The sequence below is a fragment of the Kitasatospora sp. NPDC056273 genome (assembly GCF_042268845.1).
GTDB lineage: Bacteria > Actinomycetota > Actinomycetes > Streptomycetales > Streptomycetaceae > Kitasatospora.
Genome location: NZ_JBHJSJ010000002.1, coordinates 122577 through 176639, shown reverse-complemented (window position 1 = coordinate 176639; position 54063 = coordinate 122577). Strand labels below are relative to the sequence as shown.

The following is a 54063-nucleotide window of genomic DNA, read 5'->3' as shown; positions in this document are numbered from 1 at the left end:
ACCCCAAACCCCCCGTCCCCCGCCCCGCCCCCCCCCCGGGGGCGGCCGCGGCCGCCCGTGCCCCCCCCCCCCCCCGCGGCGCTGTTCCGGGGCCCGCCGCCGAACTCCCGTCGTCAACCTCCCGCCGCCGAACTCCCGTCACCCCCGGAGGGCCCGCGGCGGGCGAACCGCGCCCCGGAGCGGGGCGGGCCGCCCCCGGGCGATCAACAGTCTGACCAGTCCGACAACACTCCCGGCCGCGAGGACCGTCGTACCCTTGGGGGGTGACCGACGCCGTAGCAGCCATCCCAGAAGAAGCAGCCCCGGTCCCGCTCCTTGAGCCGAGGGAGGGGATCCCGCCCGTCGTGGCGGACGAACAGGCGCTGGGCGCCGTCGTCGCCGCCTTCGCCGCGGGCACCGGACCGGTGGCCGTCGATGCCGAACGGGCCTCCGGCTACCGCTACGGGCAGCGCGCCTACCTCATCCAGCTGCGCCGCGCGGGTTCCGGCTCCGCCCTGATCGACCCGATCGCCTGCCCGGACCTCAGTGCGCTCGGCAAGGCCGTCGAGGACGCCGAGTGGGTCGTCCACGCGGCCAGCCAGGACCTGCCCTGCCTGTCCGACGTCGGCATGAGACCCCAGCGCCTGTTCGACACCGAGCTGGCCGGGCGGATCGCCGGCTTCGCCCGGGTCGGCCTCGGGCCGATGACCGAGAACGTGCTCGGACTGAGCCTGTCCAAGGAGCACTCCGCGGTCGACTGGTCCACCCGCCCGCTGCCCGAGCCGTGGCTGCGCTACGCCGCTCTGGACGTCGAGGTGCTGGTCGAGCTGCGCGACGCACTCGAACAGGAGCTGGACGCCCAGGGCAAGCTCGGCTGGGCGATGGAGGAGTTCGCCTCGATCGCCGCCGCGCCCCGCCCTGGCCCGCGCAACGACCCGTGGCGCCGCACCTCGCAGCTGCACAAGATCCGCCGCCGCCGTCAGCTGGCCGTGGTGCGCGAGCTGTGGCTGGTCCGCGACCGGATGGCGCAGGACCGCGACGTCTCCCCCGGCCGGGTGCTCGCCGACGCGGCGATCGTCAACGCCGCGCTGGCCATGCCGCTGAACATCGCCTCCCTGCAGGCCGTCCAGGGCTTCGGCCCGCGGGTGCACCGACGCCAGCTGGAGCAGTGGCTGGCGGCCGTGCAGCGCGCCCGGGAGATCCCGGAGAACATGCTGCCGCCGGCCACCGCGCCGCACGACGGACCGCCGCCGCCGCGGGCCTGGGCCGAGAAGGACCCGGTGGCCGCCGCCCGGCTGTCCGGTGCGCGCGCCGCGATCAGCGAGCTGGCCGAGCGGTACCACGTGCCGGCCGAGAACCTGATGACCCCGGACACCGTCCGCCGGGTCTGCTGGCACCCGCCGACCGAGCCGGGCCCCGAGGCCGTGGCCGCCGCCCTGCGCGGGTTCGGCGCCCGGCAGTGGCAGGTGGACCTGGTGGCGCCGGCGGTGGCCGCCGCGTTCGCCGCGGCCGCGGCCCAGGACTGATCACGCTCCAGGACCGATCACGGCAACACGTGGAAGGGGATGTCATCCGTACGGGTGGCATCCCCTTCGTCGTACCCGTCCGTCGTACCCGTTCGTCGCACCGTTCGCCGCGCCCGGGAACGACGCTCCTGGTCGGACGGGCCGGGGAACGTGTCGGGGGACACATGGTCGGATCCCTCCGAGGGGCCTGGGCAGGTTGGTTACCGGCGGGTAGCATGGCGGTGATGCGGCGCCGCTCGGGTCTTCGACGGCGGCAGCCCGCCCAATCGTCATGTTGGTCCCTGGGAGGAGAGCCCCCGTGCCTCGTACCGCGAGGGACGTCGTCTTCGTCGATGGCGTCCGCACCCCGTTCGGCAAGGCAGGCCCGAAGGGCATCTACCACGAGACGCGCGCCGACGACCTCGTCGTCAAGTGCATCCGGGAGCTCGTGCGCCGTAACCCGAACCTGCCCGTCGAGCGCATCGACGAGGTCGCCGTCGCGGCCACCACGCAGATCGGCGACCAGGGCCTGACCATCGGGCGCACCGCCGCCCTGCTGTCCGGCCTGCCGAAGTCCGTCCCCGGCTACGCGATCGACCGCATGTGCGCCGGCGCGCTGACCGCCGTGACCACCACCGCCGGCGGCATCGCCTTCGGCGCGTACGACGTGGTCGTGGCCGGCGGTGTCGAGCACATGGGCCGCCACCCGATGGGCGAGGGCGTCGACCCGAACCCGCGCTTCGTCTCCGAGAAGCTGGTCGACGAGTCCGCCCTGTTCATGGGCATGACCGCGGAGAACCTGCACGACCGGTTCCCGCACCTGACCAAGGAGCGCTGCGACGCCTACGCCGTGCGCTCCCAGGAGAAGGCCGCCAAGGCGTACGCCAACGGCGACATCCAGCCCGACCTGGTGCCGATCTCGATCCGCAACACCAACCCCGAGGTCGGCGAGACCGGCTGGGGCCTGGCCACCGTGGACGAGCCGCTGCGCCCGGGCACCACGATGGAGTCGCTGGCCGGCCTGAAGACCCCGTTCCGCCCGCACGGCAACATCACCGCGGGCAACTCGGCCGGTCTGAACGACGGCGCCACCGCCTCGCTGCTGGCCGCCGAGGACGTCGCCGAGGAGCTCGGCCTCCCGGTCAAGATGCGCCTGGTCTCCTTCGCCTTCGCGGGCGTCGAGCCCGAGGTCATGGGCATCGGCCCGGTGCCGGCCACCGAGAAGGCGCTGGCCAAGGCCGGTCTGACCATCGACGACATCCAGGCCTTCGAGATCAACGAGGCCTTCGCCGTCCAGGTCCTGTCCTTCCTGGACCACTACGGCATCGCGGACGACGACGAGCGGGTCAACCCGTACGGCGGCGCGATCGCCTTCGGCCACCCGCTGGCCTCCTCCGGCGTGCGCCTGATGAACCAGCTGGCCCGCCGCTTCGAGCAGCGCCCGGACGTCCGCTACGGCCTCACCACGATGTGCATCGGCTTCGGCATGGGCGGCACCATCATCTGGGAGAACCCCCACTGGAGCGGAGCGACCCAGAACACCGAGCTCGAGGGTGGTAAGTGACCATGACGAACACCACCGAGCTGCTGACCCGCGGCGCCGAGCTCTTCCCGGGCGAGGTCGTCACGACCGCGCACGTCCGCCACCTCGACCTGCCGCTGCAGGCCGGCCGGCTGGCCCTGATCACCCTGGACAACGGCTTCGACCACACCAAGCCGACCACCTTCGGCCCGGGCTCGCTGCTCAAGCTGAACGAGGCGCTGGACCAGGTCGCGGCCGAGGCCGCCGAGGGCACGATCGTCGGTGCCGCGATCACCGGCAAGCCGTTCATCTTCGCGGTCGGCGCCGACCTCAAGGGCGTCGAGCTGCTCAAGGAGCACGCGGACGCGCTGGCCATCGGCAAGGGCGGCCACGACGTCTTCCAGCGGATCGCCACGCTGCCCGTCCCCACCTTCGCCTTCTACAACGGCGCGGCGATGGGCGGCGGCGTCGAGGTCGGCCTGCACTGCGACTACCGCACGGTGTCGGCGGGCGTCCCGGCCTTCTCGCTGCCCGAGGTCTTCCTCGGCCTCGTCCCCGGCTGGGGCGGCTGCACCATCCTGCCGAACCTGGTGGGTGCCGGTAAGGCCGTCAAGGTCATCGTCGAGAACTCGATGAACCAGAACAAGCAGCTCAAGGGCAAGGACGTGTTCGAGCTGGGGATCGCCGACGCGATCTTCGAGCCGGCCGACTTCCTGGAGCAGTCGCTGCTCTGGGCCGCCAAGGTCGTCAAGGGCGACGTCGTCGTCGAGCGCGAGGCGATCGACCGCGGCAAGGCCTGGGACGACGCCGTCCTCTGGGGCCGCATGGTCGCCGACGCCAAGGTGCACGGCGCCGCTCCGGCCGCCTACAGGGCGCTGGACATCATCGCCGCCGCCAAGGACTTCGACCTCGCGGACAAGGCCAGCCTGCAGGCCGGCTTCGACGCCGAGGACGCGGCCCTGGCCGACCTCATCATGAGCGGCGAGCTGCGCAGCGGCATCTACGCCTTCAACCTGGTGCAGCGCCGGGCCAAGCGCCCGGTCGGCGCGCCGGACAAGTCGCTGGCCCGCCCGGTCACCAAGGTCGGCGTCGTCGGCGCCGGTCTGATGGCCTCGCAGCTGGCGCTGCTGTTCGCCCGCCGTCTGGAGGTGCCGGTGGTCCTCACCGACATCGACCAGGCGCGCGTGGACAAGGGCGTCGGCTACGTCCACGCCGAGATCGACAAGCTGCTCGGCAAGGGCCGGATCGGCCAGGACAAGGCCAACCGTCTCAAGGGCCTGGTCTCCGGCTCGCTGGACAAGGCCGCCGCCTTCGGCGACGCGGACTTCGTCATCGAGGCCGTGTTCGAGGAGATGGGCGTCAAGCAGGCCGTCTTCGCGGACCTGGAGAACGTGGTCTCGCCGACCTGCGTGCTGGCGACCAACACCTCCTCGCTGTCGGTCACCGAGATGGCCTCGAAGCTGAAGCACCCCGAGCGGGTCGTCGGCTTCCACTTCTTCAACCCGGTCGCGATCCTGCCGCTGCTGGAGATCGTCCGCGGCGACTCGACGGACGACGCCTCGCTGGCCACCGCCTTCGCGGTGTCCAAGAAGCTGAAGAAGACCTCGGTGCTCTGCAAGGACCGCCCCGCGTTCGTGGTGAACCGGATCCTGACCCGCTTCATGGGCGAGATCCAGGGCATCATCGACGAGGGCACCCCGATCGCCGACGTCGAGAAGGCCGTCGAGCCGCTCGGCCTGCCGATGTCCCCGATCGTGCTGCTGGAGCTGGTCGGCCCGGCCATCGCCCTGCACGTCTCGGAGACCCTGCACGGCGCCTTCCCGGAGCGGTTCACCGTCTCCGAGAACCTCGCCAAGGTGGTCAAGGCCGGCAAGCGCGGCTTCTACACCTGGACGGACGGCCAGCAGGTCCTCGACCCCGAGGTGCTGGAGCTGCTGACCTTCGGCGACTCGGTGCTCACCGGGGAGCAGGTCCGCGCCCGTGCCCTGGAGGCCGTGGCGCAGGAGATCGGCCTGATGCTGGAGGAGGGTGTCGTCGCCGAGGCGCAGGACATCGACCTCTGCATGATCACCGGTGCCGGCTGGCCCTTCCACCTGGGCGGGATCACCCCGTACCTGGACCGTGAGGGCGTCTCGGAGCGGGTGAACGGCAAGGCCTTCCTCGCCCCCGGCGTGGCCTCGGTGCCCGCGTAACGCAGGGCCCGAACACGGAGGAGCCCCGGTGACCGCCTGGTCACCGGGGCTCCTCCGTGTGTACGGGGCTGCCGCCCGGACGCGGCGTGTACGGCGTTTCCGCCAGGAGTTCCTGTGTACGGCGTTGCCGCGAGGAACCCGGGTACGGGCCGCCTCAGTGCTTGAGGCGGTACACCACGGTGTCGGCGAAGACGCCGACCATCTCGTAGTGGGTGTCCAGCAGGTTCTCGATCCGGGGGACCATGACCGGCTGGTACGGGGCGATGCCGGAGTCGTCGACCACGACCTCGGGCAGGCCGTTGGCCAGCTCCTTGTCGAAGGTCTGCCAGGCGTTGGAGACGCTGAACTGCTCGCCGACGTTCTGGTTGCCGTCCTTGCCGCCGCTGTAGTTGGTGAGGAAGCCGGCGGTCAGGTAGCGGGTGGCGGGCTTGCGGTCGGCCAGCCAGTACAGCTCGGGGTGCATGCCCCAGACCAGCACGGTGTCCTTGGGGGTGGTCTGGGCGGCGACGGCGGTGGCGACCTCGGTGGTGCGGTTGAGCCGCTCCCCCGGCCAGGCCAGCGCCAGGCTCCAGAACACCGTGGCGGCGGCCGTGGTGTACAGCAGGACGGGCTTCCAGCGGATCGCCGAGGTGGCGACCGCCCCGGTGCCCAGCAGCACCAGCGGCGGGATCAGCTGGAGGTAGTAGTGGCCGAAGAAGTGGAAGCCCACGCTGACCGCGACGACCGAGGAGAGCAGCCAGACCCACAGGTCGGTGGTCGAGCCGTGCTCCTCGCCGGCCACCGGCAGCGGGCGGTGGCGGTGCTTGAGCCAGAGCCGGCGTCCGACCGGGAGCAGGAAGCCCAGGCCGGCCGCGGCCAGGATGGCCGAGTTGCCGAAGGCCCGGCCGAGCATCTGGAGCCAGGCGCCGCCGAAGGAGGCGTAGTCGCCGCTGCCGGTGACCACCCAGAAGAGGAAGCCCTTGGGCTTGGTGAGGATCACCGCGACCAGCGCTATCGGCAGGGTGAAGCCGAACCCGATCTTGAACAGCGCGGGCGGCCAGCGCACCCCGCGCCGGCGGGCGTCCTGGAACAGCATCCAGAGCACCGGCAGCAGCACCGCGCCGCCGGTCTGCTTGGTCAGTGAGCAGAGGGCGACCGCGATGCCCGCGGCCAGCCAGCGGCGCCGTTCGGCGTACCGGAAGGCGGCCACCATGGCGGGCAGCATGAAGACCTCGAAGGTCGCCGCCTGGGTGTCCTCCGGGGAGAGCCCGATGGAGACCAGCAGGTAGAGCAGTCCGGCCCCGGCCCCGGCCCGGTTGCCCCAGCGGCCGCGGGCGATCGAGGCCAGCAGGATCGCGGTGACCAGGTGGGCCACCACCGCCAGGGTGCGCAGCGGCCAGAGCGAGGCGGAGCCGAAGACCGCGAAGCAGGCCTGGTAGAGCCAGGGCAGCAGCGGTGGTTTGCGGTCCACCACGGTGTCGTACAGCACCCCGCCGTCCGCCAGCATCCGGGCCTGGGTGGCCAGGAAGCCCTCGTCCGGGCTCCAGACGGGCCGGGCGAAGGAGGGGATGTGGGTGAGCAGCGCGACCAGCGCGAGCACCGGCACCAGCCTGGTCCAGTACCCGGTGAGAACACGGGTACGGACGCGCTCGGGCAGGCGCTCGGCCAGTCCGGTGAGGCGGAGGCGGGTGGGGGTCGGCACGGGTGACAACCTACCGGGCGGGATCGGCGCCAGTGGCGCCGGTCCCGCCTTTCAGTGCGATTGTCAGCTTGTTCCGTGACGAACTGTTACGGAGTTACGACAAACGGTCGTCTGCGGAACGGGTGACCGCTCCCCCGGACGGCCTCCGGTCAGGCCTTGACCGGCGCCGCGTCCAGCTTGGCGACCAGAGCCGTCACCTTTCGGGCGATGTCCGGGGCGTTCAGGCCGATCTCGGCCAGGATCTCGGCCCGGCTGGCGTGGTCCAGGAACTCCTGCGGGATGCCGAAGTCGCGCACCGGCAGGTCCACGTCCGCGTCCCGCAGCGCCTGCGCCACGGCGGCGCCGACGCCGCCCACCCGGCCGTTGTCCTCGATCGTGACGACCACCCGGTGCTCGGCGGCCAGGCCCGGCAGGGCCGCGTCCACCGGCTTGACCCAGCGCGGGTCCACCACGGTGGCGGTGACGCCCTGGGCGGCCAGCAGGTCGGCGACCTCCAGGCTGGTGGGGGCCATCGCGCCGACCGAGACGATCAGCACGTCGGCGCGGTGGGCGCCGGAGGGCTCCTCGGCGGCGCGCAGCACGTCCATGCCGCCGATCCGGCCGACCGCGGGGACGGCCGGGCCGACCGTGCCCTTGGAGTAGCGGACCACGGTCGGGGCGTCCTTGACCTCGACGGCCTCGCGCAGCTGCGCGCGGACCTGCTCGGCGTCGCGCGGGGCGGCCAGCCGCAGGGTCGGGATGATCTGCAGCATCGACATGTCCCACATGCCGTTGTGCGAGGCGCCGTCGTCGCCGGTGACGCCGGCCCGGTCCAGGACGAAGGTGACGCCCAGCTTGTGCAGGGCGACGTCCATCAGGACCTGGTCGAAGGCCCGGTTGAGGAAGGTCGCGTAGACCGCGAACACCGGGTGCAGGCCGTTGGTGGCCAGGCCCGCGGCGCTGGTGACGGCGTGCTGCTCGGCGATGCCGACGTCGAAGATCCGGTCCGGGAAGGCCTCGGCGAACGGGGCCAGGCCCACCGGGTGGAGCATCGCGGCGGTGATGCCGACGATGTCCTCGCGCTCGTGGCCGAGCGCGACCATCTCCTCGGCGAAGACCGAGGTCCAGCTCCGGCCGCCGCCGCTCGTGATCGGCAGGCCGGTCTCCGGGTGGATCTTGCCGACCGCGTGGAAGCGGTCCTCGTCGTTGTTCTCGGCGGCGTGGTAGCCGCGGCCCTTCTCGGTGAGGCAGTGCACGATCACCGGGCCGCCGAAGCCGCGCGCCTTGGTCAGCGCGGACTCCAGGGCGGCCATGTCGTGGCCGTCGATCGGGCCGATGTACTTGAGGCCGAGGTCCTCGAACATGCCCTGCGGGGCGATGAAGTCCTTGAGGCCCTTCTTGGCGCCGTGCAGCGTCTCGAACAGCTGCTGGCCGACCACCGGGGTGCGCTGGAGCGCGTCCTTGCCCCAGGACAGGAAGCGCTCGTAGCCCTGGGTGGTGCGCAGGGTGGCGAGGTGGTTGGCCAGGCCGCCGATGGTCGGGGAGTACGAGCGCTCGTTGTCGTTCACGACGATGACGAGCGGGCGGTCCTTGGCGTCGGCGATGTTGTTGAGCGCCTCCCAGGCCATGCCGCCGGTGAGCGCGCCGTCGCCGATCACCGCGACGACCGGGTCGTTCTTGCCCAGGATCTGGTTGGCCTTGGCCAGGCCGTCGGCGTACGAGAGGACCGTGGAGGCGTGCGAGTTCTCGATCACGTCGTGCTCGGACTCGGCCCGGGACGGGTAGCCGGACAGGCCGCCCTTCATCCGCAGCCGGGAGAAGTCCTGGCGGCCGGTGAGCAGCTTGTGGACGTAGCTCTGGTGGCCGGTGTCGAAGAGGATGCGGTCGCGCGGGGAGTCGAAGACCCGGTGCAGCGCGATGGTGAGCTCCACCACGCCGAGGTTGGGCCCGAGGTGGCCACCCGTCTTGGAGACCTCGGTCACCAGGAAGGTCCGGATCTCCTGGGCCAGTGCGGCCAGCTGTCCGGGCGTGAGCCGGTCGAGATCGCGCGGTCCCCGAATGCGGGTCAGCAGGGCCACCCGTTCCTCCTCGTTCAGTGTTCGCGGACCACGGACGGTCCGACGGGCGTCGCTGCCCGGCCCGGCGGCAGTCCGACGGTCCGGCCGGTGGCGACCGGTCGAGTCTAATGTCCGCCTGCCGGACACCAAGCGGCGCGCCCGGTGCCACCGTTCGGTTACCGCCATTCCGGGAGGTCGGGCCGGGAAGCCGGGTCACCTCAGGTTGACGTACAGGCGTTTGAATACGCGGGCGGGCCGGACGGCGGCGTCAGGCGCGGCCCAGCGCGCCCGACTCCCCCATCTCGCTCATCACCAGGGCCAGCGCGCCGAGCACCTCGGCCCGGCCGCCGAGGGTGCCGGGGACGACCGAGAGCTGACGGGCGGCGCTCGGGATCGCGTAGCGGGCCACCGAGTCCCGGATCGGGGCGAGCACCAGCTCACCGGCCTCGGCGAGGTCCCCGCCGAGGATCACCCGGCGGGGGTTCAGCAGGTTGCAGAGGGTGGCGACGCCGGTGCCGATCTGCCGGCCCGCGTCGGCGATCACCCGGCGGCAGCCGAGGTCGCCCTGCTGGGCCAGCTCGACCACCCGGGGCAGGCTGAGGTCCTGGCCGAGGGTGGGGGCGAGCAGCGAGAGCAGGTAGCGGGAGCCGACGAAGGTCTCCAGGCAGCCGCGGTTGCCGCAGCGGCAGACCGGCCCCGCCTCGTCCAGGGTGATGTGCCCGATCTCACCCGCGGTGCCGCCCGGGCCGCGGTAGATCTGGCCGTTCACCACCAGCCCGGCGCCGACCCCGCTGGCGACCTTGATGTAGGCGAGGTCGCTCAGCCCGCGGCCGGCGCCCCAGACCAGCTCGCCGAGCGCACCCAGGTTGGCGTCGTTGTCCACGTGCACCGGCATGCCGAGCCGCTCGGCCAGCTCCCGGCCCGGGGCGATGCCCGTCCAGCCGGGCAGGATCGCGGTGGAGCCGAGCGCGCCGGTCTCCACGTCGATCGGGCCGGGCACGCCGAGGCCGACGCCGATCACCTTGTCGGAACGGAAGCCCGCCTGCGTCAGCAGCCGCTCGACCATCGCCTCGGCGCGGTCGAAGCCCTGCTGGGCGGAGACGTCGACGTCGATCGGGGCGCTCTCCTCGGCCAGCACCCGGTGGGCCAGGTTGCCGACCGCGACGCGCAGGTGGGTGTGGCCGAAGTCGATGCCGACCACGATGCCGGCGTCCCCGCTGAGCGAGACGCTGCGGGCGCGGCGGCCGCCGGAGGAGGTGTCGGCGACCACGACGGTGCCGCTCTCCTTCAACTCCCGCACGATGTTGGACACGGTGGCCGCGGACAGTCCGGTGCCGCGGGCGATCTCGGCCTGGGTCAGCGAGCCGGCCATCCGCACCGCGCGGAGCACCCGTTCCAGGTTCGCCCGGTGCAGCGACGACTGCGAGCCCGGTGTGTCCGTCGACATGATCCACCCTCCCAGGGCGGGGACCCCTCCGCCGGGCGTCCCCTTCAACTCCTGAAGGGTACGGCCCGGGGGCCCGGGCGGGGATCCCGGCTGCGGCGGGCGGGCGCGCAGGGGGGCGCGGACGGCGGCCGCCCGGCGCGGGCCGGCGAGCGGGGGCGCGGGCGTGGGGGCGGGGTGATCGGGGGGTGAAGGTGTTGCGCGGCCCGGACCTGCGGGGACGGGGAACCGCTGTCCTGGCGACGGCCGAAAACCACGCACCACTAACATGGTGCCACTTCTCACCCGTCCCATCGGGGCCGTGGACGGCACCGCCAGGGGGACGCATCCAGACATGACGGGGAATCAGATGGCAGGGGATCACCCTACGCCGGGTGCAGGCGAAACGCCCGGCAGCGGTCCGCAGGACAACCGGGGCGTCTCGTTCGGGCGCCCGCCGGGCGGCGGTGTCGATCCGGCCGCCGTCGCGGACCAGATGACGCAGCTCGACGGCGCCGCCGTCCCGGGACAGGTCACCCCGGGCCCGGTCGCGCCCGCGGGCCCGCCGCCCGGCCAGCCGCCGGCACCGCCCGTGCAGCCGCCCGCGCAGCCGTCGGTCGGCAGCCCGGAGTACGCGGCGTACGCGCCGACCGCGCCCGGGTTCCCCAGCCAGGCCCCGCCGCCGCCCGGTGCCGCGCCGGTCGGCCCGTACGACCCGGTCCCCGGTGCCCCGTACGGCGCCCCGGACGCCGGGCAGGCCTACAACCCGGGCGGCTACAACTACCCGCAGCAGCCCGGGTACGGCTACCCCGTCGCGCCGGTCGCGCCCAAGCAGCGCAACCCGGTGATGCTGTGGGGCGGGATCATCGGCGGCGTGCTGGCGATCTCGATCGTGGTCGCCCTGGTCGTCCTGCTCAAGGACCCCAAGCCCGCCCCCGACCCGGGCCCGGACCCGGTCAGCACCGGCACCACCGACAACGGCGGGACCAGCAACGGCCCCACCCCCGCCCCCGCTCCCAAGGGCGCCACCTTCAACGTCGCCTGGAGCGCCCCCAAGCCGGCCAACGCGGACAGCTCGAACCAGATGCTCGGCGTCTGGGGCACCGACAAGCTCGCGGTGCGCGTCGACAGCTCCGGGATCAGGGCCTTCAACCTGACCGACGGCAAGGAGGCGTGGACCATCGCCGCCCCGGCCGGCAGCAAGGAGCTGTGCACCGCCTCGTACGCCGCCAACTCCAAGGGCGTCGCCGCCGTCTCCTTCAACACCGGTGACAGCGACTGCTCCACCGTCGGCGCCATCGACCTGACCCAGGGCAAGCTGCTCTGGAGCGTCAAGGTCTCGGCCGACCGGATGTCCTCGCCGACCCTCAGCGTCACCGAGAACGTCGTCGCCGTCGGCGGCAACGCCGTCGCCGCCCTGAACATCGCCAACGGCCAGCCCGCCTGGCAGTACCAGCCGCGCGACAAGGACTGCGTCCTGCGCGGCAAGGCGGCCGGCGCCCAGATCGCGGTCAGCGACCGCTGCTACGGCACCAGCGGCCCGAAGTCGCAGCTGGTCATCGTCAACGCCGAGACCGGCAAGCCGGCCAGCACCCCGATCACCCTCACCGGCAACATCGAGGAGGTCGACTCGGTCGTCCAGGACAAGCCGCTGGTGCTGCTGATGGGCAACGGCCCGCAGGGCGACTACGTCCTGCCGTTCGACAAGGACAACAAGCCGGGCACCCAGATGTCCGTCAAGGAGCCCGGCGCGGACAGCCTGCGCCTCTCCGGCCAGAACGAGGCCCTCACCCGCAACGTGGTCAGCGGCACCACGCTGTACGTCCAGGTCAGCGGCGGCAAGCCGGGCATCAACGCCTACGACCTGAACACCGGCAAGCGGCTGTGGTCGGCCAACTCCGGTTCGACGAGCAACGACATGCGCCTGGTGGCCGGGACCGACAAGGACGGCAAGGTCCGCGCGATCGTCGACCAGGGCTACAACAAGCCGGCCCGGCTGGTGACGCTCTCGCCCACCGACGGCTCGATGTCCGACCTCGGCACCATGACGATGCCGAGCAGCATGGGCATCGGCAGCAGCACCTCCGAGTACCTGGTCTCGGACGACGGCGCCGCCGTCTACGCGTTCCGCCGCTACAGCGCCAGCGATGGTCCGCTGACCAAGTGGAAGAAGTGACGCCGGGGCGCCTCCGGGGCTGATCCCGGGGGCGTGACCCCTCGTCGCGGGCCGCGCGGCGACCGACACGGGCGGGGCGGGCACGGGCTGATCGCCCGGGCCCGCCCCGCCTGTGATTTTTCGGCCGCCCCGTCCGTTGGACGTGCGAGGATTCGGACCATCAGTCTGACAAAGGAGTGCAGCGAGTGCCCGGCACAAACCTGACCCGTGAGGAGGCCCGCACCCGGGCCGACCTCCTCCACGTGGACGCGTACGACATCGAGCTCGACCTCGGTTCGGCCCGCGAGGGCGGTACCTTCCGGTCCACCACCGTGGTCCGGTTCACCGCCACCACCCCGGGGGCGGAGACCTTCATCGACCTGGTCGCCCCGAGCGTCGAGGAGATCACCCTCAACGGCGTGCGGCTCGACCCGGCGACCTTCGCCGACAGCCGCATCCCGCTGCCGGGCCTCGCCGCCGAGAACGAGCTGCGGGTCGTCGCGAACTGCGAGTACACCAACACCGGTGAGGGCCTGCACCGGTTCGTCGACCCGGTCGACGGCGAGACCTACCTGTACACCCAGTTCGAGGTGCCGGACGCCCGCCGGGTCTTCGCCAACTTCGAGCAGCCCGACCTGAAGGCCGCGTTCGCGTTCACCGTGACCGCGCCGGAGGGCTGGGTCGTGGTCTCCAACTCGCCGACCCCGGAGCCGGTCGGCGAGGGCGACACCCGGGTCTGGACGTTCGAGCCCACCGGCCGGATCTCCACCTACATCACCGCGCTCGTCGCCGGCCCGTACGTCGGGGTCTTCGACACCTACGAGAACGGCGAGCAGAAGGTGCCGCTGGGCGTCTACTGCCGGCCCTCGCTGCGCGAGTTCCTGGACCCGGAGGCCGTCTTCGAGGTCACCAAGCAGGGCTTCGACTACTTCCAGGAGAAGTTCGACTTCCCGTACCCGTTCGCCAAGTACGACCAGCTCTTCGTCCCGGAGTTCAACGCCGGCGCGATGGAGAACGCGGGCGCCGTCACCCTGCGCGACCAGTACGTGTTCCGCTCCAAGGTCACCGACGCCGCGTACGAGGCCCGGGCCGCGACGATCCTGCACGAGCTCGCCCACATGTGGTTCGGCGACCTCGTCACCATGGAGTGGTGGAACGACCTCTGGCTCAACGAGTCCTTCGCGACCTACGCCGAGGCGGTCTGCCAGGCCGAGGCCCCGGGCTCCAAGTGGCCGCACTCCTGGACCACCTTCGCCAACCAGATGAAGACCTGGGCGTACCGGCAGGACCAGCTGCCGTCCACCCACCCGATCATGGCGGACATCAACGACCTGGAGGACGTCCAGGTCAACTTCGACGGCATCACCTACGCCAAGGGCGCCTCGGTGCTCAAGCAGCTGGTGGCGTACGTCGGCCAGGACGCCTTCTTCCAGGGCGTGCAGGCGTACTTCAAGCGCCACGCCTGGGGCAACACCCGGCTCAGCGACCTGCTCGGCGCCCTGGAGGAGGCCAGCGGCCGCGACCTCAAGGCCTGGTCCAAGGCCTGGCTGGAGACCGCCGGCATCAACGTGCTGCGGCCGTCGATCGTGCTCAACACCGACGGCGAGATCGAGTCCTTCGCGGTGCTCCAGGAGGCCCCCGCGCTGCCCGCCGGCGCCAAGGGCGAGGCCGTGCTGCGGCCGCACCGCATCGCGATCGGCCTGTACGAGCTGAACGGCGACGCGCTGGTGCGCACCGACCGGATCGAGCTGGACGTCGACGGCCCGCGCACCGAGGTGCCCGAGCTGGTCGGCCGGCACCGCCCGGCCGTCGTGCTGCTGAACGACGACGACCTCTCGTACGCCAAGATCCGGCTGGACGAGGACTCGCTGGCCGTCGTCACCGAGCACCTCGGCGGCTTCACCGAGTCGCTGCCGCGCGCGCTGTGCTGGGCCTCCGCCTGGGACATGACCCGCGACGGCGAGCTGGCCGCCCGCGACTACCTGGCGCTGGCGCTGTCCGGCATCGGGCGCGAGAGCGACATCGGCGTGGTGCAGTCCGTGCACCGCCAGGTCAAGCTCGCCCTCGACGCCTACACCGACCCGCAGTGGCGCGAGCAGGGCCTCGACCGCTGGGCCGCCGCCGCGGAGGAGCACCTGCGCGCCGCCGAGCCCGGCAGCGACCACCAGCTGGCCTGGGCCCGCGCCCTCGCCTCGGTCGCCCGTACCGACGGTCAGCTGGGCCTGCTCGCCGGGCTGCTGGACGGCTCGGTCGAGGTCAAGGGCCTCGCGGTGGACACCGAGCTGCGCTGGACCCTGCTGGTGCGCCTCGCCGCCACCGGCCGGGCCGACGAGGCCGCCATCGCCGCCGAGCTGGAGCGGGACAACACCGCGGCCGGCCAGGAGCACGCGGCCACCTGCCGCGCCGCCCGGCCGACCGCCGGGGCCAAGGCGGAGGCCTGGGCGTCGGTGGTGGAGTCCGACAAGCTGACGAACTATGTGCAGGAGGCCGTCATCGCCGGCTTCCAGCAGTCCGACCAGCGCGAGCTGCTCGCGCCGTACGCGGCGAAGTACTTCGCGGCGGTCAAGGGCGTCTGGGAGACCCGCAGCCACGAGATCTCGCAGCAGATCATCGTCGGGCTGTACCCGGCCCTCCAGGTGACGGCCGCGACCCTGGAGGCCACCGACGCGTGGCTGGCCTCGGCCGAGCCGGCCCCGGCGCTGCGGCGCCAGGTCGTCGAGGCCCGGGCGGGCGTCGAGCGCGCGCTCAAGGCCCAGGCGGCCGACCGTGCGGCGGGCGGCCGCTGACGGTCTCCTCGCAACCGCGAAGGGGCGCCGGACGGGATCGTCCGGCGCCCCTTCGGGGTCTTGCGGGCCTTGCGGGTGGTGCGGGCTCTGCAGGTCGTACGGGACCTGGGGGCCCTGCGGGTCGTGCGAGTCCTGGGGGTCGTGCGAGCCCTGCGGGTCGTGCGAGTCTTGGGGACGTCTGCGCGGGTGTTACTTCTTCTTGCCCTTGCCGTAGGGCAGGCCCGCCAGACCGGCGATCACCGCGAAGGCGACCAGCGGGAGAAACACGTACAGGCCGAGGGTCTGGCCCACACTCAGGCCGGAACCGGGGTCATCACCGTCGTCCCTGGTGAAGGCCATGGCGGGCGACGACAGCAGCATCATCAGCGTGACCGTTGCGGAGACCGCGCCGGCTCGCAAAGCGTTCCTCTTGTCCACGTTTCCAACTTACCCGCCGCTTACGGGGGCGCGCTCGTCGGGGTCGGTCGGGCGGGACGGGAGGACGTGCCTCGGGGCCGACCCGGCGGAACCGCGCGGGGCCAGGAGCCGGGCGAGCAGGCCTGCGGCGGGGGCGGTGGCCAGCCGTTCGAGGGTGACCGGGTCGCCGGAGCCGTCCGCGACCGGCAGGCGCCAGTTCGGGTACTGGTCCCAGGTGCCGGGCAGGTTCTGCGGGCGCGGGTCCCCGACCAGGTCCGGCAGCCAGACCCCGACCAGCTCCGCCGGGGTGGCCCGCAGGAAGCGGTACAGCACCGGCATCGTCAGCGGCTCGCCCTCGGCCAGCAGCCCGAGCCGGCCCAGCTCGGCCCGCCAGTCCGCCAGCTCCGCCGCCGCCTGCCCCTGCTCCTCCCCCAGCGGCCGGGCCAGCAGGCCCAGCCGGTGCCGCAGCTCGACGTGCTCGCCGGAGAGCCGGGCCGCGGTACTGGGCAGGTCGTGGGTGGTGAGGGTGGCCAGGCAGCCGGACCGCCAGCGGTCCGGGCCGAGGATCGCGCCGTCGCCCCGCCAGTCCCGCTCGAACCAGAGCACGGACGTGCCGAGCACCCCGCGCGCCGCCAGCTCCTCCCGCACCCCCGGCTCCACCGTGCCGAGGTCCTCGCCGATCACCGCCGTCCCGGCCCGGTGCGCCTCCAGCGCCAGCACGCCGAGCATCGCCTCGGCGTCGTATCGCACGTACGCGCCCTCGGTCGGCGGGTGCCCCTGCGGCACCCACCAGAGCCGGAACAGGCCCATCACGTGGTCGATCCGCAGGGCCCCCGCGTGCCGGGCGGTGGCCCGCAGCAGCTCCGCGTACGGGGCGTAGCCGGCCTCGGCGAGCGCGTCCGGGCGCCAGGGCGGCAGGCCCCAGTCCTGGCCGTGGGCGTTGAAGGCGTCCGGCGGGGCGCCGATCGAGATGCCGCCGGCCAGTACGTCCCGCAGCGCCCAGGCGTCCGCGCCGTCCGGGTGGACGCCGACGGCCAGGTCGTGGATCAGGCCGACCGGCATGCCGGCCTCGCGGGCCGCCCGCTGGGCGTGGGCGAGCTGCTGGTCGACCTGCCAGGCGAGCCAGCGGTGGAACTCGACCCGCTCCTCCAGCTCCTTGGCGGCGTGCTCGACCTGTGGGCCGTCCGGGTGACGCAGCCCCTTCGGCCAGTGGTGCCAGTCGGCGCCGTGCTCCTCGGCCAGGGCGTTCCACAGCGCGTGCCGGTACAGCCACTCGCCCTCACGGAGCCGGTACGCGTCGTACTCGGCCTGCCGCCCGGGGCCGCGCGGCACCTCGTGCAGCAGCTCCAGGGCCTCGCGCTTGAGCTGCCAGACGGCGTCCCGGTCGATCAGGGCGTCGTGGACCAGCACCTCGTCGCGCAGCCGGGCGGCCCGCCGGGTCAGCTCCTCGGCCTGCTCGCGCCCGGCGCCGGTCAGGTAGGCGTACTCGGGGACGGCCTCGATCCGCAGGTGCACCGGGTCGGCGAAGCGGCGCGAGGACGGGCGGTACGGGGACGGGTCGGAGGGGGCGCCGGGCAGGGCCTGGTGCAACGGGTTGATCTGCACGAAGCCCGCGCCGAGGCCGGCCCCCGCCCACCGGGCCAGCTCGACGAGGTCCCCGAGGTCGCCCATGCCCCAGGAGCGCTCGGAGAGCACGGAGTACAGCTGGGCGAGGAACCCCCAGCTGCGGCCCGGGAGTTGCGGCAGCCGCTCCGGGGCGACCACCAGTGCGGCCCGCGCGGCCCTCGTGCCGGTTTCCGCCGTGAGCACGTGGCGCCCCAGCGGCAGGTCCCCCGGCACCCAGTGCGAGTGCCCCCGGGGCAGCTCCCAACTCCCGCCGTCCTCCAGCTCCACCCGCAACCGGGCGTCCGCCGGCACGTCCAGCGCCGTCCGCCGCCCCTGCCGGACCACCACGCACGGCGGCAGCAACCGGGCCCGCTGCCCGGCCCGGTGACGCTCCAGCGCCTCCCCCACCTCCTGCGGCGACCCGGCCGCCACCCCCATCGCCCCCAGCACCGCCACCAGCGTCCGCGCCCCCACCGCCTGCCCGCCCGGCCCCGGATACCGGACGTCCACCCCGTACGCCCGCGCCAGCGCCACCAGTTCGGCGGGCGGCGGCGGGGCATCCTGCGCCGGTACCTGCTCGGCTCCGTCACTGTCGTGGTAAGCGGCCACTCGCGGCTCCTGCGATGTCTCGGCAACGCCCGTTCAGGACAGCCACAGTCCTACCCGCGTGACACCACGATCACCCAGCGCGACACGACGCCGGCGGCGGACCCTCGGGGGTGGGGCGGGTCGGCAGGACTTCAGGGTGTCGGTGTGGAAGGTGTCGGCGTTCGTCGTGGTCGTGTCGCCGCCCTCCTTGTCCATAGGTGAGGACCTCGCCGTCCTTCAGCCGCTCCGGGCCTGGAGCTGGGCCGCGGTGGCAGGCGACGGGGGGTCAGCGCGGGGGCCGACCATACAGGCTGGGGACGGCCGCCGCCCGGGATGTGCCGTGAAGCCCGGTGCCCGCGGGCGTTTCCGGGCTGGTCCGACATGCAATGAAACGCCGCAAAACGGTCATAGCAGTCGGCGGCGTTGACACCGGATCGGCCAGCTGGTGGGGTTGCGGACGATGTGGTCGTGGCCTGGCGAGGAGGCTCCTGTGCAAGCCCGAGTGTCCGTAGCGGCCGGGCGGCGGCTCAGGTCGCAACTGGAGCAGAGTCCGGCGTTGCGGGAGGTGCTGCAGCACCCCGCGGCGGAGGCGGCGCGGCGGGCCACGGCGCGGACGTGCCGTCAGGTGGCGCCGCGGACGGCGGACCGGCTGATCGCCGATCTCAAGGGCACCGAGCCGCTGTTGGCGTCGGTGCGCGAGGAACGCGCGGAACGGTCCGGGTGGGCTGCCGGGCGGCCGGGGCGGCGGGCGATGCAGATCGCGGCCGGGGTCGCGGCCGCGGCGGTGGTCGGCGGGCTGCTGGCCGGTTCGCTGCCGTCGGCGGCGTACGCGGCGGCCACGGCCGCCTCGACGGCCTCGGACGTGGTGAGCACCGCGCCGCAGACGCCGCTGGGCAGCGTGACCGACCCGAAGGTGTTCCCGAAGCCGCAGCAGCAGACCGTGGCGGGCAAGCCCGTCGCGGTGCCGTCCGCCGTCACGCTGGTGAGCGCGCCCAAGGCGGACATCGGTGCGGTGCGGGCCGTCCAGGAGGTGCTGGAGGTCGCCGGGGCGGGCGAGGTGACGCCGCGTCCGGACGGCGGGACGCCGACCGCCGGGACGCTGGTGGTGTACGTCGGCGGGCCCGCCGAGGGCGCCGGCGGCGAGGTGGACCGGGTGCTGCGGCAGCTGTCCGCCGCCGCGGGCGGCAAGGACGGCGCCGGGCCGACGACCGCGGGGATGCCGGCCGGCGGGTACGTGCTGTCGGCCGGTCAGCTGCCCGCCCAGGGCGGCGGGACGTACGGCGCCGTGGTGCTGGCCGGCGTGGACGCCACCGGCACCTTCTACGCCGCGCAGAGCCTGCGTCAGCTGCTCGCCGCCGTACCGGCCGGGCAGGGGCAGGCGCCGGGTGCGGCCGGGCTCGGCCTGCCCGGGATCACGCTGCGGGACTGGCCGACCGGCGCCCCGGTGCGCGGCGTCACGGAGGGCTTCTACGGCACCCCGTGGACCGCGCAGCAGCGGCTGGAGCAGGTCGACTTCCTGGGCCGCTCCAAGCAGAACTTCTACCTCTACGCGCCCGGTGACGACCCGTACCGGCTCTCCCGCTGGCGCACCGCCTACCCCGCGGCCCAGGCCGAGGAGCTGCGCGAACTGGGCTTCCGGGCACGGCAGAACCACGTCGCGCTCGGCTACGCGATCGACCCGGGGCAGTCCCTCTGCTTCAGCTCCGGCAAGGACGTGGACGCGCTGGTGAACAAGCTGGACGGGCTGCGCAAGCTCGGCTTCACCGCCTTCCAGCTGCAGTTCCTGGACGTCAGCTACGACGAGTGGCACTGCGGCGACGACCGCGACGAGTACGGCACCGGACCCGCCGCGGCCGCCAAGGCCCAGGCCGAGCTGGTGAAGAAGGTGCAGGACCGGCTGATCGCGAAGAACCCGGGCCTGGCGCCGCTGTCCGTCGTCCCCACCGAGTACCACCAGCAGGGCTCCACCCCGTACCGCAAGGCGCTGGCGGCGGCCCTGCCGGAGGGCGTGCAGGTGGCCTGGAGCGGGGTCGGGGTGATCCCGGAGAAGATCACCGGCGCCCAGGCCTCGGACACCGCCGGGCTGTACGGGCACCCGCTGCTCACCATGGACAACTACCCGGTCAACGACGCCACCCCGGACCGGCTCTTCCTCGGCGCCTACACCGGGCGCGACCCGGAGGTGGCCACCCGCTCGGCGGCGCTGCTGACCGGCGCGATGCAGCAGCCGGTGGCCTCCCGGATCGCCGTGTCGACGGCCGGCGACTTCGCCTGGAACCCGGCCGGCTACAAGCCGGACGAGTCCTGGCAGGCCGCCGTGCGCTCGCTGGCCGGGCCGACCGGCGCGGCCCCGACGCCCGTCGGGACGGCGCTGTCCGCCGTCACCGCACTGGCCGGGAACAGCACCTCCTCCCCGCTGTCCAAGCAGGAGTCCGGCTACCTGGCACCGCTGCTGGACCGGTTCTGGGCGGCCGCCGAGCCGACCTCCGGCGCCGCCCCCGACCTCGCCCGGCTGATCGAGGCCGCCGCCCCGCTGCGGGACGCCTTCGCCACCATGGCCACCGCCCAGCAGACCCTGGCCGGCACCCCGGCCACCACCCAGCTGGCCGGCGAGGCCGCGCCCTGGCTGGGCCCGCTGCGCGACTACGGGCTGGCCGGGCAGTCCGCCCTCGACATGCTGCTGGCGCAGCACGGCGGCGACGGCGCGGCGGCCTGGAAGGCCCGGGTCGAGCTCAACCGGCTGCGCGAGCAGCTGGACCGGGCCCCGGCCACCGTCGGCGCCGGGGTGCTCGGCCCGTTCCTGGACCGTGCCGTGCGCGCCGCCGACAACTGGTCGGGCGTGGGTGGCGGCGCCGCCACCCCGACCACCACCCTGGGCACCGCCCAGGACCACCTGCCCGCGCTGATGACCGACGGCGTGGCCGACACCTTCTACTGGAGCTCCGCTCCCCCGCAGCCCGGCGACGCCGTCGGCCTGGACCTCGGCGCGGGCCGCCCGGTCAGCGGCGTGACCGTGCTGATGGGCGGCTGGGGCAACGGCCCGGACGCCCGGACCGCCGCCGACGACTACATCCGCGACGGCGTGCTGGAGTACTCCACCGGCGAGGGCGGCTGGAAGCAGCTCGCCACCGTCAAGAACCAGAAGACGGTCAGCGCCCAGCTCCCGCCGGGCACCGTGGTCCGGGCGGTGCGGCTGCGGGCCACCGCCGCGCAGAAGACCGCCGTCGCGGTGCGCGAGTTCACCGTCACCGCCCCGGACGATTCCCCGGCCAGCGTCAGCGGCGGCCCCGACGCGGTGCCCGGCTCCTCCGCCGCCGCCGTGCTGGACGGCAACCCAGACACCGCGTACCGGGCCGCCAAGGCACCGACCGCGATGGACGAGCCGCTCACCGTCGAGCTCGGCGCGGCCCGCCCGCTGGACCGGCTCACCGTGCTGACCGACCCGTCCGTGCGCGCCACCGCCACCCTCGCGGTGCGCCGGGCCGACGGCACCTGGGCCGACATCGGCACCGTGCAGCCCGGCTACAACGAGCTGTCGGCCGGCGGCCAGCCCGCCGACGCGTTCCGGCTGACCTGGAAGCCCGGCGGCGACCCTCCGGTGGTCAACCAGGTGATCCCCTGGTACGCGGACGCCCCGGCGGCCCGGCTCAGCCTCTCCGACCCGGCCCTGGACGTGGTCACCGGCGCCTCCGCGCCCGTGACCACCCGGGCCACAGTGGAGGCCGGCCGCCCCGAGGGCACCACCGGCGAGCTGCGCACCGAGGTGCCGGCCGCCGCCAAGGGCCTGACCGTTGCCCCGGCCGGCCCGGTGACCGTGCCGCGCGGCGGCCGGGTGGGCGTGCCGCTGCTGGTCAGCGCCACCGCGGAGACGCCGTCCGGGACGTACCGGGTGCCGGTGCAGTTCGTGGCCGGCGGCACCACCGTCCGGCAGGTGCTCCAGGTGCACGTGGTGCCGCCCACCGGCGGCCCGGACCTGGCGCTCGGCGCCAAGGCCGCCTCCTCGGGCGACGAGACGGCGAACTTCCCGGCCTCGGCGGTCACCGACGGCGACCCGAAGACCCGCTGGTCCTCCCCGGCCAAGGACGACGCCTGGGTGCGGCTGGAACTGCCGCAGGCGACCAGGCTGGGCTCGGCGGTGCTGCACTGGCAGGCCGCGTACGCCGCCTCGTACAAGATCCAGGTCTCGGCGGACGGGAACACCTGGACCGACGCCGCGACGGTGGACAACGGCAAGGGCGGCGACGAGACGGTGCGCTTCGACGCGCCCAACGTCCGGTACCTCCGGGTGCAGGGCGTGGCACGGGCGACCAAGTACGGCTACTCGCTGTGGGGCGTCGAGCTGTACGCGGTGACCCCGCCGGCCGCACCGCAGCCCCCGGCCGGCCAGGGCGGCGGCCAGACCGGCCAGCCCGGCGGCGCGCCCGGGACGCCGGCGACACCTCCGGCGGCGGCGGGCGGGACCGCGCCCAAGCCGTAGCCGTGGCCGTAGCCGTGGTGGCCGTTGCCGGGCCCGGTCACGGGTGGGCGGAAACGCGGCGGGCCGCCGGCCCCCGGTGCGGGGGGCTCGGCGGCCCATGAGGCGCGTACCGACGGTGTGACGGGCGGGCCCTTGTGGAGCTGTGGTCAGGCGGAGAGCGGTTCGGGCTGCTCACCGCGGCGGACGGGGGCGGGGTGGCCCGAGTGGGCCCGGCCGAGCGGGACCGGGTGGACCGGCTGCTCGGTGCGGTCGTGGTGCTCGTACTCGCCCCACTGCGGGGCGCGCAGCTGGTCCGCGCCGCCGTAGGGCTCCAGGTAGGGCCGCCACCGCGGGTCCTTGATCCCGGTGCCGATGATGCGCCAGGCCAGGCCGCTGGGCGGCGCGGGTGGTCGTTTCATCCGCCAGCCGAGCTCGGTGAGGTGGCGGTCGGCCTTGGTGTGGTTGCAGCGGCGGCAGGCCGCCACCACGTTGTCCCACCGGTGCTGGCCACCGCGGCTGCGCGGGATGACGTGGTCGACGCTGGTGGCGGCGGCCCCGCAGTAGACGCAGCGGCCGTGGTCGCGGGCGAACAGCGCCCGGCGGGTGAGCGGGACGGGCCCGCAGAACGGGACCCGGACGAAGCGGGTCAGACGGACGACGGACGGCGCCGGAAGGGCGCTGGTGGCGCTGTGCAGAGTGACTTCCGAGTCCTCCAGGCTGACCGCCTTGTGGTTGAGGACCAGGATGAGTGCGCGGCGCATCGATACGACGCCGAGTGGCTCGTAGGACGCGTTGAGGACCAGGACATGCGGCACGGATGCCTCCTTGGACGCCTGCGGCGCGTGGCTCGCGCCGGGACGAGCGGTTGGATCGCGCCACTCGTGCGCGATCTCCCCCAGTGTCGCCTTACGCCTTTGTACGGCGCCACCACTCCTGTGTAACGGACCTGACGCGAACTCCGGGTGTGGTCTCTGTCATAGCCGGTATGCCCGGGGGAAGGTCGGGTTGCACCCGGGTGGCGGTGCGACGGGTCCCGGTGACTCCGGCGGGTCGCCCGCCGGGGGCACGGTTCGGCCGTCCGGAGCAGCGCCCCTCCTGCCCCGGACGGCCCCGGAGCCCCGGTTCGGGGGGAGCGTACGGGGGCGTTGACGGGGCGTTCGACACGCTCCGTACGCCCTTGGGTACGCCCGTGCGGGGTTCCGGCGTGTCCGGGCGGGCCCGCGGTGGCGGATAGGCTGACGCCCACGGTCCGCGGGCCGCTTGCCGGCGGTGCGGGCCCACCACGCACCCCAGCCAGGAAGGTCCGCACGTGTTCAGCTCCGGTGCCACCGGTCCGTCCGACGCGTCCTCGACGCTCGCCACCCCGACCCCGGCCCCCAGCCCCACCGCGCAGCTGCCCGAGCTCGACCTGCGGATCCCGACCAGCGCGCAGGAGGTCTCGGACACCACCCGGCAGGCCGCCAGCTGGTTCGACACCCACTGGCAGGGCTGGGTGGCCTCCGGGCTGCGGATCGTCTTCATCATCGTGCTCGCGCTGGTGCTCCGGGCCGTCGTGCGCAAGCTCATCACCCAGCTGATAGGACGGATGGCGCGCACCTCCGAGCACCAGGAGGAGAGCCGGCTGGGCGGGCTGCTGGCCAACACCGGGGTGGTGAACACCGAACGGCGCCAGCAGCGCTCGGAGGCGATCGGCTCGGTGCTGCGCAGCGTCGCCTCCTTCAGCATCCTGGGCACGGCGGCGCTGATGGTGCTCTCCGCGCTGGGCGTGAACCTGGCGCCGCTGCTGGCGAGCGCCGGTGTGGCCGGTGTGGCGATCGGTTTCGGCGCCCGGAACCTCGTCACCGACTTCCTCTCCGGGGTCTTCATGATCATGGAGGACCAGTACGGCGTCGGCGACGAGATCGACACCGGGGTCGCCACCGGCACGGTGCTGGAGGTCGGCCTGCGGGTCACCAAGCTGCGCGGCGGGAACGGCGAGATCTGGTACATCCGCAACGGCGAGGTGAAGCGGATCGCCAACATGAGCCAGGGCTGGGCGACCGCCTCGGTGGACGTCCAGGTCGGCTACAAGGAGGACCTGATCCGGGTCGAGGACCTGATCCTGGCGACGGCCGAGGAGATGGCCAAGGAGGCCCCGTACGACGAGCTGATCTGGGCTCCGGTGTCGATCCTGGGCGTGGAGTCGGTCGCCTCGGACTCGGTGGTGCTGCGGGTCGAGGCCAGGACCGCCCCGGGCAAGGCGGCCTCCGTCTCCCGGGCGCTGCGCCAGCGGCTGAAGGCGGCCTTCGACGGGGCCGGGATCAAGGTCAAGGAGGAGGTCGCCGCGGTGACGGCCGGGGCGACCGGCGTGGTGATCGCCCCCTCCCCGGTCCCGGCCGCCGAACAGGCCGCACCCGCCGACCGGGTGGCCGAGCCCGTTCCGGCCCAGGCCCCGGTCCCGGCGGCGGCCCGGGCGGCGGACGACGCGTCGAAGCCGTAGCGGTTCGGCCGCACGGACACGGACGAAGCCCCGCTCCCACCACGGTGGGGGCGGGGCTTCGTGGTGTCGGGTAACGCTTCGGCATCCTCCGCTCCGCCCACCATTGACACCCCTACGACAGGGCGCTTACGGTCCTTCCCTAGCGACTGGAAAGTTTCCTAACAGTTCGTCCGAAACCCGCCCGCTCCCCACGCCGGGGACACCCGCGGGACGTCGACGACCAGCCGGAAGAGGAGGATGCCGGGCATGACCAAGAGCACCGCCAAGGCCCCCCTCGCCGGCACCCCCAGTCTGCTGCGCGCCATCAACGACCGCGCCGCCCTCGAACTGCTGCTGGAGAACGGGCCGCTCTCCCGTACCCAGATCGGCACCCTCACCGGGCTGTCCAAGCCCACCGCCTCCCAGCTGCTGGCCCGGCTGGAGGCGGCCGGGCTGGTCCTGCCGGTCGGTACCACGGCGGGCGGGCCCGGCCCCAACGCCCGGCTGTACCAGGTGAATCCGGCCGCCGGGTACGTCGCCGGACTGGATGTCACCAACAGCGGTATCGAGGTCGCCGTCGCCGACATCACCGGCACCACGCTGGCCGGGCACACCGTGCCGACCAAGGGCGTGCCGGCGGCCGCGACCGTGCCCACCGTCGCCGCCGCGGTGGCCGAGGCGGTCCGGGCCGCCGGTCTGCCCGAGGGCGCCCTGCGCACCGTCGCGATCGGGGTCGGCGGCGCCCCCGACCCGGTCACCGGCAAGCTGCGCTACGCCTCCCACCTGCCGGGCTGGCACTCGCCGCGGCTGGTCGAGGAGCTGACCGAGGCGATCGGCGCGCCGGTGTCGATCGAGAACGACGTGAACCTGGCCGCCGTCGCCGAGCGCTCCTCGGGCGCCGCGGCCGGCTTCGAGGACTTCGTCCTGCTCTGGGCCGGGGCCGGGGTCGGCGCGGCGATCGTGATCGCCGGGCGGCTGCACCGCGGCTTCACCGGCGGCGCCGGGGAGGTCGGCTACATGCCGCTGCCCGACTCCCCGGTCGAGTGGGACGCCCGCCGCCGCAAGTTCGGCGGGTTCCAGGCGCTGGTCGGCGCGCCCGCCGTCCGGTCGCTGGCCCGTGAGCACGGGCTCGGCGCGGCCACCGCGCAGGAGTCCATCGCCAGGGCGCTGGCCACCCCCGGCGCCGGCGACGCCTTCCTCGCTGAGCTGGCCGGGCGGCTCGCCGTCGGGCTGGCGGTGATCGTCGCCGTCGTCGACCCCCAGCTGGTGGTCCTCTCCGGTGTGGTGCCGAGCGCGGGCGGCGAACGGCTGCGCGCGCTGGTCGAGGACGAACTGGCGCGGATCTCCATCGCCCGGCCGGAGGTCCGCAGCACCGCCCTGTCCGGCTCGCCGGTCCTGCTCGGCGCCCTGCAACGTGCCCTGTCCGACGCCCGCGAGGCGGTCTTCTCCACCCACTGACGTCCGCCCCCGATCAACTCGACGCACCCACTGACGCTCCCCCTGTCACCTCGCCACCTGCACCCACCTCTCCCCAACCCCCGAACGCGGGACCCGAGGCAACGAGGCCTGCCCGCGCACCCCCAGGAGGATCCCGAAGTGCACGCCACCACCTCCCGCAGAGGCCGCCGCACGATCGCCGCCGTCGCCGGCAGCGCCGTCCTGGCCCTGCTCGCCTCCGCCTGCACCGGTTCCAGCGACTCGGGCGGCTCCGACGACTCGGCCAGCGGCAAGGACGTCACCATCACCTTCTGGCACGGCTGGAGCCAGGAGAACGAGAAGAAGGCGATCAACGACAACATCGCCGCCTTCGAGAAGGCCCACCCCAACATCCACGTCAAGTCCGTGGACGGCCTCGAGGACGACAAGGTCAACCAGGCCCTGCGGGCGGGCGGCTCGGACGCGCCGGACGTGGTCTCCTCCTTCACCACCAACAACGTCGGCATGTTCTGCTCGACCAAGGCCTTCGTCGACCTCAAGCCGATGCTCCAGAAGAGCGGCATCGACCCGGCCAAGACCTTCCCGGCCGCGATGCTCAACTACACGCAGTTCCAGGGCAACCAGTGCTCGCTGCCGCTGCTCGGCGACGCGTACGGCCTGTACTACAACAAGAAGGCCTTCGCCGACGCCGGCATCGCCAACCCGCCGAAGACCTTCAGCGAGTTCGCCGAGGACGCCGCCAAGCTGACCGTCGCCGACGGCGACTCGTACAAGCAGCTCGGCTACATGCCGCTGTACCACGGCTACGAGTCCACCACCGAGCACTTCCTCGGCCAGTACGGCGCGACCTACTTCGGCGCCGACGGCAAGTCGAACATCGCCACCGACCCGAAGGTCGCCGCGATGTTCAAGTGGCAGAAGGGCCTGGTCGACCAGCTCGGCGGCTACGACAAGCTGGAGAAGTACCGCGCGACCTTCGGCGAGGAGTTCAGCGCCAAGAACCCCTTCCACACCGGCCAGGTCGCGATGGCCCTCGACGGCGAGTGGCGCACCGCCTCGCTCGCCAAGGACAAGCCCGACTTCGAGTGGGCCACCGCCGCCTTCCCCGTCCCGGACGACCAGGCCGACACCTACGGCCGCGGCTACCAGACCGGCACCATCATCGGCATCGCCAGCACCAGCAAGAAGCAGGCCGCCGCCTGGGAGTTCGTCAAGTACCTGACCACGGACACCGACGCGGTGGTGAACTTCTCCAACGCGATCCACAACGTGCCGAGCACCTTCGAGGCGCTGGACTCGCCGAAGCTGGTGAGCGACCGGAACTTCAAGACCTTCCTGGACGTCGCCAAGAACGCCCACTCCGGCACCACCCCGCCAGCCGTCAACGGCGGCAGCTACCTCATCACCCTGCAGAACCTCGGCTACGACTACGAGTCCGGCAAGCAGGGCGACCTCCAGGCGGGTCTGGCCGCCACGGCCAAGCAGATCGACACCGACATCGCCCAGGCCAAGTAGGCCGGGGAACGGTCCACGGAGCTCCCATGTCACTCGCGTTCGGCACCCGCAAGGGAAGCGACGAGGCCGACGCGGGACCGACCGGCCCGGCGGCGCCCTCCACGCAGCACCTGCTGCGCCGGAAGCGCCGCCGGGAGGCGGCCCGCACCCTCGCCTTCCTCTCCCCCTGGCTGATCGGGTTCAGCGTCTTCTTCGCCTACCCGCTCGTCTCCACCGCCTACTTCTCCTTCACCTCGTACAACGGCTTCGGCGCCCCGACCTTCAGCGGCCTGAAGAACTGGGACTACGTCTTCAACCACCTGCCGACCTTCTGGCAGGGCCTGCGCAACACCCTGTGGCTGGTCGTCGTGATGGTGACCCTGCGGGTCGTCTTCGGCCTGGGCATCGGGATGCTGATCACCAAGGTGAAGACCGGCGCCGGCTTCTTCCGCACCGCCTTCTACCTGCCGTACCTGGCCCCGCCGGTGGCCGCCACCGTCGCCTTCGCCTTCCTGTTCAACCCCGGCACCGGCCCGGTCAACCACCTGCTGGGCGAGCTCGGCCTGCCGCAGCCCGGCTGGTTCGCCTCCGCGGACTGGTCCAAGCCCGCGCTCACCCTGCTCGCCATGTGGGGCGTCGGCGACCTGATGGTCATCTTCATGGCCTCGCTGCTGGACGTCCCCCGGGAACAGTACGAGGCGGCCTCGCTGGACGGCGCCGGCCCGTTCCAGCGGTTCCGGTACGTCACCCTGCCGAACATCTCGCCGATCATCATGTTCGCGGTGGTCACCGGGGTGATCCAGACCATGCAGTACTACACCCAGGCGATCGTCGCCGGGAAGGTCGCCAGCGGCATCGCGGGCGGCTCCGGCCAGCCCTTCGAGCCCGGCTTCCCGAACGGCTCCACCTGGACCCTGCCGCAGATGGTCTACAAGCTCGGCTTCCAGAGCTTCAACTACGGCGCGGCCTGCGTCGTCGCCCTGGTGCTGTTCGCCATCTCGATGGCCGTCACCTCGATCCTGCTCCGCCGCCGGTCCGGCTTCATGGCGAGCGACGACTAGCGGCCCGTGAGGACCTGATCATGACTCTTGGCTCCACGCTCACGAGGGCCCCGGCCGCGGCCGGCCCCTCCCGCCCCGGCGGACCCGCCGCCCGGGCCGCCCGCCGCCGCGCGGCCCTCAACTGGGTGGCCGTGCACGCGCTGGCCATCGCCGCCGCGCTGTTCTTCCTGCTGCCCTTCGTGTTCGTCTTCCTCACCTCGGTGATGTCGGACCGGCAGGCGCTCACCACCGACTACTGGCCGACCAGCTGGAACTGGGGCAACTACGGCAAGGTCTGGGACACCCCCGGCTTCCTCACCTGGTGGCGTAACACCCTGCTGTACGCCGTGGCCGGCACCGTGCTGACCGTGGTCTCCAGCCTGCCGGTGGCCTACGCGCTCGCCAAGTTCCGCTTCCGCGGCCGCAACCTGGCGCTGATGGCGGTCATCGCGATGATGATGCTGCCGCCGCAGGTCACCGTCATCCCGATGTACCTGTTCTGGTCCAAGCAGATGGGCCTGAGCAGCTCGCTCTGGCCGCTGATCATCCCGATGGCCTTCGGCGACGCGTTCACCATCTTCCTGCTGCGCCAGTTCCTGATGACCATCCCCAGGGAGTACATCGAGGCCGCCCGGATCGACGGCTGCGGCGACCTGCGCACCCTGCTGCGGGTGGTCCTGCCGATGGCCAAGCCGGCCATCGCCGCGGTCGCGCTGTTCCAGTTCTTCTACTGCTGGAACGACTACTTCGGCCCGCAGATCTACGCCAGCAACAACCACGACTCCTGGACGCTCAGTTACGGGCTGGAGTCCTTCAAGGCCGCCCACCACACCAACTGGAACCTCACCATGGCCGCCACCATGATGGTGATGGCCCCGGTGATCGTCCTCTTCTTCTTCGCTCAGAAGGCCTTCATCGAAGGCGTGACACTGACAGGGGTCAAGGGCTGATGTCCGCACTGAAGTTGGCAATCGTCGGCGGGGGTTCGACGTACACTCCGGAGCTGATCGACGGCTTCGCCCGGCTGCGGGACACCCTGCCGGTCGGCGAGCTGGTGCTGATCGACCCGGCCGCCGAGCGGCTGGAGCTGATCGGCGGCCTGGCCCGGCGGATCTTCGCCCGGCAGGGCCACCCCGCGGTCGTCACGGTGACCACGGACCTGGCGGCGGGCGTCGCGGACGCCGACGCCGTGCTGCTCCAGCTGCGCGTCGGCGGGCAGGCGGCCCGCAACCAGGACGAGACCTGGCCGCTGGAGTGCGGCTGCGTCGGGCAGGAGACCACCGGCGCCGGCGGGCTCGCCAAGGCGCTGCGCACCGTCCCGGTGGTGCTGGACATCGCCGAGCAGGTGCGCCGGACCAACCCGGACGCCTGGATCGTGGACTTCACCAACCCGGTCGGCATCGTCACCCGGGCGCTGCAGACCGCCGGCCACAAGGCCGTCGGGCTGTGCAACGTCGCGATCGGCTTCCAGCGCAAGTTCGCCGGGCACCTGGGCGTGGACCCGGAGCTGGTCCGGCTCGACCACGTCGGGCTCAACCACCTGACCTGGGAGCGCGGGGTGACCCTGCTGGACGCCCCGGGCGCCACGACCGGGCGCGAGGTGCTCCCCGAGCTGCTCGCCTCGCACGGCAAGGAGATCGCCGAGGACCTGCACCTGCCGCAGGCCGTCATCGAGCGGCTCGGCGTCGTGCCGTCCTACTACCTGCGGTACTTCTACCAGCACGACGCCGTGGTGGCGGAGCTGAGGGAGCAGGGCTCGCGGGCCGCGCAGGTCGCCGAGATCGAGCGGCAGCTGCTGGAGCTGTACGCCGACCCGGCCCTGGACACCAAGCCCGAGCTGCTCGGCAAGCGCGGCGGCGCCTTCTACTCGGAGGCGGCCGTCCAGCTGATCGCCGCGCTGCTCGGCACCGGCGGCGGCACGTCCGTCCAGGTGGTGAACACCCGCAACGACGGCGTGCTGCCGTTCCTGCCCGACGACGCCGTCATCGAGGTGCCGGCCGAGGTGGACGCGCGGGGCGTGCGCCCGCTGCCGCAGCGGCCCGTCGAGCCGCTGTACGCCGGACTGGTCGCCGCCGTCACCGCGTACGAGCAGCTCGCCCTCGACGCCGCCCTGCGCGGCGGCCGCGACCGGGTCTTCGACGCCCTGCTCGCCCACCCGCTGGTCGGCCAGATCGAGCTCGCCGACCAGCTCACGGACCGCCTGCTCGCCCACAACCGCGAGCACCTCGCCTGGGCCTGACCCGGCCCGCTCCGCGCCGTCCGGCGACCGCCCCCGGTCGCCGGACGGGCACCGCGAGGAGACCGTCCACCCCCGGCCGGGGACCTTTCGGCCGGGCCACCCGGCCGGGACCACCGCCGGGCACCCGGCCGACGACCAACGGCCCGGGCCACGTACGAGCCGCGGGGACCTGATGACCCACCAGCCCGAACCACTCCTGCCCGGCGTCCTCGCCATCGACGCGGGGAACTCCAAGACCGACGTCGCCCTGATCGGCACCGACGGCAGCATCCTCGGCACCGCCCGCGGCGGCGGCTTCGAACCGCAGAAGATCGGCGGCGCGGCGGCCGTCGCCGGCCTCGCCCCGCTGGTCGAGCAGGCCGCCGCCGAGGCCGGCCACCCGTCCTGGAGCGGCGTGCTCACCGGCCACGTCAGCGCCTGCCTGGCCAACGCCGACCTGCCGGTCGAGGAGGAGGCGCTGCGGGTGGCGCTGGAGTCCCACCCCTGGGGCGTCGGCAACACCGTCGTCAACGACACCTTCGGCCTGCTACGGGCCGGCACCGACGGCCCGCGCGGGGTCGCGGTGGTCTGCGGCGCCGGGATCAACTGCGTCGGCCTGCTGCCGGACGGCCGCACCGCCCGCTTCCCCGCCCTCGGCGAGCTCACCGGCGACTGGGGCGGCGGCTCCGGACTCGCCGTCGCCAGCATGTGGCACGCCGTCCGCGCGGAGGACGGGCGCGGCGGGCCGACCGGGCTCGCCCGCGCCATCGCCGAGCACTTCGGCCTGCCCGGCGCCGGCGCCGTCGCCGAGGCCGTCCACCTCGGGCACCTGCCGCACGCGCGGCTGCACGAGATCGTCCGGGTACTGTTCGCCGTCGCGGACGAGGGCGACGAGGTGGCGCGGGGGCTGATCGACCGCCAGGCCGACGAGATCGTCCGGCTCGCGGTGGTGGCGCTCCGCCGCCTGGACCTGCTGGACACCCCGACCCCGGTGGTGCTGGGCGGCGGCGTGCTCGCCTCCCGGCATCCGCTGCTGCTGGACAACGTGACCGCCCGGCTCGCCGAGGCCGCGCCGCTGGCCGAGCCGCGCGTCGTCGTCGCCCCGCCGGTGCTGGGCGCGGCGCTGCTCGGCCTCGACCACCTGGCGGCGGGCGCGCGGGCGCAGGCCCGGGTGCGCGAGGCGTACGAGGCGGGCCGGCCGGTGGCCGCCTGACGGCCGCCACCTGCTCCCCTGCCGCCGCCTGACGGCCGCTCATCGGCTCCCCTCCCCCGCCGGATCCGCACATCCGGCGGGGGAGGGGCCCCGGCGGGAACCACGGGCCGGGCCCCGGTCGTGTTAAGCGGGTACCGCCAACCGCCGCCGCCCGGGGAGACTTGTGTCATGGCCACCCCCCGCATGCTCCTCGCCGCCGCCCTGCTGGCCTGCGGCGCCGCCGCCGCCCTCACCGGCTGCACGCCCGCCGACTCCGGCCCCACCGTGGCCGCCGCCTCCGCCGCCGCGCTGGCCGACGAGGGCGCGGACGACCTGCTGGACGAGGACGACGGCCTCTTCTACGAGGAGGAGGAGTACTACTCCGGCTCGGCCGAGCCGTCCGCCGCCTTCTCCTCCGCCTCGCCCGACTCGTCCGCTTCGCCCGACGTGCCCGCCCCGGTGGACTCGCCGGACGCGCCCGCGTCTCCCGACGAGCCCTCCGCCGAGCCCTCCGCGGAGTCTTCCGCCGGGCCCGGGTGCGCCGTTCCCACCGGCCGCCCCGGCCACGAGTTCCTCGTCGTCGTCTCCGCCGGACCGGCCGAACTCACCGCCCGGTCCGCCCGCTTCAGCTGCGGCTCCGCCCGCTACGAGCCCGTCGGCAGCCCCGTCCACTACGGCTTCGCGGGGGCGGGCGTGGCGGCGACCCTGGTCGACGTCACGCACGACGAACCGGCCAGGACCGTCCGCCTCGACGAGCTGATCGCCCACATCGACGACTGCCTGGCCGAGCGCGAACCGGCCGACCCGTACGGCTGCCACGGCAACGCCTACGACGTGGTGCTGGACTCGCACGGCCGGATCATGCGGATCGGCGAGGTCGAGGGCCCCTGAGTCGGCCTTCGGCGGCGACCTGACGGCGCATACGGTGTAGAAGCGCCTCTCAACTGTTGGCATTCGGCTGCGCTACGCGCATCAACCAACGTCCAGCTGCGGGCTTTTGACGTTCGCTACGTCCGCCCGGGCGTTCCTTGGGGCGGGTCTTACCCTTTGCGTGCTTGAAGCGGTTTCGGCGGCGGTGCTTTGCTTCCGGCGGTCGGCGGTGAACCGGTCCCCCATCCCACCCCGCTGGTCGTCCCTGACGGGCCGCCGGCAGGTCCGGCTCGCCGTCGTCGCGCTCCTCCCCCTTCGTCCCCCACCGTGCCGCCGCGCCGTACCCGGCCGCGGCCGGCACCAGAGAGGAACCCTCACGATGGGCATCTCCCCCACCTCCCGCCGGATGCGACTGCGGGCCCTGACCGGGCTCAGCGCCCTGGCGCTGGCCGCCGCCGGCTTCGCGGCCGCCCCGGCGGCCCAGGCCGCCCAGGACAACCGGCCGGCCGGCGAGTTCGCCGGACAGCCGCACCCCTACCGGCACGGCGCGCACCCGACCAAGGAGGCCGGCAACTCCGCGAAGGCCGCGGGCAACAACCTCAGCTACGGCGGCGGCGTCGACGGCATCGGCGTCACCACCGGCGCGCCGAAGGTCTACCTGGTCTTCTGGGGCTCCCAGTGGGGCACCCAGGGCACCAACTCCAGCGGCTACACCACCCTGACCGGCGACCCGAAGGGCGAGGCCGTCCGGGCGCAGCAGCTGTTCAAGGGCCTCGGCACCAACAGCGAGACCTGGTCCGGCGTCATGACCCAGTACTGCGAGGGCGTCGCCGCGGGCGCGACCAGCTGCCCGACCGGTTCGACGCACGTCGGCTACCCGACCGGCGGCGCGCTGGCCGGCGTCTGGGTCGACGGGTCCGCCGCCGCTCCGGGCCAGGCCAGCGGCAACCAGCTGGCCGCCGAGGCCGTCAAGGCGGCCGGGCACTTCGGCAACACCACCGCCGCCTCCAACCGCAACGTGCAGTACGTGGTGCTGTCGCCGACCGGCACCCACCCGGACGGCTTCAACACCCCGAACGGGGGCTTCTGCGCCTGGCACGACTGGAACGGCGACACCACCCTGAGCGGCGGCGCGGCCTCCTCCCCGTACGGCGACGTGGCGTTCACCAACGACCCGTACGTGACCGACATGGGCAGCTCCTGCGGCCAGAACTACGTCAACAGCGGCAGCGCGGGCACTCTGGACGGCGTGACCATCGTGTACGGCCACGAGTACTCGGAGACCATCACCGACCAGAACCCGGCGGGCGGCTGGACCGACTCGACCGGGTACGAGAACGCCGACAAGTGCTCCTGGAACGGGGTCGGCGGGGCGGGCGGCGCGCAGAACGTGGCGTTCGCGACGGGCTCGTTCGCCATGCAGGGCACCTGGTCGAACGGCGTGAGCGGCTGCCAGATCTCGCACGCGGTCGTCCACTGACGACCGGGTGAGGTGAGCGCCGGAGTGGGCCGTGCGGGCCCGCTCCGGCGCTCTCGCGTGACGCGCTCTGCATGCTTTTCGCGCGTTACGCGCCTTACGCGCCTTACGCGCCTTGCCCGCTTTACACGCGCTTCTACGCGCTGACCAGCCCGAACTCGTAGGCCTGGATGACCAGGTGGACCCGGTCGCGGGCGTCGAGCTTGGTGAACAGCCGGGCGACGTGGGCCTTGGCGGTGGCCACGCTGATGGTGAGCTCCGCGGCGATCTCGGCGTTGGACAGGCCCCGGCCGACCAGGGTGAGAACCTCCCGCTCGCGCTCGGTGACGGCCTCGGCGACCGGCCTGCGGGGCCTGGCCGCGGCGTCGGCGTCCGGGCGGGCGGCGAACTCGCCGATCAGCCGGCGGGTGATGCCGGGGGCCAGCAGGGCGTCCCCGGCGGCGACCACCCGGACGCCGTCCAGGATGGTCTCCAGGGCGAGGTCCTTGACCAGGAACCCGCTCGCCCCGGCCCGCAGCGCGCCGTAGACGTAGTCGTCGTCGTCGAAGGTGGTGAGGACGAGGACGTGGGTGGGCAGGTCCGGGTCGGCGGTGATCCGGCGGGTGGCCTCGATGCCGTCCATGCCGGGCATCCGGATGTCCATCACGGCGACGTCGGGGCGCAGCCGGGCGACCAGTTCGACGGCCTCGGCGCCGTTGCCGGCCTCGCCGACCACCTCCAGGTCGGGGGCGTCGGCGATCAGCACGCGCAGGCCGGTGCGGATGAGCGGCTGGTCGTCGACCAGGACGACACGGATCACGGTCCCACCTCCACGGGGGTCTCGACGGCGGTCCCGACACCGGGCTCGCCGGGGGTCTGCACGGCCGGGGCCTCGGGGAGCGGCAGCCGCGCGGCGACCCGGAAGCCGCCCTCGGGGCGCGGGCCGGCCGCGAACTCGCCGTCCAGCAGGGCGACCCGCTCGCGCATGCCGGCCAGCCCGTAGCCGGTACCGGGGGTGCCGGTCGCCGCGCCCGCGCCCAGGTCGACGACGGTGACGTCGAGTTCCCGCGGCCCGTACCCGACGGTGACGTGGCAGTCCCGGGTGCCGGAGTGCTTGACCACGTTGGTGACCGCCTCCTGGACGATCCGGTAGGCGGCGAGGTCCACCTCGGACGGCAGGGGACGGGCTTCGCCGCGGCGGGTGAGCGCCACCCGCACCCCGGCGCCCGCCGCCTTCTCCACCAGCCGGTCCAACTCACCCAGTCCGGGCATCACTTCGAGCGGCGCCGGCTCCCCCTCGCCCTGCCGCAGCGCGCCGAGCATCCGGCGCAGCCCGGCCAGGGTCTCCCGGCTGGTGGCCTCGATCGCCTCCAGGGCGGCCCGGGTCTCGGCGGGCTGGGTGTCCATGACCCGGCTGCCCATGCCGGCCTGGATCGCGATGATGCCGATGTTGTGGGCCACCATGTCGTGCAACTCGCGGGCGATGCGCAGCCGTTCGGCGGTGATGGCCTGCTCGGAGGCCCGGCCGCGCAGCGCCTCGGTGTGGGCCCGGCCCTGGTGCACGGTGTTGCCGATCAGCCAGGCGATCAGCACGGTGGCCGCGAAGCCCCCGTAGGCGAGCGGGTTGACGGGGTAGTCGTTGACGGCGCCCCAGAGCAGCAGCCCGGCGAGGGTGGCGAGCGGCAGCGCCAGGGCGGTGAGCGAGACCCGGCGGGAGCGGGTGGCCGCGCAGTAGCCGACCACCGCGTCGGCGATCAGGAACTGGAGCGGCGCCGCCTCCGGGACGCCCCACATCCCGAGCGCGAACATCCCGCCCCCGAGCGCCACCACGATGGCGAGCAGCGGCAGCCGGACCAGCAGCGTCGCGACCAAGGTGGTGACCACCGCGGTGACCACCATCGGCATGTCCTCGGGATTGCCGTGGTAGTTCAGCAGGTGGTGCAGCTCGTTCTCGCGCGTGAAGAAGCGGAACGCGACCAGGGCCGTCCACAGCGCCCCCACCCACACGCCCGCGGGCAGGCGCCTGAGCAGCGGCGGACGGGGTTCGGTGATCATGACGCGATGGTAGCGGCGGCCCGGACGGCGGCACATTGGCCCGGGGGCGTAATCCCCGGGGCCAGTGCGGCCGCCCGCGGTTGTGGCCCGCGGCCCGATGCCCGGGCGGGGGCCCGACCGGCAGCGTTGTCCCCGTGATCGAGATCGAGCGACTGACCAAGCGGTACGGCGCCACCACGGCCGTCGACCAGTTGACCTTCACCGTCCGGCCCGGCACCGTGACCGGCTTCCTCGGCCCCAACGGGGCGGGCAAGTCCACCACGCTGCGGATGATCCTGGGCCTCGACACCCCCACCGGGGGGAGTGCCACCGTGGCCGGGGTGCCCTTCGCGAACCGGCCGCGCGGCCTGCGGCACGTCGGCGCCCTGCTGGACGCGGGCGACGTGCACGGCGGGCGCAGCGCCCGGGCCCACCTGTCGGCCCTGGCCCGGAGCAACCGCATCCCGCTCCGGCGGGTGGACGAGGTGCTGGCCGAGGTCGGGCTCGGCAAGGCCGCCGGGCGCCGGATCGGCGGCTACTCGCTGGGCATGAAGCAGCGGCTCGGCATCGCCGGCGCGCTGCTCGGCGACCCGCCGGTGCTGCTCTTCGACGAGCCGCTCAACGGGCTGGACCCGGAGGGCGTGCTCTGGGTGCGCGGGCTGTTCCGCCGGCTCGCCGCCGAGGGGCGCACCGTCTTCGTCTCCAGCCACATGATGGCCGAGATGGAGCACACCGCCGACCACCTGGTGGTGATCGGGCGCGGCCGACTGATCGCGGACGAGAGCCTCGCCGAGTTCTCGGCCCGCAACGCGGTCTCCTCGGTGGCCGTCCGAGGACCCGAACTCGCCTCGCTGGCCGGGGTCCTGCGCGCGGAGGGGGCCGAAGTACGGCTGACGGAGCCGGGGTTCGGGACCGTCACCGGGATGCCGGCCGAACGGATCGGCGAACTCGCGCTGCGGCACGGCGTGGTGCTGCATGAACTGGCCGCCCGGACGTCGTCGTTGGAGTCGGCGTTCATGTCCCTGACCGCCGACAGCGTCGAGTACCTGGCAGGAGAAGCCCGATGAGCAGCATGGCCCTTGGTTCCACCGGTTCCACTGGTTCCACCGGTTCCGGCGGTTCCGGCGGTTCCGGCGCCGAGCCGGCCCCCCGGTTCCTCGACCTGCTCGCCGCCGAGTGGATCAAACTGCGCTCGCTGCGCTCCACCTACTGGGTGCTGGCGCTGGCCTCGCTGGTGGCGATCGCGGTCAACGTGAACGCCGTCCACACCGACCTGACGTACATCGACCACCCGCCCGCGCCGATGCCCGGGCGCTCCCCGTACACCTACGACCCGCTGTTCCACGGCCTCGGCAGCATCGCGAGCGACCTGATGGCGGTCGCGGCCGGCAGCCTCGGGGCGATCACCGTCTTCGGCGAGTACACCACCGGCCTGATCCGCACCACCTTCGCCGCCGTCCCGGACCGGCGCGGCGTGATCGCGGCCAAGGTGCTGCTGATCGGCGGGATCACCGCGCTCGCCGGGCTCGTCGTCTCGGCGGTCTCCTTCCTCACCATCAACGCGATGCTGGCCTCCCGGCACGTCGGGCTCTCCGTCACCGACGAGGGCTGCCTGCGGGCCGTGCTCGCCTACGCGGCGATCGTGCCGGTCTGCGCGCTGATCGGGATGGCGCTGGGCGCGCTGCTGCGGCACGCCACCGCCTCGATCGTGTCGCTGGTGATGCTGATGTTCATCCTGCCGATGATGTTCGGCGGGGACCGCTACCGGTGGCTGAAGGAGATCGGCACCCACCTGCCGCTGGCCACCGTGCAGCGGCTCACCATCACACCGAACTCCAGGACCACGATGGGGAAGTACGCGCCGAGCGTGCTGGACTCGTGGATCACCATGGGGGTGTGGGGCGCGGTGGCGGTGGCGGTGACGGTGGTCGTGGTGCGGCGGCGGGACGTGTGAGGTATCGGGGCGCCCCGGGCCTCGGGTCGCCCCAGGTCTCGGGGCATCCCAGGCCTCTGGTCGCCCCGGGCCTCGGGTCACCCCAGGCCGAGGCGCCGCGCCGTCGCGGCGGGCAGCGGGTACGGGCGCTCGGGCGGCAGCAGCCGCTGCGCCTTCGCCGCCTGCCCGCCGCGGACCAGCGCGGCGATCCGCTGCACCTGCGGGGTGAGGTCGGTGAGCCCGACGACCCACTCCTCGGCGTAGCGGCGGACCAGCGACCGGCCGACGCCCACCTGGATGCTGTAGTGGTTCAGCGCCGCCCCGCGCAGCGACCGCTCCGGGTCCCACTGCACGTGGACCTCGGCGCGGGCCACCACGTCCGGGTGCGCGGTGGTCAGGACGGCGCGGGCGAGCGCCTCCTCCCAGCCCTCCCGGGTGATCCGGACCGCCAGCACCCTGGTCTGGCCGGGCTTCTGCGCCCAGTTGCTGCGGTGCATCAGCCAGCGGAACGAGGGCTTGATCCACGTCATCCGGTGGAAGCCGAACGGCGCCGTGAACCGGCCCGCCGCCAGCGCCGCGTCGGCGATCGCCGGCGGGTAGGCCTGGTAGAGCACGATCGTCCGCCCGTCGTGGTCGGCCCGGATCTCGCGCAGAGCGGTCATCCCGCGCCACCCCCTTCCGCCCCGGCACGCTGCCCGCCCGGCCACGCTGCCAGCACCGACGGCACGGCGCAACGGGATTAGGGCACGTCAACGGGCGCGGCGCCAGGGGCGCACCGCTATGGGACGAACTGCGCGCCGATCAGCCCGTGGCCGGCCTCGGCTGCGGCCCGCCAGACCGGGAGGACGGCGTCGAAGAGGCCGGAGAGGTCGTCCGTCCGCAGGGCGTCGAGGGCCCGCCGCTCGGCCGCCCGTCGCTCGGCCCCGTCCAGGTCGAACACCGCCTCGACGGCCGGGAGGGCGGCCCGCACCTCCTCAGGCCCGACAACCACGTCCCCGAACCAGCCGGGCAGCCCGGCCGTCCGCTCCGGGCCGAGGCCGTGCGCCAGCCCCAGCACCGGGTAGCGGTTGCGGGCCTGGACGGCGGCGCACGGGCCGGCCGTCCCGCAGTCCTCCCAGACCGCGTACAGGCCGTCCGGGTCCTCCCCGAGCGGACCGACGGCCAGCTCCTCCAACTCCTCCGGCGCCAGCCCCTCCCGCTCCCAGCGACGGCGCAGCGCCCGGTTGCCCGGGTCCGCGGCGTGCGCGTCGAGCAGCGCCCGCAGCCGCGGCCCGTGCCGCTCGACGACGTCGGCGGGCGCGGGGATCAGGAACCACATCGCCTGGTAGCTCATCGCCCGCCAGCGTAGGCGCGGGCTCCGACAGGTCGGGCTCAGGCGGCGGCGCCCGCCTTGGTGCGGAAGGCGCCGAGGGTGGCCGCCGGGACGCCGCAGGAGGGGAGGAAGGAGGCGGCGCCGCCGTGGTGGGTGCGGACGCGGTCAAGGAAGACGGACATGGCCTCGGCCGGGGCCTCCAGGAGGGGCGCGGGGATGGTCAGGTTGCGGCCCCGGGAGTCCGTGACGCGGGAGGTGGTGCGGTCGTTAAGGGCGGTGCGGTGGCGCTCGGCGAGGCCCGCGAAGATCTGCGGGAGGGCGTCGGCGGTGCGGGTGTAGTCGGCGACGATGTGCTCGGCGGGGACGCCGAGGAGGTCCAGCAGGAGGGCGGTCAGCAGGCCGGTGCGGTCCTTGCCGGCGGCGCAGTGCAGCAGGACGGCGCCAGGGCGGACGGTGGCGTCGACGGCGGCGGCCACCGCGTCGGGCGCGGACTCGGCCAGCAGGACGTAGAAGTCGCCCAGGTCGGCGGCGGTGGCCATGGTGCCCATCCGCGCGGTGAGGGCGTCGGTGGCGGGGTTCACCGGGGCGGCGACGACGGATATCCCGGCGGCCTCGGCGGCGGCCCAGTCGGCGGGGTCGGTCTCGCGCGGGTCGCGCAGGTCCACGATGGTGCGGATGTCGCAGCCGCGCAGCTGGGCGACGGTGGCCTCGTCGGCGGCCGGGAACGGCTGGGCGGAGCGGTACAGCACACCGGGGCGGACCCGCCGGCCCTCGGGGTCGCCGAGGGCGGCGGCGTCGCGGAAGTTGACCAGGGACATGCGGGAGGCCTTTCGGTGGGGCCGCACCCGGGAGGAGAGGGGGAGATCCGGAGGCGGAGACATCTAGACGTCTAGATGTGTAACCCCTCGGGGGGCCGCCGGGCAAGCCTCGGTGGCGCGGGTCTCGCCGACGCGGGCCTCGATCGGTACATCCTTCTATCCCACGCCCATCGCCCGCCCACGGCGACCCGGGGGCCGCGGTGTCCCGTACGGCACGGCGCCCGGGCGGCCCGAGCGGTGACGAGGGGCACAGGCGGCACAGGCGACACAGGCGGCCCGAGCGGCGCAGGCGGCACGAGCGACGCAGGCAGGCCGGGCGGCCCGGGCGGGCTCCGTAGGATCGGGCCCGTGGCGACGAACCCCCCGGACACCCCGAGCTCCCCGAACACCCCGGTGTACCGCCGCCTGGCCCGCCGGCTCCAGGAACGCGTCGACGCCGGCGCCTACCCGCCCGGCACCCGGCTGCCCAGCGAGCCCGAGCTGAGCGCCGAGTTCGGTGTGAACCGGCTGACCGTACGGCAGGCGGTGGCGGAGCTGGAGCGGGCCGCCGTGGTGGAGATCCGCCGGGGCGTGGGCACCTTCGTCCGCCCGCCCGCCGTCCGGGTGTCGATCGCCGTGGACCCGCGCAGCCAGCGCTTCGACCTCGGCAGCGTGCCCACCGCGCTGCCGAACGACGAGTCCACGGACGGGGAGTTCGTGGTGGCCGCTCCGCCCGTCACCGGCTCGGCGCAGGACACGGAGGCGGCCCGCCAGCTGGGCCGCACTCCGGCGGAGCTGTCCCGGGTGGACTCGGTGATCCGGCTGGGCGGGCGGGCCCGGGCGGCGTGCAGCTACTGGGTGCCGTTCGGCCCGCTGCCCGCCGAGCTGGTCCGGCCGGGCCGCCCCGGGAACCTGGTGCCGGACCTGGCGCGGGCCGCCGGGGTGGAGCTGGAGTACGACTGGCGGGCCTTCGGCGCCGTCGGCGCGGACCTCGCGGACGCCGAGCTGCTGGGCGTCCCGCCGGGCACCGCGCTGCTGGTGCGCGAGGGGGTCAGCTGCACCCCGGACGGCGCTCCGGCGCTGTACGTACGGCGGCGGATCGACGGCAGCAGCGCCCGCTTCGTCCTGCACTTCCGGGACCGGTAGCGGGGGCCGCCGCGGCGGGCGGCAGCGGCCGGTGGCCGGGGCCTCCTCGGCTGGTGGCAGGGGCCGCCGCGCCCGTTCCCGGCCGGAGCGCCCCTGATAAATTCAGCGCCGAAATACCGGGCCGCACGGGGGTTGGCAGGACAGGGTGACCGAGGAGATCGACTACGACATACCGACCGAGCTGGCCGAGGTCTACCTCGTGCTGCTCGCCGACGTCTCCCGCACCGGCCGGCTGCTGCGCCGCGAGGAGCTGGAGCGCCTGCGAAGGCTCGGCGAGCACTGCGCCGAGGCCGGGCACGGGCTGCGCGAGGTGGTCGCGCACTGCCTGGCCGCGGCCCGGCGGGCCTGGCAGACCCTGCCCGGGACGACCTCCGCGAGCAGCGTCACCGAACTGCGCCGGACCGGCGACGCGGTACTGGCCGCCACCGACGCCGCGCTGGCCGCGCTGGGCGAGGGCCACGAGCGGGCCCAGCGCCTGGCCGTCCGCCAGGAGGAGGCCGCCCGGCGGGAGTTCATCGACGACCTGCTGTTCGGCCGCAGCGACCTCGGGCTGCTCGCCGAGCGCGCGGAGCGGTTCGGGCTGCGGCTGGCGGGCGCGTACACGGTGGCGGTCGCGGTGGGCGACGAGCCGTTCGCGGACGTCCATCCGCTGGTGCACCGGGTGGAGCGGGAGCTGGCCGGGCGGTTCGGCGAGCGGGACGTGCTGCTGGCCAGCAAGGACGGCCGGCTGGTGTGCATCGCCCCGGACTCCGAGCGGGCCGTGCTGGAGGCCTTCGCCGAGCTGACGCTGCGCCCTGGGAGCGGCCGCGGCTACCAGCCGGTCCGGCGGGTGGCCACCGGCCGCCGGCACTCGGGGCCGAGCGGGGTGCTGCGCAGCTACGAGGAGGCGCTGGACGCCCTGGACTACGCGCAGCGGCTGGGCCTGCCGGCCCGGCAGCTGCGGGCCGAGGAGCTGCTGGTCTTCCCGGTGCTGATGCGTGACCGGTCGGCCATGGCCGACCTGGTGCGCACCGTGCTCGGCCCGCTGACCGAGGCGCGCGGCGGCGCCCGTCCGCTGCTGGACACCATCGCGGTGCAGGCGGAGGCCGCGTACGTGAACGCGGAGGCGGCGCGCCGGCTGGGCCTGAGCGTGCGCACCCTGGGCTACCGGCTGGAGCGGATCAAGGCGCTCACCGGGTACGACCCGGCGGACGCGCTCCAGCGCTTCACCCTGGAGACGGCGGCCATGGGGGCGCGGCTGCTGAACTGGCCGGAACAACCGCTGTAGTGCGTGGGACTACCGCTGTAGTGCTCGGAACAACCGTTGTAGTGCACGGAACAACCGTTGTAGTGCGCGGAACTACCGCCGCGGTGCGCGGCGTTACCGCCGTGGTGCGCTGGACTACCGCCGTAGTGCGCGGCACGACGGCCGTAGTCCCCGCCGCCCAGGGAAGGGCCGCCGCGGTCCCGCCGCGCGAAACCCGCGCGGCGCCGCTGCGACCGTCCGGCGGCCGTCCTGTTGCCTGGTTGTTGCAGTGTCACGCGGGCCGCGTGTACCAGGGTGTCAAGAGGGCGTAAAGATTGCCGGATCCTGGCAATGTGCGACGAGCCCCGGCGCTGTCATGATCTCCCCGGTGCCGAAGCGCGGCGCCGGTGGAGAGGCGGGGGAGGGTGGCCGGGATGGGGGGATTCTTCGCGGCCGCGCTGGCCTTTCCGACGGCGCTGTTCAGCTTCGCGCTGGTGGTGGTGGTCGGGTACTGGTTGCTGATGCTGTTCGGCGGCCTCGTTCCCGGCGCCGTGCACGGGGGGCACGACGCCGGGCACCACATGGACGTCGGGCACGCGGGGCACCACCTCGGTGCCGAGCACGGGGGGCACGTCGGACACGGGGGGCACGGTGCCGGGGGGCACGGTGCCGACGGGGGACCCGACCGGCCCGGGGAGGGCCACCACACGGGCGTGCTGGACGCGCTGGGACTGGGCGGGGTTCCCGTGACGGTGGCGGTGTCGCTGCTGGTCGCGCTCGCCTGGTTCGTCAGCCTGGCCGGCACCGTCCTCACCTCGGGGGCGCCGGCGCGCGGCGGCGTGTTCGTCGTCGCGCTGGCCGCCTCCTGGGCGGGCACCCGGGTGCTCGTCCGGCCGCTGTCGCGGCTGTTCCCGCAGGACCGGCCGGCCACCCGGGGGGACTTCGTCGGCCGGGTCTGCGTGATCCGGACCGGCCGGGTGACGGCCGACTTCGGGCAGGCCGAGGTCACCGCGGAGGACGGCTCCACCGCGACCGTCCAGGTCCGCACGGCGGAGCCCGAACCGGGCCTGACGGCCGGGCGGACCGCCCTGATCTTCGACTACGACGCCGTGGGCGAGCACTTCCTGGTGGCGCCCTTCGAGCCGCCGTCCACCGGCGTCTGATCCCCGGCCTCCCGTTCCCCGGCCGGCCCTCCGCCACCGCACTTCCCTTTCGCACCACCTCTTCCCATCGACTCCTCGCACCACCTCTTCGCTCCAACTCGCCATCTCGTCAAAGGACTCCGTGATGGACACCATCGCCGTGGGTTTCGGCGTGCTCGTCGCCGTCGTGCTGCTCATCCTGCTCGCCATGCTGCTGTTCGTGGGCCGCCTGTTCCAGAAGGTCGAGCAGGGCAAGGCACTGATCGTCTCCCGGACGAAGAAGGTGGACGTGACCTTCACCGGCGCGATCGTCCTCCCGGTGCTCCACAAGGCGGAGTTGATGGACATCACCGCCAAGACGGTGGAGATCCACCGGGCCGGCCGGGACGGTCTGATCTGCCGGGACAACATCCGCGCGGACATCCGGATCTCGTTCTTCGTCCGGGTCAACAAGACCGTCGAGGACGTCATCAAGGTCGCGCAGTCGATCGGCACCGCCCGGGCCAGCGATCCGCAGGCGATCCAGGAGTTCTTCGCCGTCAAGTTCGCCGAGGCGCTCAAGACCGTCGGCAAGCAACTGGACTTCACCGACCTGTACACCCACCGGCACGAGTTCCGGGACCAGATCATCGCGGTCATCGGCACCGACCTCAACGGCTACACCCTTGAGGACGCGGCGATCGACCACCTGGAACAGACCCCGATGAACCAGCTGGACGCCGACAACATCCTGGACGCCCAGGGCATCCGCAAGATCACCGAGCTGACCGCGATCGAGCACGTGCGCACCAACGAGTACCAGCGCACCGAGGAGAAGGAGATCACCCGGCAGAACGTGGACGCCCGGGAGGCCGTCCTGGAGCTGGAGCGCCGGCAGGCCGACGCCGAGATCCGCCAGCGCCGTGAGATCGAGACCCTGCGGGCCAAGGAGGACGCGGTGATCGCCCGGGTGCAGGAGGAGGAGCGGCTCAACGCCCAGACCGCCTTCCTGCGCACCGAGGAGCTGCTCGGGGTGCAGCGGGAGAACCAGGCCCGCGAGGTCGCGGTGGCGCAGAAGAACCGCGAGCGGGTGATCGCGGTGGAGAACGAGCGGATCGAGAAGGACCGCCTGCTGGAGGTCGTCGGCCGCGAGCGGGAGACCCAGCTCGCCACGATCGCCAAGGAGAAGGAGCTCGAGTCCGCCAAGCGCGAGGTCGCCGACGTGGTCCGCGAGCGGGTCGCGGTGGACCGCACCGTCGCCGAGCAGGAGGAGGCCGTCAAGACCCTGCGCGCCACCGAGGAGGCCGAGCGCGTCCGCAAGGCCGTCGTGATCCAGGCCGAGGCCGAGGCGCAGGAGAAGCTCGTCAAGGACATCAAGGCCGCGGAGGCCGCCGAGCAGGCCGCCACCCACAAGGCCCGCGAGGCGCTGGTGCTGGCCGAGGCCCGGCAGCAGGCCGCCGAGCTGGACGCGGCCGCCAAGATCCGGATGGCCGAGGGCGTCCGGGCGGAGGCCGCGGCCGAGGGCCTGGCCCGGGTCCAGGTCCGCGAGCAGGAGGCCGCGGCGGTGGAGAAGGTCGGCCGCGCCGAGGCCGTCGTCCAGGCGGAGAAGGCCAAGGCCGCCGCGCTGGAGATCGGCGGCCGGCTGAAGGCCGAGGCCGAGGGCCTGACCGAGAAGGCCGCGGCGATGGCCAAGCTGGACGAGGCCTCGCGCGGGCACGAGGAGTACCGGCTGCGGCTGGCCGCCGAGAAGGACGTCCGGCTGGCCGGGCTGGACACCCAGCGGCAGATCGCCGAGGCCCAGGCGGCGCTGGTCGCGGCCGGGCTGGAGAAGGCGAAGATCGACATCGTCGGCGGGGACTCGGTGTTCTTCGACCGACTGGTGCAGTCGGTGTCGGCCGGCAAGAGCGTGGACGCCTTCGTCGCCCACTCGCAGACCGCGCAGACCCTGGCCGGGCCCTGGCTGGACGGGCGGGCGAGCTTCACGGACGACCTCACCCGGGTGCTCTCCTCGGTCTCCACGGCCGACGTGCAGAACCTGACGGTGTCCGCCCTGCTGATGAAGCTGATCGGCTCGGGGGCCGGCGACCAGGCCGGTCAGCTGCGCCAACTGCTGGAGTCGGCACGGAAGCTGGGCGTCGCGGAGACCCCGATCGGGGCGCTGGCCGGCGGGCTCGCCTCGGCCAACGGCTCCAAGTGATCCGCTGAGCGGGCACGCCGACCGCGCTGAGCGGGCACGCCGACCGCGCTGACCGCGGCTACCGATCCAGCCGCATCGATCGCGGCAACCGATTCGACCGAGTCAACTGAGGAACGTGACCGTGACCGTGGATGCCCTCGACGCCCGGCTCGACGCCGGCACCTACGAGGTCCTGCGCGACCGGCTCGCCCGAGCCGCCGCCGAACTCGCCGACCGGGCCCAGGCGTTGAACGCCCGCCGGGTCGCCGAGTTCGGCGGCGGGGAGCTGCGGCTGGCCGGCACCGGACGGCTCACCACCGACCGGGCCTGCCTGCCGCAGGACCTCACCGCCGCCGGCGGGCTGCTGCTGCTCGCCACCCGTCCGACCGAATCCGGCGACGGCGCCGGGGACTTCACCGACGTCCTCGGCCTGCACCACCCCGACCTCTCCCCCGCGCCCGCCGAGGGCACCCTGCTGGACGACCCGCGGCTGCGCCAGGACCTCGCCGACCTGCGGCGCTACTTCCGCGACGCCCGGCTGGAGCGGCTGCGCGCGGTGGACGGCCGGCTGCTCGCCGTCTTCCGCACCGGCCCGACCGCCGCCGACGTCCGGGTGCTGCGCTGGCGCCTGGACGGCGGCCTCGCCGACGACGCCCAGCCGTCCTACCTGGACGGGCGCGGCGAACGCGACCACACCCCCGCCGACGGGCAGCAGCTGCCCTGGACCGCCCTCACCCGGGACGACCAGCTGCCCGCCGGCCCCGGCCGCCCGCCCCGTGCCGACCTGGCCGGCGAACTGCTCGTCGGCGTCGACGGCGGCCGGCTGACCATCACCGCCCCGGACGGCCGGGAGCTGCACCGCGAGCCGCTGGCCGAGGCCCTGCAGACGCTCGCCGACGCCCGGATCGCCCACGCCCGGCTCGGCACCCTGCTGCTGGTGCGCGTGCGCCCGTACCAGGAGGAGACCGAGCGGCACCTGGTGGTGCACCTGCCCACCGGCACCGTCACCCGGATCGACGCGCTCGGCCAGGCCTGCCTGCGGCTGCCCGCCGACCAGGGCGTGGCCTTCCCCGGCGGCTGCCACCTGGTGGACGGCACCGTGCGCACCTTCGACCAGCCGGTCGACGGCCTGCGCTACGAGCGCACCCTCCTCTCGCCCAACGGCGAGGACGTGCTGTACGAGTTCCGCTCCCCCGCCGACGGCCGCGCCCTGCTCCAGCCGTACAACAGCGTCCGCCAGGAGGCCGCCGCCCCGCTGCCCTGCCAGGGCTACGCGCTGCTCGCCGACGGCACCCTGATCGCGCTGCGCCCGGCCGAGGACGGGCCGACCCGGCTGCACCCCGTCCAGCTCTGGCAGACCCCGTTCACCAGCGAGCGCTTCGCCGCCGAACAGCCGCCCGGCAGCGGGCCGTTGGCCCGGATCGGCAACGCCGACCTGGTCCGCGGCCTGGCCGACTGCCTGGCCCTGGCCCGGCTGGCCGCGGCCGGCGCCGACACCCCGGCCGGCCACCAGGCCGTCCTCGCCGCCTGCACCCGCACCGCCGACCGGCACCACTGGCTCGGCCAGGACGGCCTCGGCGACCTCGCCGCGCCGCTCGCCGAGATCCGCGACACCGCCCGGCAGGTCGTCGCCGAGTACGAGGCCGTCGCCCAGCTCACCGCGCACGCCGCCCGGCGGACCGACGAGGCCGCCGAGCACGTCGAGGGCCTGCTGCGCACCGCCCGCGGCGAGACCCTGGCCGACGCCGCCGAGTGGGTCGACCGGCTGGCCGGACTGCGCCGCGCCCAGGGCCGCGTCGAGGCGCTGCGCGACCTGCCGCGCGCCGATCCGGAGCGGATCGACGGGCTCGCCGCGCACCTCGCCGAGGGCCTGGCCGAGGCCGCCGACCGCGCCGTCGGCCAGCTCGCCGAGCCGACCGCCTTCGAGCCCCACCGGCAGCGGGCCGGTGAGCTGGCCGAGCGCTGCGCCGCCATCGCCACCGCCGCCGAGGCCGAGCCGCTGGGCCTCGAACTGGGCGGCCAGAGCGAGGCCCTGCAGACCGTCTCGGAGCTGGTCGGCACCCTCGACCTGGCCGACGCCACCACCCGCACCGCGATCCTCGACCGGCTCGCCGACGTGCTCGGGCTGCTCAACCGGGCCCGGTCCGCGCTGACCGTGCGCCGCCGGGAGCTGCGCACCCGCGAGGCCGCCGCCGAGTTCGCCGCCGAGACCGCCCTGCTCGGCCAGGCCACCACCGCCGCGCTCGCCGCCGCCGACACCCCCGAGGCCTGCGACGAGCAGCTCGGCCGGCTGCTGCTGCGGATCGAGCAGCTGGAGACCCGCTTCGCCGACGCCGACCCGGCGCTCGGCGAGCAGCTCACCGCCCGCCGCACCGAGGTCCACGACGCGCTCACCGCCCGCCGCCAGCACCTGCTGGAGGAGCGGGCCCGGCGCGCCGACCGGCTGGCCGCCTCCGCCGGGCGCGTCCTCGACACCCTGCACCGCCGGCTGGCCGGTCTTGACACCGCCGGCGAGATCGACGCCGCCCTCGCCGCCGACCCGACCGCCGTCAAACTCCGCGACCTGGCCGGGCAGTTGACCGCGCTCGGCGACCGGGTCCGGGCCGAGGAGCTGACCGGACGGCTGCGCGCCGCCCGCGGCCGCGCCCACCGGGCCCTGCGCGACCGCGCCGAGCTCGCCGGGGACGGCCCCGGCACCCTGCGGCTGGGCCGGCACCTGTTCGCCGTCACCACCCAGCGCCCCGAACTCGCCCTGGTGCCCTGGCGCGGACGCCCCGCCTTCACCCTCACCGGCACCGACTACCGCTCCCCCGTCACCGACCCGGCCTTCGCCGCCACCGAGCGGTACTGGGACCGCCCGCTGCCCTCGGAGACCGCGCGGCTGTACCGCGCCGAGTACCTCGCGGCGAGCCTGCTGCCGGCCGTCGAGGCGGCGGCGCCGCTCACCGACGCCGAGCTGCTGGAGTACGTCCGGCGGGCCGCCGAGCAGCGCCCGGACGAGGGCTACCAGCGCGGCGTGCACGACCACGACGCCGCGCTGCTGCTCCGCGCCCTGCTCCGACTCGACGCCGAGGCCGGGCTGTTGCGCCACCCGGCGGGCGCCCGGGCGGCCGCGCAGCTGTACTGGGCGCACGGCGCCGACGAGCGGCAGCGGCTGCTCTGGCACACCCGGGCCCGCTCGCTGGGCCTCGCCCGGGACGCCTTCGGGGGTGCCCCGGCGCAGGCCGCGCTGGACGCCCTCGCCCGCGAACTCTCCTCCGCCGTCGCCGACTTCGTCCCGGGAGCGGCGCCCGCCGGGCCCTACCTGGTGGCCGAACTGGCCGCCGCCGCACCCAGCTTCGCCCACTCGACGGGCGCCGCAGCACTGCTCGACAAGTTCCGCGCCGCCCCCGAGTCGGCCGGTCTCACCGAGGCGCTGGCCGCACTGCCCGAGGAGCCCGAGCTGCTGCCAGTACGGCGCCAACTCGCCGCCGCCTGGCTGGAGTCGGGCACCGTCGACGCCGATCCGGCGGACCTCGCCGAGGCCGCCGCCGCGCTGCTCTGCCCGTCCCTGCCGCGCCGCCCCGCCGAGGGGGCCGTGGGCGCCAGGATCACCGGGCTGCTCGGCGACCACCCGCGGCTCGCGGGCGGCGCGCTCGACCTCCGGCTGGACGAACTGCTCGCCCGGGTGGCGGAGTTCGAGCAGGTCGAGGTGCCCGGTTACCGGGCCTACCAGCGGCTGCGCGGCGAACTGCTGGCCGCCGAGCACGCCCGGCTGCGGCTCGACCAGTACCGGCCCGCCCCGCTCAACGGCTTCGTCCGCAACCGGCTGATCGACCAGGTGTACCTGCCGCTGGTCGGCGACAACCTCGCCAAGCAGCTCGGCACCGCCGGGCCCGGCGGACCGGTCGACCGCAGCGGCCTGCTGCTGCTGGTCTCCCCGCCCGGCTACGGCAAGACCACCCTGGTCGAGTACCTCGCCGAGCGGCTCGGCCTGCTGCTGGTCTCCGTCAGCGGCCCCGCGCTCGGCCACCGGGTCACCTCGCTGGACCCGGCCGAGGCCCCCGACGCGACCTCCCGGCGCGAGGTCGAGAAGCTCAACTTCGCCCTGCACGCGGGCGACAACGTGCTGCTCTACCTGGACGACGTCCAGCACACCTCGCCCGAGTTCCTCCAGCGCTTCATCCCGCTGTGCGACGCCCAGCGCCGGGTCGACGGCGTCTGGGACGGCGAGGCCCGCGAGTGGGACCTGCGCGGCAAGCGCTTCGCCGTCGTCATGGCCGCCAACCCGTACACCGAGTCCGGCCGCCTCTTCCGGCTGCCCGACATGCTCGCCAACCGCGCCGACGTGTGGAACCTCGGCGACGCCGTCGCCGGGCGCGAGGACCTCTTCGCGCTCAGCTTCGTCGAGAACGCCCTGCCCGCCAGCCCCCACCTGGCCCCGCTCGCCACCGCCGAGCGCGCCGACCTCGACACCCTGCTCGCCCGCGCCGGCGGCCTGCCCGGCGGCACCCTGGCCGGCGCCTGGCCCGCCGCCGAGACCGAGCGGATGACCGCCGTCCTCGCCGGCCTGCTCCACCTGCGCTCCACCGTCCTGGCCGTCAACCGCGCCTACCTGGCCTCCGCCGCCCAGGACGACCGCGCCCGCACCGAGCCCCCCTTCCTGCTCCAGGGCTCCTACCGCAACATGGCCAAGCTCGCCCAGCGCCTCGACCCCGCCCTCACCCGCCCCGAACTCGACGCCCTGCTCACCGACCACTACCGCGCCGAGGCCCAGCCCCTGGGCGCCGAAGCCGAGGCCCAGCTCCTCAAACTCGCCGAACTCCGTGGTGCCTTGACGGAGGATCAGGCAGCCCGCTGGGCGGAGCTGAAGCGCTCGTGGTCGGAGCGCGGACGAACCGGCGGGCGTCCTTGACCTGAAGGGCGCTTGAGCTCCTACCGTCGTCCGCATGACCTTCACCGCGCGCGAACGCGCCTACCTCACCGGCCAACCGCTGGCCCGCCTGGCCACCACCGGCCCGGACGGCTCCCCGCAGGTCCGGCCGGTGGGGTTCCGGCTCAACGAGGACGGCACCATCGACATCGGCGGACCGGACAACGCCCGCAGCCGCAAGTACCGCAACGCCCGGGACCGCCCCGAGGTGTCCGTCCTGGTCGACGACATGGCGCCCGCCGACGATCCGGTCGCGCCCGGCTGGGGCCGCGGCGTGGAGATCCGCGGCCGGGCGGAGGTGCTCGTCGTCGACGTCCCGCCGGTGGCGCCAGACCGGTTCAGCCGGGACGTCATCCGGGTGCACCCCCGGCGGATCGTCACCTGGAACCTGGAGGCCCTGGGCTCCACCGCCCGGGACGTCGACTGACACCTCGGCGGGCCCGACTCCCCCGCTGCCCGCCCTCCCCCACCCCACCGATGGAACGATGACCGCACGATTCACTCCATCGGGGTATCCGCGGGCGGCGGGGGTAGGCGGCGCCGCGAGCCGGGTAACCCGCTGGCATGAGCGCTCAGGGACTCGATCTGGCCGGGCTGCGCAGGGTGTACGGGCGGGCGGGGAGTCGGTGGTTCTACACCCGGGTGGCGCGCAACGCGCGGCACTGGGGGTGGACGGAGCCGGGGCAGTCGAAGTGGCGGTTGTGGCGGGCGCAGCGGCAGTTGGAGGACGTGCTGGGGCGCAAGCTGGCGCTGCCGGCCGGGGCGCGGGTGCTGGACGCCGGGTGCGGGGCCGGGGTGGTGGCCCGGGCGATGGCCCTGCGCTTCGGGCTGGCGGTGACGGGGGTCGACGTCCTGGACTTCCACCTCGCCGAGGCGGCCCGGCTCAGCGCCCGGGCCCGGATGGGCGACCGGACGGTGTTCCGCTTCGGGGACTTCCACCGGCTCCCCTTCGACGACGGGGAGTTCGACGGCGCGTACTCGATGGAGACGCTGGTCCACTCCTACGACCCGCCCCGGGCGCTGGCCGAGCTCCACCGGGTGCTGCGCCCGGGCGGCCGGCTGGTGCTGCTCGGCCCGATGAGCACCGGCCCGCTGGACGAAATGGAGCCGGGCGCACGGGCGTTGATCGAACCGTATCTGGACGCGATGACGATGACCGGCTCCAAGGTCTACCACGCCGGCAACCTGTCGCGGCTGCTCGCCGAGGCCGGCTTCGAGGTCGAGGAGGCGCTGGACGCGACGCCGTACTACCTGCCGACCTCGGAGGCCGTGTACGCGTACTTCCGGCTGCCGTGGGAGATACTGCGGCGCTTCGGCGATCCGGCCAAGTGGCTCAATCTCCGGTCCACGGTGGAGATGTACGGCGTTCGGGAGCACGTCGCCTGGTACGTTCACACGGCTGTCAAGCCATCGAGGTGAACTCCGCGTGGACGAGCGCTCCGCCCCCCTGCCGTACCCCAGTGGCTGGTTCTGCGTCGGCCGGTCCCGGGACCTGCCGCCCGGGCGGGTGCGCACGGTCCGGCTGATGGGCGAGGACGTGGTGCTGTACCGGACCCGCCGGGGCGCGGTGCGCGCGGTCGGCCCGCACTGCCCGCACCTGGGCGCGCACTTCGGGGCGGGCGGGAAGGTCCGGGGCGAGGAGCTGGTCTGCCCGTTCCACGGCTTCGCCTTCGGCCCGGACGGCTCGTGCACCGGTTCGCCGGACGGCATCCGGTTCCGCGGCGCCCTGGCCGGGCGCCGGCTGTGCGAGCGGGACGGCGCGCTGTTCGTCTGGTGCGGCCCCGGCGGCGGCCCGGGCAACGGTTCGGGCGGCGGTCCGGACGGCGGCGCACCGGCCTGGGAGCTGCCGCCGGCCCTCGGGGTACGTCCGCTGGCGTGGTGGAGCGGGGACGTGCTCTCCCACCCGCAGGAGGTGATGGAGAACAGCGTCGACTTCCGGCACACCCGGGTGCTGCACGGCCTGGACACCCGGGAGACCGCCCCGCCCGAGGTGGCCGGGCCGCTGTTCACCGTCCACCAGCGCACCACGACCCGGTTCCCCGGGCTGGGCACGGTGAGTCTGGAGCAGCCGGTGACGCTGTTCGGCCTCGGGCTGATGCGCATGGAGGTCGAACTGCCGCAGGTGGGCGGCACCTTGCGGGTGTGGGTGCTGCCGACGCCGGTCGCGCCGTGGCGGACCAGGGTGCGCTTCGCGGTGACCGCCACGGTGCCGGTGCCGGGGGTCGGCGCGGCGCGGGCCGTCGACCGGGCGGCCTCCTGGGCGGCGCTCCAGGCCTCGGTGCGGATCATCAAGCAGGACCGCCCGGTCCTGGACCACAAGCGGTACCTGGCGCAGCCCCGGCTCGTCCCCGGGGAGCGCTCGATCGGGCTGTTCCGCCGGTGGGCGCGGCAGTTCTACCCCGGGTTCCACCCCGAGCCCGCCCCCGGGTTCCACCCTGACCCCCGCGCCGGGCTCCAGCCGGAGCCGGACGCCTCCTGAGCCCCGGTCGGCGCGGCCGGCGGCTCCCAGTCCGGGTCGGGCAGCCCGGGGACGGCCCGCCCCTCGGCCCGCCAGCGCCGGGCCAGTTCGGCGTAGATGGGCGTCTCCGGACCGGGTTCCACCACGGGTTCCGGACCGGGTTCCACCACGGGTTCCGGCACGGGCGCCGCCACGGGCGCCGCCCACGACTGCTCCGGCGGTCTGTCCGGAACGCCGTGCAGGATCGTTTCCTCAGCCAGCGGCCGCTCCGGTTCCGGCAGCCTCCCAAAACCACTCACACCCGGCCAACGCGCCCCGCCCGTACCGGGACACGGCCACGTCAACCCGGCTCCCCGCAGGTCAACCCCCTGCGGGGAGCCGCCGGGGGGGCGGGAAGTGGGGCCCCCCCCCGGCAGGGCCCCGCAGGGGGGTGTTTAAAAAAAAACAACCCCCACCACAA

35 protein-coding genes and 1 pseudogene are annotated in these 54063 nt (G+C 74.1%); 25 read left to right on the top strand and 11 right to left on the bottom strand.

Annotated elements, in window-relative coordinates; translation table 11 throughout:
- The first annotated feature begins 263 nt into the window (after positions 1-263).
- The 3 genes from ACFCY1_RS02320 to ACFCY1_RS02310 all read left to right on the top strand — a co-directional run bounded on the left by ACFCY1_RS02320 (position 264) and on the right by ACFCY1_RS02310 (position 5198).
- Positions 264-1505, top strand: a complete 1242-nt coding sequence (locus ACFCY1_RS02320; protein ID WP_049651278.1) for a ribonuclease D — start codon at positions 264-266, stop codon at positions 1503-1505.
- Positions 1506-1803: 298 nt separating this feature from the next.
- Entirely contained in the window at positions 1804-3048 is a 1245-nt protein-coding gene (locus ACFCY1_RS02315) for an acetyl-CoA C-acyltransferase (protein WP_049651277.1), read from the top strand.
- A gap of 2 nt (positions 3049-3050) precedes the next feature.
- On the top strand, positions 3051-5198 hold the full coding sequence (locus tag ACFCY1_RS02310; RefSeq protein ID WP_375873232.1) for a 3-hydroxyacyl-CoA dehydrogenase NAD-binding domain-containing protein: 2148 nt from the start codon (positions 3051-3053) through the stop codon (positions 5196-5198).
- 154 nt (positions 5199-5352) lie between these two features.
- Here ACFCY1_RS02310 and ACFCY1_RS02305 read toward each other — a convergent pair whose 3' ends face one another.
- From ACFCY1_RS02305 to ACFCY1_RS02295, 3 genes are all read right to left on the bottom strand, one after another.
- Positions 5353-6879, bottom strand: a complete 1527-nt coding sequence (locus ACFCY1_RS02305; RefSeq protein ID WP_234348350.1) for a glycosyltransferase family 39 protein — start codon at positions 6877-6879, stop codon at positions 5353-5355.
- A 149-nt stretch (positions 6880-7028) separates the two neighbouring features.
- Positions 7029-8936 carry a 1-deoxy-D-xylulose-5-phosphate synthase gene (gene dxs, locus ACFCY1_RS02300; protein WP_375873231.1) on the bottom strand — a complete coding sequence of 636 codons (1908 nt, stop codon included), beginning with the start codon at positions 8934-8936 and terminating at the stop codon, positions 7029-7031.
- A 247-nt stretch (positions 8937-9183) separates the two neighbouring features.
- Entirely contained in the window at positions 9184-10362 is a 1179-nt protein-coding gene (locus ACFCY1_RS02295; RefSeq protein WP_049651274.1) for an ROK family transcriptional regulator, read from the bottom strand.
- 472 nt (positions 10363-10834) lie between these two features.
- On the opposite strand from ACFCY1_RS02295, the gene ACFCY1_RS02290 reads away from it, so the two are divergent.
- Both ACFCY1_RS02290 and pepN read left to right on the top strand, forming a co-directional pair.
- The gene (locus ACFCY1_RS02290; RefSeq protein WP_375873230.1) at positions 10835-12514 is read left to right on the top strand and encodes a PQQ-binding-like beta-propeller repeat protein; all 1680 of its coding nucleotides are present in this window, start codon (positions 10835-10837) and stop codon (positions 12512-12514) included.
- A gap of 185 nt (positions 12515-12699) precedes the next feature.
- A complete protein-coding gene (gene pepN, locus ACFCY1_RS02285; RefSeq protein ID WP_375873229.1) occupies positions 12700-15279 on the top strand; it encodes an aminopeptidase N in 2580 nt (859 codons plus the stop codon).
- A gap of 189 nt (positions 15280-15468) precedes the next feature.
- On the opposite strand, the gene ACFCY1_RS02280 is transcribed toward pepN, so the two are convergent.
- Positions 15469-15696 (bottom strand): hypothetical protein, encoded by a 228-nt coding sequence (locus ACFCY1_RS02280; RefSeq protein ID WP_030238515.1) that lies wholly within the window; start codon positions 15694-15696, stop codon positions 15469-15471.
- 9 nt (positions 15697-15705) lie between these two features.
- The gene (malQ, locus tag ACFCY1_RS02275; protein ID WP_375873228.1) at positions 15706-17889 is read right to left on the bottom strand and encodes a 4-alpha-glucanotransferase; all 2184 of its coding nucleotides are present in this window, start codon (positions 17887-17889) and stop codon (positions 15706-15708) included.
- 544 nt (positions 17890-18433) lie between these two features.
- Between malQ and ACFCY1_RS02270 the strand changes: the two genes are divergently transcribed.
- Positions 18434-22345 (top strand): beta-N-acetylglucosaminidase domain-containing protein, encoded by a 3912-nt coding sequence (locus ACFCY1_RS02270; RefSeq protein ID WP_375873308.1) that lies wholly within the window; start codon positions 18434-18436, stop codon positions 22343-22345.
- Between the two features lie 284 nt (positions 22346-22629).
- On the opposite strand, the pseudogene ACFCY1_RS02265 reads toward ACFCY1_RS02270, so the two are convergent.
- Positions 22630-23139, bottom strand: a pseudogene (locus ACFCY1_RS02265) (HNH endonuclease); the annotation flags it as partial.
- Positions 23140-23633: 494 nt separating this feature from the next.
- On the opposite strand from ACFCY1_RS02265, the gene ACFCY1_RS02260 reads away from it, so the two are divergent.
- The 9 genes from ACFCY1_RS02260 (at position 23634) to ACFCY1_RS02220 (ending at position 34513) form a co-directional block, all read left to right on the top strand.
- Positions 23634-24803: a mechanosensitive ion channel family protein gene (locus tag ACFCY1_RS02260; protein ID WP_079272781.1), complete on the top strand. Its 1170-nt coding sequence runs from the start codon at positions 23634-23636 to the stop codon at positions 24801-24803.
- A 246-nt stretch (positions 24804-25049) separates the two neighbouring features.
- Entirely contained in the window at positions 25050-26240 is a 1191-nt protein-coding gene (locus ACFCY1_RS02255) for an ROK family transcriptional regulator (RefSeq protein WP_049651468.1), read from the top strand.
- Between the two features lie 138 nt (positions 26241-26378).
- Positions 26379-27734 carry an ABC transporter substrate-binding protein gene (locus tag ACFCY1_RS02250; protein ID WP_117489907.1) on the top strand — a complete coding sequence of 452 codons (1356 nt, stop codon included), beginning with the start codon at positions 26379-26381 and terminating at the stop codon, positions 27732-27734.
- Between the two features lie 26 nt (positions 27735-27760).
- Positions 27761-28774, top strand: a complete 1014-nt coding sequence (locus ACFCY1_RS02245) for a carbohydrate ABC transporter permease (RefSeq protein ID WP_117489905.1) — start codon at positions 27761-27763, stop codon at positions 28772-28774.
- A gap of 20 nt (positions 28775-28794) precedes the next feature.
- The gene (locus ACFCY1_RS02240) at positions 28795-29703 is read left to right on the top strand and encodes a carbohydrate ABC transporter permease (RefSeq protein ID WP_049651466.1); all 909 of its coding nucleotides are present in this window, start codon (positions 28795-28797) and stop codon (positions 29701-29703) included.
- Entirely contained in the window at positions 29703-30992 is a 1290-nt protein-coding gene (locus tag ACFCY1_RS02235) for a 6-phospho-beta-glucosidase (protein ID WP_375873227.1), read from the top strand. The genes ACFCY1_RS02240 and ACFCY1_RS02235 overlap by 1 nt, the downstream gene beginning before the upstream one ends.
- 172 nt (positions 30993-31164) lie before the next feature.
- Positions 31165-32184: an N-acetylglucosamine kinase gene (locus ACFCY1_RS02230; protein ID WP_375873226.1), complete on the top strand. Its 1020-nt coding sequence runs from the start codon at positions 31165-31167 to the stop codon at positions 32182-32184.
- Between the two features lie 168 nt (positions 32185-32352).
- The gene (locus ACFCY1_RS02225; RefSeq protein WP_375873225.1) at positions 32353-33054 is read left to right on the top strand and encodes a hypothetical protein; all 702 of its coding nucleotides are present in this window, start codon (positions 32353-32355) and stop codon (positions 33052-33054) included.
- A 358-nt stretch (positions 33055-33412) separates the two neighbouring features.
- Positions 33413-34513: a hypothetical protein gene (locus ACFCY1_RS02220; RefSeq protein ID WP_375873224.1), complete on the top strand. Its 1101-nt coding sequence runs from the start codon at positions 33413-33415 to the stop codon at positions 34511-34513.
- A gap of 133 nt (positions 34514-34646) precedes the next feature.
- Here the strand turns inward: ACFCY1_RS02220 and ACFCY1_RS02215 are convergent, their stop codons facing one another.
- Both ACFCY1_RS02215 and ACFCY1_RS02210 read right to left on the bottom strand, forming a co-directional pair.
- The gene (locus ACFCY1_RS02215) at positions 34647-35309 is read right to left on the bottom strand and encodes a response regulator transcription factor (protein ID WP_049653795.1); all 663 of its coding nucleotides are present in this window, start codon (positions 35307-35309) and stop codon (positions 34647-34649) included.
- On the bottom strand, positions 35306-36544 hold the full coding sequence (locus ACFCY1_RS02210) for a sensor histidine kinase (RefSeq protein ID WP_375873223.1): 1239 nt from the start codon (positions 36542-36544) through the stop codon (positions 35306-35308). Before ACFCY1_RS02210 ends, ACFCY1_RS02215 begins: the two co-directional genes overlap by 4 nt.
- Positions 36545-36678: 134 nt before the next feature.
- Here ACFCY1_RS02210 and ACFCY1_RS02205 point away from each other — a divergent pair, with 134 nt between their 5' ends.
- On the top strand, positions 36679-37590 hold the full coding sequence (locus ACFCY1_RS02205) for an ABC transporter ATP-binding protein (RefSeq protein WP_375873222.1): 912 nt from the start codon (positions 36679-36681) through the stop codon (positions 37588-37590).
- Positions 37587-38477 carry an ABC transporter permease gene (locus tag ACFCY1_RS02200; RefSeq protein WP_375873221.1) on the top strand — a complete coding sequence of 297 codons (891 nt, stop codon included), beginning with the start codon at positions 37587-37589 and terminating at the stop codon, positions 38475-38477. Before ACFCY1_RS02205 ends, ACFCY1_RS02200 begins: the two co-directional genes overlap by 4 nt.
- A 77-nt stretch (positions 38478-38554) precedes the next feature.
- On the opposite strand, the gene ACFCY1_RS02195 is transcribed toward ACFCY1_RS02200, so the two are convergent.
- The 3 genes from ACFCY1_RS02195 to ACFCY1_RS02185 all read right to left on the bottom strand — a co-directional run bounded on the left by ACFCY1_RS02195 (position 38555) and on the right by ACFCY1_RS02185 (position 40586).
- Positions 38555-39118, bottom strand: a complete 564-nt coding sequence (locus tag ACFCY1_RS02195; RefSeq protein WP_375873220.1) for a DUF4291 domain-containing protein — start codon at positions 39116-39118, stop codon at positions 38555-38557.
- Between the two features lie 116 nt (positions 39119-39234).
- Complete coding sequence (locus ACFCY1_RS02190; protein WP_117489893.1) at positions 39235-39789, bottom strand: hypothetical protein; 555 nt, start codon at positions 39787-39789, stop codon at positions 39235-39237.
- 38 nt (positions 39790-39827) lie between these two features.
- Complete coding sequence (locus tag ACFCY1_RS02185; protein WP_181970700.1) at positions 39828-40586, bottom strand: tyrosine-protein phosphatase; 759 nt, start codon at positions 40584-40586, stop codon at positions 39828-39830.
- 348 nt (positions 40587-40934) lie between these two features.
- On the opposite strand from ACFCY1_RS02185, the gene ACFCY1_RS02180 reads away from it, so the two are divergent.
- The 8 genes from ACFCY1_RS02180 to ACFCY1_RS02145 all read left to right on the top strand — a co-directional run bounded on the left by ACFCY1_RS02180 (position 40935) and on the right by ACFCY1_RS02145 (position 53624).
- Positions 40935-41711: a GntR family transcriptional regulator gene (locus ACFCY1_RS02180; RefSeq protein ID WP_375873219.1), complete on the top strand. Its 777-nt coding sequence runs from the start codon at positions 40935-40937 to the stop codon at positions 41709-41711.
- 145 nt (positions 41712-41856) lie between these two features.
- Positions 41857-42978 carry a CdaR family transcriptional regulator gene (locus tag ACFCY1_RS02175; RefSeq protein WP_234348527.1) on the top strand — a complete coding sequence of 374 codons (1122 nt, stop codon included), beginning with the start codon at positions 41857-41859 and terminating at the stop codon, positions 42976-42978.
- A 392-nt stretch (positions 42979-43370) separates the two neighbouring features.
- On the top strand, positions 43371-44099 hold the full coding sequence (locus tag ACFCY1_RS02170) for an OB-fold-containig protein (RefSeq protein WP_049655429.1): 729 nt from the start codon (positions 43371-43373) through the stop codon (positions 44097-44099).
- A gap of 124 nt (positions 44100-44223) precedes the next feature.
- Entirely contained in the window at positions 44224-46254 is a 2031-nt protein-coding gene (locus ACFCY1_RS02165) for a flotillin family protein (protein ID WP_049655427.1), read from the top strand.
- A 121-nt stretch (positions 46255-46375) separates the two neighbouring features.
- Positions 46376-51127 carry a DNA repair ATPase gene (locus ACFCY1_RS02160; RefSeq protein ID WP_375873218.1) on the top strand — a complete coding sequence of 1584 codons (4752 nt, stop codon included), beginning with the start codon at positions 46376-46378 and terminating at the stop codon, positions 51125-51127.
- Positions 51128-51161: 34 nt separating this feature from the next.
- On the top strand, positions 51162-51572 hold the full coding sequence (locus tag ACFCY1_RS02155; RefSeq protein WP_375873217.1) for a PPOX class F420-dependent oxidoreductase: 411 nt from the start codon (positions 51162-51164) through the stop codon (positions 51570-51572).
- Positions 51573-51709: 137 nt separating this feature from the next.
- On the top strand, positions 51710-52564 hold the full coding sequence (locus ACFCY1_RS02150; RefSeq protein WP_074005600.1) for a class I SAM-dependent methyltransferase: 855 nt from the start codon (positions 51710-51712) through the stop codon (positions 52562-52564).
- A 7-nt stretch (positions 52565-52571) separates the two neighbouring features.
- Positions 52572-53624 carry an aromatic ring-hydroxylating dioxygenase subunit alpha gene (locus tag ACFCY1_RS02145; protein ID WP_375873216.1) on the top strand — a complete coding sequence of 351 codons (1053 nt, stop codon included), beginning with the start codon at positions 52572-52574 and terminating at the stop codon, positions 53622-53624.
- Positions 53625-54063 lie beyond the last annotated feature (439 nt).

What these genes read in the sequence shown, in the direction of transcription:
- ACFCY1_RS02195 (WP_375873220.1), bottom strand. Translation starts at nt 39,118, where the DNA reads ATGACCGCTCTGCGCGAGATCCGGGCCGACCACGACGGGCGGACGATC.
- ACFCY1_RS02295 (WP_049651274.1), bottom strand. Translation starts at nt 10,362, where the DNA reads ATGTCGACGGACACACCGGGCTCGCAGTCGTCGCTGCACCGGGCGAAC.
- ACFCY1_RS02185 (WP_181970700.1), bottom strand. Translation starts at nt 40,586, where the DNA reads ATGTCCCTGGTCAACTTCCGCGACGCCGCCGCCCTCGGCGACCCCGAG.
- ACFCY1_RS02155 (WP_375873217.1), top strand. Translation starts at nt 51,162, where the DNA reads ATGACCTTCACCGCGCGCGAACGCGCCTACCTCACCGGCCAACCGCTG.
- ACFCY1_RS02245 (WP_117489905.1), top strand. Translation starts at nt 27,761, where the DNA reads ATGTCACTCGCGTTCGGCACCCGCAAGGGAAGCGACGAGGCCGACGCG.
- ACFCY1_RS02240 (WP_049651466.1), top strand. Translation starts at nt 28,795, where the DNA reads ATGACTCTTGGCTCCACGCTCACGAGGGCCCCGGCCGCGGCCGGCCCC.
- ACFCY1_RS02200 (WP_375873221.1), top strand. Translation starts at nt 37,587, where the DNA reads ATGAGCAGCATGGCCCTTGGTTCCACCGGTTCCACTGGTTCCACCGGT.
- ACFCY1_RS02225 (WP_375873225.1), top strand. Translation starts at nt 32,353, where the DNA reads ATGGCCACCCCCCGCATGCTCCTCGCCGCCGCCCTGCTGGCCTGCGGC.
- ACFCY1_RS02255 (WP_049651468.1), top strand. Translation starts at nt 25,050, where the DNA reads ATGACCAAGAGCACCGCCAAGGCCCCCCTCGCCGGCACCCCCAGTCTG.
- ACFCY1_RS02190 (WP_117489893.1), bottom strand. Translation starts at nt 39,789, where the DNA reads ATGAGCTACCAGGCGATGTGGTTCCTGATCCCCGCGCCCGCCGACGTC.
- ACFCY1_RS02235 (WP_375873227.1), top strand. Translation starts at nt 29,703, where the DNA reads ATGTCCGCACTGAAGTTGGCAATCGTCGGCGGGGGTTCGACGTACACT.
- ACFCY1_RS02220 (WP_375873224.1), top strand. Translation starts at nt 33,413, where the DNA reads ATGGGCATCTCCCCCACCTCCCGCCGGATGCGACTGCGGGCCCTGACC.
- ACFCY1_RS02230 (WP_375873226.1), top strand. Translation starts at nt 31,165, where the DNA reads ATGACCCACCAGCCCGAACCACTCCTGCCCGGCGTCCTCGCCATCGAC.
- ACFCY1_RS02150 (WP_074005600.1), top strand. Translation starts at nt 51,710, where the DNA reads ATGAGCGCTCAGGGACTCGATCTGGCCGGGCTGCGCAGGGTGTACGGG.
- ACFCY1_RS02210 (WP_375873223.1), bottom strand. Translation starts at nt 36,544, where the DNA reads ATGATCACCGAACCCCGTCCGCCGCTGCTCAGGCGCCTGCCCGCGGGC.
- ACFCY1_RS02170 (WP_049655429.1), top strand. Translation starts at nt 43,371, where the DNA reads ATGGGGGGATTCTTCGCGGCCGCGCTGGCCTTTCCGACGGCGCTGTTC.
- ACFCY1_RS02290 (WP_375873230.1), top strand. Translation starts at nt 10,835, where the DNA reads ATGACGCAGCTCGACGGCGCCGCCGTCCCGGGACAGGTCACCCCGGGC.
- ACFCY1_RS02310 (WP_375873232.1), top strand. Translation starts at nt 3,051, where the DNA reads ATGACGAACACCACCGAGCTGCTGACCCGCGGCGCCGAGCTCTTCCCG.
- ACFCY1_RS02165 (WP_049655427.1), top strand. Translation starts at nt 44,224, where the DNA reads ATGGACACCATCGCCGTGGGTTTCGGCGTGCTCGTCGCCGTCGTGCTG.